Consider the following 56,587-nt stretch of genomic DNA (forward strand, 5'->3'; position numbering starts at 1 on the left):
CGGGGCGCGGCCACCGCCCGCGCAGGCGGCGCACCAGCATCGGGCCGGCCGCTGGGAGGTTGAGGAAGGCCGTGCGCATCAGGAAGGTGCCGTACGCGCTGAACAGCCCGGGCGCGACGATGCCGGCCAGGGTGTTGAGCCAGCCGAGGCCCTGCACGATCTGGTACTGCGAGATCAGGTACGCCTGCGAGGGCACCAGCAGGATCGACAGCACGAGACCGAGCAGCACCGCCCGCCCGCGGAAGCGCATGCGGGCGAACGCGTACCCGGCGAGCGTGCACAGCACGATCTGGGCGAGCGTGCGGATCACCGTGATGAGCACCGAGGTCCACAGCTGCGACAGGAACGGCAGCCGCTGGAACACCGCCGCGTAGTTCTGCCACTGCAGGTGCGCCGGCCAGAACGTGGGCGTCACGCTCTGCACCTCGGCGTTGGTGGACAACGACATCACGATCTGCCAAAGGAACGGGAAGGCCATGATCAGCCCGCCCACCCCGAGCACGAGGTGGATCAGCGCGTGGGACTGCCGCCGGCGCCGTTTTCTAGGCATTGCCGGTCCACCTCCGTTGCAAGCGGAACTGCACGAGCGTGACGAGACCGATGAGCACGAAGATGACCATCGCGATGGCCGCGGCGAAACCCTTGTCGTTCTGGACGAAACCCGCGTCGTAGAAGTAGTAGACGAGCGACATCGTTTTCGGCAGCACCGCGTTGTGGTTGCCCAGCAACGCATACAGCAGGTCGAAGAGCTGGAAGCTCGCGATGGTGGTCACCACGATCACGAAGAACACGCTGGGCGCCAGCTGCGGCAGCGTGATCGAGCGGAACTGGCGGAAGCGGCTCGCGCCGTCGAGCTCGGCGGCCTCGTACAGCTCCGTCGGGATGTTCTTCAGGCCCGCGCCGAGCACGATCATCGAGAAGCCCAGCGAGGACCACAGGCCCACCACGGCCACCGCGGCGAGCGCGAAGCCGGGCGTGTTGACCCACGACGGGCCGGTGATCCCGATCCGCGACAGTGCCCAGTTGAGGATGCCGTAGTCACCGTTGAAGATCATGCGCCACACCAGCGCGACGGCGGCGGGCATCGCCACGTACGGCAGGAAGAACAGCACGCGGTAGAACTGCGCGAACCGCAGGTCCCGGGTGTTGAGCAGGCTCGCGAGCCACGCCGCGATGGGCACGCCGAGCAGCACCACGGCCGTGTAGATCACGGTGTTCAGCAGCGACCGGTACAGCTGCGGGTCGGTGAACAGCCGGCTGTAGTTGTCCAGCCCGGACCACTTGAAGCCACCGAACACGCCCCAGGTGGTGAACGAGTAGAACGCCGTCTGCAGGATCGGCCAGATGTAGAAGACGAGCACTCCGGCCAGCAGCGGCAGCACGAACGCCCAGGGCCACAGCCCGTCCCCGCGCCGGACGCCGCGCCGCTTCCGCCGGGTGGCGGGAGCGGCGGGCGCCGGAGCGGACTCGGAGACGTCGGCGGACACGGCGCTCATTCCTTGGCCAGGTCCGCGTTCATCTGTGACGCCAGATCCTTCAGCACGGCGTCGACGGGCTTGGTGCCGTCGAAGGCGTCGGGCAGCAGGTTGGTCTCGAGCGTGTTCCATGCGGCGGTGTTCTTCGACACCGGCAGCGGCTTCGCGTAGGAGACCTCGTCGAGGAACAGCTGCAGGTCCACGCCCGGCATGGACTTCGCGAACGCGTCCTGCGTGCCGTTGTAGGCGGGGATCACCGCACCGAGGTCACCCTGCTGCTGCTGGGCTTCCTTGCTCGCGAGGAACACCTGCAGCGCCTGCGCGGCCTGCTTGTTGGGGCTGTTCGTGGCGACCACATTGGACAGACCGTGGATCACGGTCGCCTGCTGGTCGCCCTTCGGCACGGGGAGCACCACGACGTCCTTGGCGATCGGCGCCGCGGCGACCTCGCTGCGGGCCCAGCTGCCGCCCTGGTACATCGCCGACTTGCCGGAGACGAACCACTGGTCACCGGTGGTGTCGGTGAGCTGCTTCATCGTCGGCATCGCCTTGGACTTCACCAGGTCGGTCCAGAACTGGATGCCTTTCTGCGTCTTCGGGTCGTCGTAGGCGGACGTCTTGCCGTCGGGCGAGATCACCGAGCCGCCGGACTGGAAGATGGTGTTGTAGTAGGTGGTCTGGCCGTCCATGCCGGCGGAGATGCCGTAGACGCCCTTGCTGGAGAGCTTCTGCGAGATCTGCGTGGCGGTGGACTGCAGGTCGGCCCACGTCCAGTCCTTGCTCGGGATCGGCACGCCGGCTTCGGCGAACAGTGCCTTGTTGACCCAGACGCCGATGGTGTCGAAGTCCTTCGGCACGCCGTACTGCACACCGTCCAATGTGTACAGCTGGTCCAGCGACTGCGGGTAGTTCTTCGGGTCGATCGCGCCGGCCTTCACCTCGCTGGTGACGGGCTCGATCTTGCCGTTGCTCGCGTAGAGCTGGAAGTTGGGGCCGTTCATCCAGAACAGGTCGGGCAGACTGTCACTGGAGGCCTCGGTCTGCAGCTTGGTGAAGTAGTTCGCGTACGGGGTGACGTCCACGTTCACCTTGATGTTCGGATATTTCTTGTTGAACTCGGCCAGGTTGGCGTTGATCGCCTTGACCTGGGTCTGGTCCCAGACCGCGTAGGTCAGGTTCGCCGAGACGCTTGCGTCGGGCGGGCTGTACGGGGTGTCCGAATCGGACGCGGTGGACGCACCCGTGGACGAGCACGCGGCGAGCGTGGCGGCGGCGGCCACCGTGCCGGCCACCGCGGCCAGGGCTCGGCGGGGGAATGAAGCCATCGGGATTCCTTTCAGCGGGCGGGGGAGACGATCAGGGTCAGCGGGTGCCGGCGGGGAAGTGGGCGCGCACGGCGGCGGGCAGCTCGGGCACGTCGAGGGGAACCGAGCCGTTGCGCAGCGACCGGGTGGCCAGCGCGCCGGCGGCCACGGCCTCGCGGGCGGCGACCGGCGAGAGCGTCGGCGTCTCGCCGTCGATCACGTAGCGCAGGAACTCGGTCATGGTGAGCAGGTCGGCGTCGGCGTGGCCTTCTTCGACGCCTGAGATCGGGTACTCGCGGTCGCCGTCGGCTGACCAGCCGCGGCGGTGGTTCCACACCTTCACCACGCCGCCGCCGGTGTCGCCGAAGTTCTCGGCCCGGCCCTCGGTGCCGATCACGGTGTAGTTGCGCCAGTAGTCCGGGGTGAAGTGGCACTGCTCGTAGCTGGCGAGCACTCCGTTGTCGAGGGTCATGAGCACCAGGGAGACGTCCTCGACGTCGACCACCTCGTTGAGACCGGTCTGCGCGGCCGGGGGCCAGTTGTCGAAGGAGAACCAGTCCTGCATCAGCTCGTTCTCGTGGCCGCCGCGGTCGGTGATGCCGCCGTAGACCGCGAGCTGCCCCATGCCGACGACGCGGCGGGTGTAGCCGCCGGCCAGCATGTGGATCACGTCGAGGTCGTGGCTGGCCTTCTGCAGCAACAGGGAGTTGACCTTGCTGCGGTCGGCGTGCCAGTCCTTGAAGTAGTAGTCGCCGCCGTTGCCCACGAAGTGGCGGCACCACACGGTTTTGACCTCGCCGATCTCGCCGCGGGCGACCACGTCGCGCAGCGCGCGGGCCACGCCCGAGTGCCGGAAGTTGTGTCCGATGTAGAGCGGCGTGTTCGACTCCTGTGCGGCGGCCAGCACGGCGTCGGCGTCTTCGAGCGTGATCGCGAGCGGCTTCTCGAGGTAGACGGCGATGCCCGCGCGCAGCAGGTCGACGGCGATCTCGGCGTGAGTCCAGTCCGGCGCGGTCACGATCGCGGCGTCGACGAGTTTGCGGTCGATCAGATCCGTGTGCTGCTCGACGACGTCGATCTCGCCGAACAGCTCACGGGCCCGGGCGCGGCCGGCCTCGGTCGGGTCGGCCGCGGCCACCACGGTCGCGGCCAGCCCGGACTCCGCGATGTGCCGGGCGATGACGGCGCGCTGGCCGACTCCCACCACACCCACGCGGACAGCTTCGCCGTTTCCCACCTGGTCACCTCACCTCTGCGTGATATTGATCTGTATGATGGCAAACCAATCACTAATGCACAACACGCGATGATGAGTCTGCTCAGACGCGTGCGCGAACCGTTACGTGAGCCTCGGCCGGTCCGGGGTCAGCTCGCGACCACGAGCTCGACCGACGCGGCGGCCAGCTCGGCGGCGAACGAAGCGGGCACTTCGGCGTCCGTGACCAGCACGTCGATCTCCGCGAGGCGGCAGATGCGCGCGAAGGTGGACTTCATCAGCTTCGTGGCGTCGGCGACCACGATCACGCGCCGCGCGACCTGGCTGAAATGCCTGCTGACCTCGGCTTCTCCCTCGTGCAGGGTGGTGGCGCCGTACTGCGCGCTCAGCCCGTCGACGCCGAGGATCACGGTGTCGAGGGCGAACGCCGCGAGCGCGTTCGACACCAGTGAGCCGACCAGCTCGTAGGACTGGCGCCGGGCCACGCCGCCGGTGACCACGATCTTCACGTGCGCGCGCACTGACAGCTCGTAACCGATGTTCAGGGCGTTGGTCACGATGGTCAGGCCGGTTTCGCCGTCGGCGCGGATGAACCGCTCGCTCTTGCCGAGCGCGCGGGCGACCTCGGTGGTCGTGGTGCCGCCGTTGATCCCGACCGTCTCGCCGGGCCGGACCAGTTCGGCGGCGGTGCGGGCGATCGCGGTCTTGGCCTCGGCCTGGCGCGCGATCTTGTACTGCAGCGGCAGCTCGTAGCCGGCGCCGAGGGCCGCCGCGCCGCCGTGCGTGCGGGTGATCAGGCGCTGGTCGGCGAGGATCGAGAGGTCGCGGCGCGCGGTGGCGGGGGAGATGCCGAGCGTTTCGCCGATCTCTGTGATCGTCACGTTCCCTCGTTCGCTCACCAGCTCGAGCAGGGCGTTGAGGCGTTGCTGGGGTGTCATCGGGCAGCTCGCGTTCGAGGTCGAGGGGCAGGATCGACTCATCCTAGAGGTCATCTCCACTGAGCCGGATGATTGAAGATGACGTATATCGCTCACTCCAATCAAGAATGATCGTCTATGCTCACCATGCGATCACGTCGATCGCCCTCGGATCGAAAGGTCTCCATGTCCGACTCCTTCGTGTCCCGTGAGCTGGCGTCCCAACCGCAGATGTGGCGCACGGCGGCAGAGCTGTTCCCCTCCGTCGCGAGCGCGCTGCCGCAGCCGGGGGAACGCGTCGCCGTCGTCGGGTGCGGCACCAGCTGGTTCATCGCCATGAGCTACGCCGTCGCGCGCGAGCAGCGCGGGCACGGCCTGACCGACGCGTTCGCCGGGTCCGAGTACCCGCGTGCGCGCCAGTACGACCGCGTGGTCGCGATCTCGCGCTCCGGCACCACGACCGAGATCGTCGACCTGCTCGGCGCGCTCGACTCGCAGCGCACGGTGCTGATCACGGCCGTGGGCGACGCGCCGGCCGCCGCGGTGGCCGACGAGGTCGTCGAACTTCCCTTCGCCGACGAGGAATCCGTGGTGCAGACGCGGTTCGCGACGACCACACTCGCGCTGCTGCGCGCGGGGCTCGGCGACGACGTCGAAGCGCTGGCGGGGCAGGCCGAGCAGGCGCTGCAGGTGCCGATCACCGAGCTGCTCGACGCCGAGCAGGTGAGCTTTGTCGGCCGCGACGCCGCCGTGGGCCTCACGTTCGAAGCCGCGTTGAAGACTCGCGAGGCCGCGCAGTTCTGGGCAGAGTCGTACCCGGCCATGGACTACCGCCACGGCCCGATCGCGATCGCGCAGCCCGGCCGGCTCGTGTGGTCGCTCGGCGCGACGCCTGAGGGCCTGGCCGACGACATCGCCCGCACGGGCGCGACGTTCGTCCACCACGACCTCGACCCGATGGCGGCTTTGGTTGTGGTGCAACGGTTCGCCGTCGCGCTGGCCGTGCGCCGCGGGCTCGACCCCGACCACCCGCGCTCGCTCACGCGCTCGGTCATCCTCACCTGATGGCGGTGCTCGGTGTCGACGTCGGCGGCACCACGGTCAAGGCGCGTGTCACCGGCGACGACGGCGCGGTGCTCGCGCAGTGGCGCGAGCCCACGCCGACGGGCGACCCGCAGGCGTTGGCGGGGCTCGTGCGCCGTGCCACCCAGTGGTACCCGGTCGACGCCGTGGGCCTCGTCGTGCCCGGCATCGTCGACGAGCGCGCGGGCCTGTGCCTGCAGGCCGTGAACCTCGGTTGGCGCGACGTTCCGGTGCGGGAGCTCGTTTCCGCTTCGGTGGACGTGCCGTTGGCGTTCGGGCAGGACGTCCGCGCCGGCGCGCTGGCCGAGGTCCGCACGGGCGCGGCGGCCGGTTCTTCGGAACCGGTTCTGTTCGCGGCCGTCGGCACCGGCCTGGCCGGCGCCCTCGTGGTCGACGGCCGGGTGCTCGACAGCCCGTGGGCCGGCGAAATCGGACAGGTGCTCTTGGCCGGCGGCGGACGGGTGGAGGAGGTCGCCTCTGCCTCCGCCCTCGCGCGCCACGCCGGCGCGCCCGACGCCTTCACCGTCGCCGAACGCGTCCGCGGCGGCGACGGCGCCGCCCTTACCGCTTGGCACGAGTGCGTCCGCGTGCTCGCCGAGTCCATCGCCTGGACCACCGCCGCCGTGGGCTGCGGCACCGTCGTGGTCGGCGGCGGACTGGCCGAGGCGGGCGCCCTGCTGCTCGACCCGCTCACCCACGAGGTCGCTGCCCGCCTCGGCATCCTCCGCGCGCCGTCGGTCGTCCGCGCCCACCACGGCGACGCGGCCGCGGTCATCGGTGCGACGTTGCTGGCGCAGGACTTGCTGGCCGCGGGAGTGGCCCGATGACCGGCGTTGTGCTCGATCCGGCAGCGGGAGCCACCGATCGCGTGCCGCGGCACAAGGCGGTGACCGTGCGAGCGCACCGAGGTTGCGCGGCGCTTGTCGGCGCAGGACTCGCTCGTCGTGGGCGCTCGCCCGTGATCGGTGCGACGTTGCCGGCGCAGGACTTGCCGGCCGCGGGAGTGGCCCGATGATCGTCGTGGTCACGCCGAATCCGGCGGTGGACGTCACCTACCGCGTGGCGCGGCACGAGCCCGGCGAGACGAACCGCGTTCTCGAGGTCCAGCGCAGGCCCGGTGGCAAAGGGCTGAACGTCGCGCGCGTGCTGGCCGGGCTGGGGGTCGAGGTGCTGGCCCTGCTGCCGCTCGGGGGTGAGGCCGGGCGGTGGGTCGCGCGTGAACTGACTGTGCCGCATGAAGTCTCGCCGCTTGCGGGGGAGACGCGGACGACGGTGACCGTCGTGGGTGAGGGGCATCCGACCGTCTACACCGAGCCCGGGCCGCAGACGAGCGAAGCCGAGTGGACCGCGTTCGGCGAGCTGCTCGGACGGCGGCTCGCGGGCGCGGAGCTGCTGGTCGTCTCGGGGTCGTTGCCGCGTGGGGCGCGGGCGGAGTTGCTCGGGGACTGGGTGTGGGCGGCGCACGAGGCCGGTGTCCGGGTGCTCGCCGACGTTTCCGGGCCCGCACTGGTGGCAGCGGCGAATGCCGGGGCGGATGTGGTGAAGCCGAACCTCGCGGAGCTGCTCGACGCGACGTCCACTGTGGACGAAGGCGCCGGCGCCGCCGAACTGAAGCGGCGGGGCGCCGGGCTCGTGGTCGTCTCGCGTGGCGCCGAGGGGATCGCCGCGCACACACCGGACGACACCATCGAAGTCCCCGCTGTCCCCGGCGTCACCGGAAACCCGACCGGAGCCGGCGACGCCGCGACCGCAGGCCTCGCGGCGGCGCTTGTCGACGGCGTCCCCCTGGCCCAAGCGCTTCGCCGCGCCGCCGCGCTCGGGGCGGCGGCCGTGCTGCGCCCGGTGGCGGGCGAGGTCGACCTCCAGGCCTACCGACGTTTTCTCGAACCGAACGGAGAACCCGCATGATCACCCGCCCGGCTCTCGCCCGGATCCTCGCGTCGGCGCGTGAGCGCAACGCCGCGGTCGGCGCGTTCAACGTCATCCTGCTCGAACACGCGGAGGCCATCGCGAGCGGCGCCGAGCAGGCCGGCGTGCCCGTGGTGCTGCAGATCAGCGAGAACTGCGTGCGCTACCACGGCGGGCTGGCGCCGATCGCGCTCGCGTCGCTGGAGATCGCCAAGCGCGCGAAGGTCGAGGTGCTCGTGCACCTGGACCACATCGAGGACCAGGACCTGGTGCGCGAAGGCGTCGAGCTCGGCGTGGACAGCGTGATGTACGACGGGTCCCGCCTGCCCTACGACGAGAACGTGCGCACCACCCGCGAGATAGCCGACCTGTGCCACGCGGCGGGCATCGCCGTGGAAGCGGAGCTCGGCGAGGTCGGCGGCAAGGACGGCGTCCACGCTCCGGGCGCCCGCACCGACCCGGCCGAGGCCGACGCGTTCGTGAAGGCCACGGGCGTCGACGCGCTGGCGGTCGCCGTCGGCACGTCGCACGCCATGGTGTCGCGCACGGCCAGCGTCGACCGCGCGCTCGTCTCGCGGCTGCGCGACGCGGTGGCGGTGCCGCTGGTGCTGCACGGCTCGTCCGGCCTGTCCGACGACGAGCTGCGCGGCGCCGTCGAGAGCGGGATGACGAAGATCAACATCTCGACGCACCTGAACGGCCTGTTCACCCGCTCGCTCAAGCAGTTCCTCGACGAGCGACCGGACGTCGTCGACCCGCGCAAGTACGTCCGGCTCGGGCGCGCGGCCGTCGAAGAGGAGACCGCGCGCCTGCTGCGCCTGCTGGCTGCCTAGGCTTTTCGCTTGGCGGCCAGGCGATCGGCTCGGGGCCACCGCACGTCGGTGGCCCAGCCGAAGCGCTCGAACAGCCAGATCACGCGCGCCGACACGTCGACCTGGCCGCGCAGCACGCCGTGGCGCGCGCAGGTCGGGTCGGCGTGGTGGGAGTTGTGCCACGACTCGCCCATGGACAGGATCGCGAGCGGCCAGAAGTTGGCGGCCTTGTCGCGGCTGGCGAAGGGGCGTTCGCCGATCAGGTGGCACACGGAGTTGACCGACCAGGTCACGTGGTGCAGCAGCGCGATGCGCACCAGGCCCGCCCAGAAGAACGCCGTGACGGCGCCCCACCACGACAGCGTGATCAGCCCGCCCAGCGCGGCCGGCAGGGCGACGCTGAGCGCGATCCACAGCGCGAAGAAGCGGTTCACCAGCCGCAGGTCGCGGTCGCCGACCAGATCCGGGGCGAAGCGGTCGGCGTTGGTCACCTCGCGCTTGAACATCCAGCCCATGTGCGCGTGCCAGAACCCGCGCAGCAGCGCCGCCGGCGACGTGCCGAACAGCCACGGCGAGTGCGGATCGCCCTCGCGGTCGGCGAACGCGTGGTGGCGGCGGTGGCTCGCGACCCAGAAGATCACCGAACCCTGCACCGCCATGCTCCCCGACACAGCCAGCGCGATCCGCAGCGCGCGCGGCGCCTTGAACGCGCCGTGCGTGAAGTAGCGGTGGTACCCGACGGTCACGCCGAGCGTGCCGAACGTGTAGAAGACGACGAACAGCGCCGCGTCGACCCAGCTGAGCCCCCAGCCCCACAACAGCGGTACGGCGGCGACCAGCGCCACGAACGGCACCAGCAGGAAAGTCTTGAGCACGAGCATCTCCGCCGGACCCCGGCGTCCGGAGATCAACGGCTTTACGGTGCTGGACTGGACGGACGTCATGAGCGTCACCTCGCGGCGCTTCGGATGGCGATTCCGAGCCGAAGAGTAGGTGCCCGTTCTGTCCGCTGCGCCGACGGCGAGCCGACGGAGAGTTACGAAGGCGTGGCCGTCCGGGGCGTCAGCCGGCCGGGGTGAGTTCGCGGTCCGTCGGAGGCGCCGGTTCCAGCGACACCACCGGGCCGCGGTCGCGGGTGCCGGTCCACAGCGCCGCCGTGACGACGATGACCAGGGCCGAGCCGAGCACGTGGAACGACACCATCGCCTCGGGGACGCCGAGCGCGTACTGCACGGTCCCCAGCACACCCTGCGCGAGCGCCACCGCCCAGACCCACGCGTAGCGCTGCCACACGCTCTTCGGCGCGCCCACGCGCAGCAGCTGCAGGCCGAAGACCGCGAGGACCACGAGGTAGACGATCAGGAGTCCGCTGTGGACCTGGGCGAGCTTCTCGATGGGGACGTCGAGGCGGTGGGTGTGGATGTCGCCGCCGTGCGGGCCCGCGCCGGTGACGGTCGTGCCGGCGATGAGGACGGCCCACATCAGCACCGTCAGCAGCACCAGCACCTTGCGACCCAGCGGCGGCACGAGCGGGCGTGCGGGTTCGTCGCCTTCGCGGAAGGCGCGCAGCAGCAGCACGGCCAGCCAGATCAGCGGGGTCGACGCGAGGAAGTGGATCGCGACCGTCCACCATTCCAGCTTCGCCAGCACGGTGATGCCGCCGAGCACGGCCTGCAGGACGACGCCGCCCGGCATCGTCCAGGCGAGCACGAGCAGGCGCTTGCGGCTCGGGTGGTCGATGAGGATGCGCCACGCCGTGAGCACCGCCAGCGCCGCTACGACGATGACCGCGCCCGTCAGCATGCGGTTCGAGAACTCGATCCACTGGTTGACCGCGTGGATCCCGGGGTGCTGCACCGGCACGAGACTGCCCGGCACGCACTGCGGCCACGTCGGGCAGCCGAGGCCCGAACCCGTCACCCGCACCACGGACCCCGTGACGCCGATGCCGCCCATCGCCACCACGGCGGCGATCCCGACGGCGCTCTGCACGCCGACGGAGGGATAGGGCAGGCGGGCGATCAAACTGCGAAGAGGCACGGGGGAATCGTACTCGCGCGCAATTCCGCGCTTTCCCGCCGTATGCGCGGCGACGCTTTTCTCACACCCGTTTCACGAGCACTCAGGTGAGTTTTGTGGTCCGTGTCGCGATAAGTCCGGCCACGATCGCCCACACGGCGAGCACCGCCATCGGCCCGACGGCGAAGTGACCGTCCACCAGTGCCGCGCGCATGCCTTCCGCGAGCGCGCCCGAGGGCAGCAGCGAGACGACCACGCCGAGGCCCGCCGGCAAAGCCGAAGGCGCCAGCAGGATCCCGCCGGCGAGCAGCAGCACGAACCACACGATGTTGGCCAGCGCCAGCACCGCTTCGGCTCGCAGGGCGCCGCCGAGCAGCACGCCCAGTGCGCCGAACGCGGCCGTGCCCAGCACCAGCAGCACGATCGCCGACGCGATTCCGGCGCCCGACGGCGACCAGCCCAGGAACGCCGCCACCACGCCGATCACGAGCGACTGCAGCACGACCACCACGAGCGCCGCGACCACGCGCCCGGCCACGAGGAGCCAACGCGGCAGCGCGGTGGCCGAAAGCCGTTTGAGCACGCCGTAGCGCCGGTCGAAGCCGAGCGCGATGGCCTGTCCGGTGAACGCGGACGACATCACGGCCAGCGCGAGGATCCGCGGTGTGATCCAGTCCACTTTGGACGCCGAGCCGAGCTGGCTCGCGGGCAGGATGTCGAGCAGGCTCAGGCCGATGAGCAGCGCGAGCGGGATGATCAGCGTGAGCAGCAGCTGTTCGCCGTGGCGCAGCGTCAAAGCGGCCTCGACGCGCGCGTGCGTGCGCAGCATCCGGCCCAGCGGCCCGCGGCCCGGCGCCGGGGTGAAGGTGCCTTCCGGGAACGTCGTGCTCACGCTCGCAGCTCCCGTCCGGTCAGCTCGAGGAAAACCTCTTCCAGCGTGCGCCGGCCCACCTGCAGCTGTTCGGGCAGCACGCCCTGTTGCGCACACCACGACGTGACGGTCGACACCACCTGCGGATCCACCGCGCCTTCCACGAGGTACGAACCGGGCGATGACTCGCTCACGCGATAGCCCTCCGGCAACGCCGCCGTGAGCAGCGACAGGTCCAGCCGCGTGCGCGCGCGGAACCGCAGCTGCGCGGCGTCGCCCTCTTCCAGCGTCAACGAGTGGGGCGAGCCCTGGACCACGACCTTGCCGTGGTCCACGATCACGACCTGGTCGGCGAGCGCTTCCGCTTCTTCCATCAGATGTGTGGTGAGCAGCACGCTCACGCCGTCGCTGCGAAGCGCGGCCAGCAGCTCCCACACCAGGCGCCGCGCCTGCGGGTCCATGCCCGCGGTCGGCTCGTCGAGGAACACCAGCTCGGGGCGCCCGACGAGCGCGCACGCGAGCGAAAGCCGTTGCTGCTGCCCGCCGGAGAGGCGTTTGAACGGGGTGCGCTTCGCGCCAGCCAGCCCGAGCACGTCGAGCAGCCACGCGGGGTCGAGCGGATTCGCCGCGCACGACGCGACGAGGCCGAGCATTTCCGCGGCGTGCACGCCCGGGTAGGCGCCGCCGCCCTGCGGCATGATGCCGACGCGCGGGCGCAGCCGGGCGCTGTTCTTCACGGGATCGAGGCCGAGGACCCGGACTTTTCCGGCGTCAGGCTTGCGAAACCCTTCGCAGATCTCCACCGTGGTCGTCTTGCCCGCGCCGTTGGGCCCGAGCAAGGCCAGCAGGCAGCCACGCTCCATCCGCAGGTCGAGCCCGTCGACCGCGGTGGTGGAGCCGTAGCTTTTCACCAGGCCGGTGATCTCGACCGCTGGGTTGTCCACAACGAATTACGATACGACGTCCACCACGGCGGGCCGTTCCGGGGACGTCCTGGAGAGCAGGAGCGGCGAAAGGCGGTACACCCACGCGAGCCCGCCGAGCGTCACGAGCACGGCCGCGCCGTAGGCCCACGGCAGGATGTAGGCGTGGCCGTCGAACGTGCTCCCGGTGGGCGGCAGCAGGAACGGCAGCCCGGCGCTGACCACGGTCGCGGCCACGCGGAACCGCGACGTGCCCGCCGCCGCGGCCAGAGGGATCACAGCCCACAGCACGTACCACGGCTGCAGGTTGATCTGCAGGATCATCGCGGCGCCGAGCGCCACCCCGAGCCCGATGATGGGCCGGTAGCGCCACTTGAAGCTGGCCCACAGGAACTTGACGGTGACGAACGCCGTCACCAGGTAGCCGAGCGCGCCGATGATGGGCACCAGCGCGTCGGTGTGGTTGCCGAGCCCGAGCGCGATGCCGAGCACCCCGGTGAGGTTCGCGAGCTCGGCGGTGGGGGAGATCCACGAGCGCACGAGGCCGGGGGTGCCGAGCGCGCCGATCCAGCCGAAGCCCAGACCCGTGCCGTAGGAGACCGCGACGAGCACCGCACCGAACAGCAGCGCCATCGGCACTCCGGCCCGCACGAGGTCCTTGATGCTCCCGTGCCAGCGCCGCGCCACCATCACCGCGAAGAACGGCAACGCGAGCAGTGCGGGCACCTTGACCGCGGCCCCGAGCGTGATGATCGCGACACCGAGCCCGATGCACAGCAGCTCGCCCTTGGCCATCGGCGGTGGGGAGTCGCCCTTGACGCGCACCGGCAGCCGCCGGATGCCGACCTCCAGCCCGGCGACCATCAGTCCGATGGCCAGCGCGTCGTTGTGGGCGCCGGCGATGAAGTGGAAGATCAGCAGCGGGTTGGCCGCGCCCAGCCACAGCGCCGTCACCGGTTGCACGCCGAAGCGGCGCGCCAGCCGCGGCACGGCCCACACGATGAGGACCACGCCGACGAGCGCCAGGCCGCGCTGCAGCAGCACGCCCGTCACGATGTCGTTGCCGCCGATCGGCGCGAGCCAGCCGCCCAGGCGCAGCAGCAGCGGCCCGTACGGCGCCGGCGTCTCGCGCCACATGTTGGCCACGCCCGCGGTGAGCGGGTCGGCGACGCCGAGCGCCTGGGCCGGGCCCAGGGTGTACGGGTCCATCCCGCGGTGCACGATCTCGCTCTGCGCGAGGTAGCTGTAGACGTCCCGGGAGAACAGGGGCGGGATGAGCAGCAGCGGCGCCACCCACATCGCGATCGTGCGGGCCAGCTGGCCCTGGCTGGCCAGCCGGGCGCTCGCGGGCCGGGCGAAGCGGCCGAGCATCAGCCAGCTCAGCACGAGGATGCCCATGCCGGAGAACGCGATGGCGAGCGAGACGGTGGGGATGCGGGTGAACAGGCGCAGCACCGGCAGGTCCTGCACCGGGTTGATCACGGGCGCCGCGCCGGCGCCGAGCGAGCCGAGCGCGAGGAACAGCGAGCCGACCGTGCCGAAGCGCCGGACGATGTCGAGGCCGCGGTGTTCGGCCTGGTCGAGGGGCTGCGGCTCGCGCGGGAGGACGGGCGAAGGTGGCGCCACGGCCGTCGCCGTGTCGCCGGGTGTGCCCACTTCCGGGTCCCGCTGCACGGGTTGCTCGCCGACTGCCACGTCAGGAAGGGTATCGAGTCCCTCCGGCCGTGACTCAGGTCACTGCCGGACACCCCACCTTTGCCCCTGCGCCGGAAATAAGACACACTTGTGTTGTGAAAAAGAACGGGACGCCTGAGGGAGAGGTCTGCGAGGAGCTCGGCGATCAGCCGCGCGCCGCGGACGTCGGCGTTCCCGTGCAGGTCAGTGCCGCAAACTCGCTCGAAGGGCGCACGCGCCACGAGGTGGCACGCCTGCTTCTCGAACAGGGCCCGATGACCGCCGTGGTGGTCGCGGAGCAGCTCGGCATCAGCCCCACGGCTGTCCGCAGGCACCTCGACGCGCTGGTGGCCGACGGCGAGGCCGAGACTCGCGACGCGCCCCGGCGCGGTCCGCGCGGGCGCGGGCGCCCGGCCAAGTTCTTCCTGCTCACCGAGTCGGGCCGCGCCCGGTTCGGGCACGCCTACGACGACCTCGCGGTGTCGGCCATCCGGTTCCTCGCCGAGCACGCCGGCCCCGACGCCGTGCGCGCCTTCGCCGAGAGCCGCGTCGACGCGCTGGTGGGCCCGCACCGCTCCGCCATCACCGGTTCGAGTGATCCCGCGGAGCGCGCCGAGGCCCTGGCCACAGCCCTGACCAGGGAGGGCTACGCTGCGTCGACCCGCCAGGTCGGTGTCGGTGAACAGCTGTGCCAGCACCACTGCCCGGTCGCGCACGTCGCGGCTGAGTTCCCGCAGCTGTGCGAGGCCGAGACCGAGGCGTTCGCCCGGCTGCTCGGCACCCACGTGCAGCGGCTGGCGACGATCGCACGCGGCGACAACGCGTGCACCACACACGTACCCGCCGTGACGACGGGTATCCCGGCCCTTCCCGAGCCGGACAGCACCAGGCCCTCCGGGACGACCGAGGCGGTTGCGGCGACGCAGCCGGCGCGGGCGGCCCAGGGGCGTACAGCACGGATCCCGAATGGAGGGAAACCCGCATGACTGCCGCTGCCGAGCAGCGCACTCCCACCACCGCGCCACTGAGCCAGGAAGAGACCATCGAGTCCCTTGGCAAGTACGCGTTCGGCTGGGCCGACTCCGACGAAGCGGGCGCAAGCGCCCGTCGCGGACTGAACGAGGATGTCGTCACCGACATCTCCGGGAAGAAGTCCGAGCCGGAGTGGATGCGCGACGCCCGCTTGAAGGCGCTCAAGCTCTTCGAGCTGAAGCCGATGCCCAACTGGGGCGCCGACCTCTCCGGGATCGACTTCGACAACATCAAGTACTTCGTGCGGTCCAGCGAGAAGCAGGCCACCAGCTGGGAAGAGCTGCCCGAGGACATCAAGAACACCTACGACAAGCTCGGCATCCCCGAGGCGGAGAAGCAGCGCCTCGTCGCCGGTGTCGCCGCGCAGTACGAGTCCGAGGTCGTCTACCACTCCATCCGCGAGGACCTGGAGTCCCAGGGCGTGCTGTTCCTGGACACCGACACCGCGCTCAAGCAGCACCCGGAGCTCTTCCAGGAGTACTTCGGTTCCGTGATCCCGGCCGGGGACAACAAGTTCTCCGCGCTGAACACGGCGGTGTGGTCCGGCGGCTCGTTCATCTACGTGCCCAAGGGCGTGAAGGTGGACATCCCGCTGCAGGCCTACTTCCGGATCAACACCGAGAACATGGGCCAGTTCGAGCGCACGCTGATCATCGTCGACGAAGACGCCTACGTGCACTACGTCGAGGGTTGCACCGCGCCGATCTACCAGTCCGACTCGCTGCACTCGGCGGTCGTGGAGATCATCGTGAAGAAGGGCGGCCGCTGCCGCTACACGACGATCCAGAACTGGTCGAACAACGTCTACAACCTGGTCACCAAGCGCGCCAAGTGCGAAGAGGGCGCGACCATGGAATGGATCGACGGCAACATCGGTTCCAAGGTCACCATGAAGTACCCGTCGGTCTTCCTCATGGGTGAGCACGCCAAGGGCGAGGTCCTCTCGGTCGCGTTCGCGGGCGAGGGCCAGCACCAGGACGCGGGCGCCAAGATGGAGCACCTCGCGCCGCACACCTCCTCGACCATCGTGTCGAAGTCGGTGGCGCGCGGCGGCGGCCGCACCTCCTACCGCGGCCTGGTCCGGGTCGCGAAGCGGGCGCACCACTCGCGCTCCAGCGTGGTCTGCGACGCACTGCTGGTCGACACGATCTCGCGCTCGGACACCTACCCGTACGTGGACATCCGCAACGACGAGGTGTCCATGGGCCACGAGGCCACGGTGTCCAAGGTCAGCGAAGAGCAGCTGTTCTACCTGATGTCGCGCGGTCTCGACGAGGCCGAGGCGATGGCGATGATCGTGCGCGGGTTCGTGGAGCCCATCGCGCGTGAGCTGCCGATGGAATACGCGCTCGAGCTGAACCGCCTGATCGAGCTCCAGATGGAAGGGTCAGTCGGCTAGTCATGTCGGTTACCGAGAACAACGTTGCCGAGTCGCTGCGGGAGGGCGCCGTCATTCCGGCGGCCTCCCGCGCCGAGCGGTTCACCTCCTACGACGTCGAGGCCTTCGAGGTCCCGGGCGGCCGTGAGGAGAACTGGCGTTTCACCCCGATGAAGCGCCTGCGCGGTCTGCACGACGGCACGGCCGTCGCGTCCGGCGAGATCAAGCTGGACGCCGACGCCGCGCCCGAGCTGAAGATCGAGACCGTCGACCGCGACGACGCCCGCCTCGGCGAGGCCGGCGTGCCGAGCGACCGGATCGCGGCGCAGGCGTACTCGTCCTTCACCCAGGCCACCGTCGTGACGGTGCCGAAGGAGACCGCCGCGTCGAAGCCGTCGACGCTGCGCATCCACGGCCCCGGCGAGGGCAAGGTCGCCTACGGGCACCTGCAGGTCCGCGTCGAGGCGTTCGCGCAGGCCGTGATCGTGCTCGACCACGTGGGCTCCGGCACCTACGCCGACAACGTCGAGTTCGTCGTGGGCGACTCCGCGAAGCTCACCGTGGTCAGCGTCCAGGACTGGGCCGACGACGCGGTGCACGTGTCCGAGCAGCACCTCAAGCTCGGCCGCGACGCGGCGCTCAAGCACATCGTGATCACCCTGGGCGGCGACCTGGTCCGCGTCTCGCCGACGGCGGCTTTCGCCGAGCGTGGCGGCGACGTGGAGATGCTGGGCGTCTACTTCGCCGACGCCGGCCAGCACCAGGAGCACCGGCTGTTCGTGGACCACGCGGTGCCCAACTGCAAATCGCGCGTGATGTACAAGGGCGCGCTGCAGGGTGACGGTGCGCACAGCGTGTGGATCGGGGATGTGCTGATCCGGGCGGCCGCCGAGGCCACCGACACCTACGAGCTCAACCGGAACCTGGTGCTCACGCCGGGTGCACGGGCCGACTCGGTGCCGAACCTGGAGATCGAGACCGGCGAGATCGAAGGCGCCGGCCACGCGAGCGCGACGGGAAGGTTCGACGACGAGCAGTTGTTCTACCTCTTGTCGCGCGGGATCCCGGAGGAGTCCGCGCGCCGGTTGGTCGTGCGCGGGTTCTTCCACGAGATCCTGGTCAAGATCGACGTTCCCGAGGTGCGCGAGCGCCTCGAGGCCGCGATCGAAGCCGAGCTCGAAGCAGTGGGCGTCTAGCTCGAGGCACGCTTTCCCGCCGAGAGCGCGTCGACACAGTCCCCCTCGTTCGGCCCCCCATCAGACTTTTAGGAAACTGAGAATGGCTACGCTGGAAATCAAGGACCTGCACGCCTCGGTGAACACCGAGGAGGGTGCGAAGGAGATCCTGAAGGGCGTGAACCTGACCATCCGGTCGGGCGAGACCCACGCGATCATGGGCCCCAACGGCTCGGGCAAGTCCACCCTGTCCTACGCCATCGCCGGTCACCCGAAGTACCAGGTGACCTCCGGCGAGGTGCTGCTGGACGGCGAGAACGTGCTCGAGATGAGCGTGGACGAGCGCGCCCGCGCCGGCCTGTTCCTGGCCATGCAGTACCCCGTCGAGGTGCCCGGCGTCTCGATGTCCAACTTCCTCCGCACCGCGGCCACCGCGGTCCGTGGCGAGGCCCCCAAGCTGCGCCACTGGGTCAAGGAGGTCAAGGAGGAGATGGGCAAGCTCGAGATCTCGCAGGAGTTCGCCGAGCGCTCCGTCAACGAGGGCTTCTCCGGCGGCGAGAAGAAGCGCCACGAGATCCTGCAGCTGGCGCTTCTCAAGCCGAAGATCGCCATCCTCGACGAGACCGACTCCGGGCTCGACGTCGACGCGCTGCGCGTGGTTTCCGAGGGTGTCAACCAGTACAAGGCTTCGAGCGAGGTCGGCGTCATGCTGATCACGCACTACACCCGCATCCTCCGGCACATCACCCCGGACTTCGTGCACGTCTTCGCCGACGGGCGCATCGTCGAGTCCGGTGGCAAGGAGCTCGCCGACGAGCTGGAGGAGAACGGCTACGTGAAGTACGTGGGCAAGGCCGAGCCCGCCGCACTCTGAGTTTTCGCACAGTTCGCGAGCACCACGAGAAGTTCCCGACTACACCGAGAGGAGTTGGCTCGATGACCACCACGGCTTCGAACAGCCCGACCAACTCTGTTCCCCTTGACGTGGCGGCACTGCGTGCCGACTTCCCGATCCTGTCCCGCACCGTGCGCGACGGGAAACCCTTGGTGTACCTGGACTCCGGCGCGACCTCACAGCGGCCGACGCAGGTCCTCGACGCCGAGCGCGCGTTCCTCGAGAACTCCAACGCCGCCGTGCACCGCGGTGCGCACCAGCTCGCCGAGGAGGCCACCGACGCCTACGAGTCCGCCCGCGCGCGGATCGCCGAGTTCGTCGGTGCCTCCCCGGAGGAGCTCGTGTTCACCAAGAACGCCACCGAGGGCATCAACCTCGTGGCGTACGCGATGAGCAACGCGAGCACGGCCGGCCGCCAGTCCGAGCGGTTCAAGGTCGGGCCGGGCGACGAGATCGTGATCACCGAGATGGAGCATCACGCGAACCTCGTGCCCTGGCAGCAGCTGTGCCAGCGCACCGGGGCCACGCTGAAGTGGTTCAAGGTGACGCCCGAAGGCCGGCTCGACCTGTCGGAGATCGACGAGCTGATCACGCCGCGCACCAAGCTGGTCGCCTTCGCACACCAGTCCAACGTGCTCGGCACGATCAACCCGGTCGACGTGCTCGTGGCCAAGGCCAAGTCGGTCGGCGCGCTGACCGTGCTCGACGCGTGCCAGTCGGTGCCCCACGGGGTGTACGGCCAGGGCAACGTCGACTTCGGCGCGCTGGGCGTGGACTTCGCGGCGTTCTCCGGGCACAAGATGCTGGCGCCGTCCGGCATCGGCGTGCTCTACGGGCGAAGCGAGCTGCTCGAAGCGATGCCGCCGTTCCTCACGGGCGGGTCGATGATCGAGCTGGTCCGCATGGAGGGCTCCACGTTCGCCCCGCCGCCGCAGCGGTTCGAGGCCGGCGTGCCGATGACGTCGCAGGCCATCGGCCTCGGTGCGGCCGTCGACTACCTCTCGGCGATCGGCATGGAGCGCATCGCGGCCCACGAGCACCTGCTCACCGAGCACGCGCTCGCCGGGATCAGCGCCATCGACGGCGTCCGCATCATCGGGCCGACCGACATGGCCGACCGCGGCGGCGCGGTGTCGTTCGTGATCGACGGCGTGCACCCGCACGACGCCGGTCAGGTGCTCGACAGCCTGGGCATCGCCGTGCGCGTGGGCCACCACTGCGCGTGGCCGCTGCACCGGGCGTGCTCCGCGCAGGCCACCGTGCGCGCCACGTTCTACCTCTACAACACACTGTCCGAAGTGGACGCTCTCGTCGACGGGATCCGCGAGGCGCAGAAGTTCTTCGGGGTCGCGAAGTGAACCTCGAGAGCATGTACCAGGAGATCATCCTGGACCACTACAAGCACCCGCACGGGCGTGGCTTGAGCGACCCGTACGACGCCGAGTCGTTCCAGGTCAACCCGACCTGCGGCGACGAGGTGACGCTGCGTGTGAAGCTCACGGACGGCAAGGTCGAGCAGGTGTCGTACGAGGGGCAGGGCTGCTCGATCAGCCAGGCCTCCACGTCGGTGCTGACCGACCTCGTCACCGGCCACACCGTGGAGGAGGCGTTCACCACCATGGACGCCTTCGTGGAACTGATGCAGGGCAGGGGCAAAGTCGAGCCCGACGAGGACGTGCTGGAGGACGGCATCGCGTTCGCCGGCGTCGCCAAGTACCCGGCGCGCGTGAAGTGCGCCCTCCTCGGTTGGATGGCGTTCAAGGACGCCGTGGCCCGCACCACCACAGGAGCTGAGAAGGCATGAGCGAAGAGACCGTGGCCCCGGAGGCCGACCCTCGCGAAGGGCGCACCGCCGCGGACCTGCCGGAGCAGACGGCGTCGTCGGTGCCCGCCGACGTCGCCAAGATCGAGGACATCGAAGAGGCGATGCGCGACGTCGTGGACCCCGAACTCGGGATCAACGTCGTCGACCTCGGCCTGGTGTACGACATCCGCGTGGAGAAGGACAACTCGGCCACGCTGGACATGACGCTCACGTCGGCGGCCTGTCCGCTCACCGACGTGATCGAAGACCAGACCTCCGCGGCCCTCACCTCCGGCGGCCTCGTGAGCGACTTCCGGATCAACTGGGTCTGGATGCCGCCGTGGGGCCCGGAAAAGATCACCGACGACGGCCGCGAGCAGCTGCGTGCGCTCGGGTTCACCGTCTGAGGCTTTTTTCGAAGGAACAGGCCACTCCGCTCGCAGCGGGGTGGCCTGTTCTGCGTTGAGGGTTGTATAACGATCTATACGGCGCCGATTGATTCGACATACCAAGGTGCCTCGCGCTCGGGGGCAAAGCGGCTCCAGAGCCCAACGGCCTCGGCCAGCGACGTGCGGCGGTCGACGTGCAGGGCCGCGAGCCGAGGGAGTGGCGCGCCCGAGGTGAGCAGGTGCTCGAGCTGGGCGCGGGAGAGGCCGAGCACCCGCAGGTGCCGCAGCTCGCCGAGCCGCTCCAGGCCGGTCACGTCGACGCCGCTGATGTCCAGGTGCACCAGGCTCGGCAGGGCGGCGAGCTGGGCCAGGTCGACGGAATGGTCGAGCACCTTCAGCTCCAGGCGCCACAGGCGGTGCCCGGCGAAGGCGGCCGAGTCGACTTCGCCTGCTTCGACGGACAGGGCCTCCAGCGCCGGCAGGTGGGTGAGGCCGCCGGTGACGCGGGCGGCGCGGTTGATGCTCACCTCGCGCAGCGCCGGGAAGCCTTGCAGGGCATCGAGGTTCACGGTGTCGGCGTCGTTGAGGTAGAGCTGCTGCACGAGAGGCTGGTCGGCGACGTCGTGCGCGCGCTCGATGCCCGGGCCGGTGACGACCTCGGAGTGGCTGCGGAAGGGGCTGTCGCGCAAGGAAACCTCGGGTTCGAGGAACACTTCGTCTTCGTAGTCCTCGTACCGGTTCTCGCGCAGCGCCTCGACGACCTCGGTGAGCATCGCCGTGACCGACGGCGCGACGTAGCGCAGCGGGCCGTGGACATCGCGGCCATACTCCACGACCTGGCCGGCGCGGCCGCTCGGCGCGGGGTCGAGGTCGGTGAACAGGAAGTTCATCGCGCGGTCGCTGCCGAAGGTGACCCACCAGTCGTTGCGGGACAAGCGTTTCACGTGCCCGAACGGCAGTGGCTCGAACACCACGCCGGTGTCGGACACCGAGTCTTCCCAGCCGTACGAACCCGGCAGGCCTTCGGTGTAGTCGGAGACCACCTGGTCGAGGTCGTTGCAGGAGTATGGCCCGAGCAGGCCGACCTGCTCGGGATCGCCGTCGGCTACGCGGTAGAGCGCCCGCAGGTCTTCCGGCAGCCGCGCGCCGATCCGCTCCTCGGCGGCCGCGATCTCCGCCTCCGTGCGGCCGGCGGGCCACGGCGGCGCCTGGCCCTTGATCCGCGTGTAGTGCGCCGCGAACTCCTCGCACAGCCGCGTGACCTCGGCGAGCACGGCGGGGTCCGTCGGCGCTCCGGTGGGCGCGGCGGCGGCCGGGCGGACCAGCCCGGACCGCGGGTGGCCCGGGTAGCGGAAGTTCTCGTCGAACACGAGCCAGCCGTCGCTGACGGGGGAGAGTGCGCCGCCCGCGGCGAAGGTGTAACTGCCGTCCGGGCGCAGCCAGAGCTCGTACGAACCGGCGGGCGCGTCGAAGAGGCTTCGCAGGCTGCTGCCGCTGATCCGCAGCCACTTACGGGTGGGCGTCCAGGCGTCGAGGGCCAGCGAGCCGCCAGCGGCGCGCACCTGCAGCACGGCTTCTTCGGCGCCGGCGGCGGAACGCAGTGCGGTCGCCAGGTCGCGGGCGGCCTCGTCGAAATCCATGGCGGTGACGCTAGCGCGAAGGTCCGACGAAAACCGGATCCGGGTGATATGACTGGCCTATGACCGAACCGGACAACGAGCGGGAACCCCGGCGGGGCCAGGCCGTCGCGGCGGTGGCGATCGCGGCTGTGGGCTTCATGCTGGTCGTGGCGACGTGGGTCGCGTGGTTGCTGGTGCGGCCCAGGATGGAGGCGGGGCCGGTGTACCCGATCGTGGGGCAGGTGTTCCTGCTCGTGCTGGGGGCGCTGTTCTTCATCGGGTTGCTGGCCGGGGTGCTGGCGATCGTGCTGGGCCTGACCGGCGGTGGGCGCGAATACGGGGGCGACGTGGCTCGCGCCGGCGTGCTGCTGGGCGTGGTCACGTGCGTGGTCGCTCTCGGCGGGGCGGTCGCGTTCGCGGTCAATCCACTGTGGACTTCGACGGTGGCCAACTTCGACATGGGGACCCTCGGCAACCCCTTCGGCCGGTGACAGTCCTCAAGTCGATCGCGCTGTTCGTCGCCGCCGCGGTGCTGGAGATCGGCGGCGCGTGGCTCATCTGGCAGGGCGTGCGCGAGCACCGCGGCTGGGCGTGGATCGGCGGGGGCATCGTGGCGCTCGGGCTTTACGGATTCGTCGCCACGCTGCAGCCCGACGCGCACTTCGGCCGCATCCTCGCCGCGTATGGCGGGGTTTTCGTGGCCGGCTCGCTGTTGTGGGGTGTGGTGGCCGATGGCTACCGGCCCGACCGGTTCGACGTGATCGGTGCGCTGTTGTGCCTCGTGGGCGTCGCGGTGATCATGTACGCGCCGCGAACCGGGTAACGCTCGCGCAACGCCCACGATAGATCAACGTGACCGAACCCGACTTTCCGCCGCCACCTGCCCCGGTGCAGGTCAAGCGGCGGTTCTCGCCACTGCTGGCGATCTTCCTCGTGTTCGCGGTCGCCGGCGCCGTAGTCGGCGCGATCGGCGTGGTGAAGGTGCTCGGCTACAGCATGGTGACCGTCCCCGGCGGTTCCATGGCCAGCACGATTCCGCCGGGCAGCGCCGTGGTCTACAACTGGGGCGACGGCCGGGAGATCCACCGCGGCGACCTGGTCGTGTTCCAGGCCGACGCGCTGCCCGACATGCCGCCCGGCCGGCTCCTCAAGCGCGTGATCGCGGTCGGTGGCGACCGCGTGGTCTGCTGCGACCCCGGCCACCGCATTGAGGTGAACGGCAAGCCGGTCACGGAGCCCTACCTCGACCCGAAGGTATCGCCCACCGCTGCGGCAATGCCCTTCAGCGCGCAGGTGCCGCCGGGCACGATCTTCGTCGCCGGCGATACGCGCGACAACTCCAACGACTCGCGCATCTACGTCAGCGCACCCGGCGCGGGCGCCATCCCGCTGTCCAAGGTGGACGGTGTGGTCGTCGCGAAGGGCACGATCTTCGCCTCGGAGAGCTTCAAGCCCACCACGGCGTTCACCGACGCGGGCCTCCCGGGCGCGTCCACCGAGGACACCGGCCTGACCACGGACCGTTACCTGGCCGCGGGTGGCGCGGTGGTGTTCCTCCTCGGGTTCATCGGCGCGATCGTCACCGGCGTGCGATCCGCCGCAAGACGACGGAAAGTGGCCCCGTCAGCGTCCTGATCACGTGCAGGTTGCAGCCGAAGAGCGACCGGTAACGCCGGCAGGGCCGGCCCGATAGAGGGGCGTGACTGACTTCCCGGCGCCCCCGGCAGCGTCGCCTCGCACGCGCCGCTTTTCGCCGTTTCTGGCGCTTTTCGTGGTGTTCGTCCTGGCCGGCCCCGTGCTCGCGGGGGCCGGGGTGGTGAAGCTGTTCGGCTACACCACCGTGCGCATCGGCGAACGCTCCATGGAAGCCACGGTCGGATATGACGAGCCCATGGTTCTCCACTGGGCCGGGAGCCACGAGATCCACCGGGGCGATCTGGTCTTGTTCCAGATCGACGCGTTTCCCGACTCGCCGCCCGGCTACCACCTCCTCGCGCGCGTGATCGCCGTCGGCGGTGACCGGGTGGTCTGCTGCGGGCCCGACAACCGGTTGCAGGTGAACGGCAAGTCCGTCACCGAGCCCTACCTCGATCCGGCGGTGCCGCTCTCGGCCGCCGCCTACGAGTTCACCGCGCAGGTGCCGCCGGGCTCGATTTTCGTCGCGGGCGACAAGCGCGACATCCCCGGCGATTCCCGCAACTATGTCTACGCGCCCGGCGACGGTGCCATCCCGCTGTCCAAAGTAGACGGAGTGATTGTCGCGAGGGGCACGGTCTTCTCCTCCGTGACCCTCAAGCCCACCACGGCGTTCACCGACGCCGGCCTGCCTGGAGCGTCCACTGCGGACACCGGACTCCACGTGGGCCGGTACCTGATCCTCGGTGGTGCCGCGCTGTTCGTGCTCGGGTTCATCTGCTTGATCGTGACCGTCGCGCGCTCCGGCGGAAGGCGACGAAGAGCAGCCGCAGGCCCACCAATGCACTGATCACGAGCAGGTTGTAGCCGAAGACCTGGTTGAGCGTGAGGTCCGGCAGCAGCCGCGGGCCGCTCGTGCTGCCGAGCAGCAGCACGGCCATCAGGCCGGTCGCGATGCCGACGAACGCCAGCAGCACCTCGTGCACCAGACCGGTGACGAGGTCGCGGTCGCGTTCGTCGGAGAACAGCCGCACGTTGACCGAAAGCCGCCCCTCTTCCAGGGCCGCGCCGATCCGGTCGACGCGGCGGGGGAGCCGGCGCAGCACTGGCAGCAGGGCCAGCACCTCGTCGCGAACGGTGTCGGGCCGTAGGCGGGCGCCGATCTGCTCGCCGGCGAACGCGCGTGATTCGCTGACCACGTCGAAGCCGGGCGCGAGCGTGGCCAGGGTGCCTTCGGCCGTCGCGAGCGCGCGGAAGACGGCGGCGATGGGCGGCGGCACGGCGAGGCGGAAGTCGGCGACCACGCGGAACAGGTCGGTGAACAGGTCGAACCCAGGCGCCCGGCCCGGGCCGAAGTGGCGCACGAGCAACGTGCCGAGCGCGCGTTCCAGGCGTTGCTCGTCGATCTCGTCGGGCCGGTCGACGATCTCCAGCAGCCCGTCGCGCAGCCCCGCCGGGTCGCCGCGGTCGAGGGCGAGCAGCAGGCTCTGCAGGCCTGCGCGCAGGCCCGCGTCGAGGCGGCCGACGGAGCCGAAGTCGAGCAGGCCGAGGGTGCCGTCGTCGAGCAGGAGGACGTTGCCGGGGTGCGGGTCGGCGTGGAAGACGCCGCCGATGAGCACCTGGTCGAGCAGGCAGCGCAGGAAAGCCCGCGCGAGCTCCTCGCGGTCGCCCGGCGCCGCGGTCGAGAGGGGTTTGCCGTCGAGGCGGCCCATCACGAGCACGCGCTCGGTGGACAGTGCTTTGTGGACGGTCGGCAGCGTCACCCCGGCCACGGGCTGCGCTGCCACGGCCTCGATGTTGGCCGCCTCCACGCGGAAATCCAGCTCCTCGGCCAGCGCGTCGGCGAAGCCGTCGGCCAGGTCGGCGACGCCGAGCGCCCGGGCCCAGCCGGCCCGTTCGTCGAGGAGCGCGGCGAGGCGGCGGACGATGTCGACGTCGCGTTCGGCCTGCGCGCGGATGCCCGGCCGCTGGACCTTGACCACGACCTCGGCGCCGGAGCGCAGCCGCGCGCCGTAGACCTGGGCGATCGACGCCGCCGCGAGCGGTTCCGGGTCGAACTCGGCGAACACGTCCTCCGGATCGGCGCCGAGTTCCTCGCGCAGCATGGCGAACACGGCTTCGGCCGGTGCGGGCGCCACGCGGTCCTGGAGCCGGCCGAGCTCGTCGACGAAGGCGGGCGGCAGCAGGTCGGAGCGGGTGGAGAGCAGCTGGCCGAGCTTCACGAACGTCACGCCGCCCTCCTCCAGCGCGCGACGCAGTGACCGCGCGAGCTTGGCGTGGCGGCCGGGACCGAGGCCGGGTTCGCGTCGGCCGGTGAGGTACCCGCCGAGGCCGTGGCCGATCGCGATGCGCATGATCCGCGAGTAGCGCCGGGCCCGCGCGACGCGGGCGCGCACCGAACGCAGCTGCCCGAACAGCCCGCGTCCGGTCCCCGACGGCGCGGCGAGCTCGGCGACGAACAGGAACAGCAGCGTCGCGGCCAGTGCGCACCCGGCCAGCGGGATGAGCAGCCCGACTGCCGCGCCGGCGCTTTCGAGTACCGCGAGCGGGAAGGTCCGCACCACCAAACCGCCGACGACCCAGCCGAATACCGCCGCGCACAGCGCCCGGACGTACCCGACCCGCACGCCGAGCACCCGCCGCGACGCGGCGACGAGCGGCCACAGCACGAGGACGTAGGCGAAGAGGCCGACCAGCAGGGTTTCCATGGTTGCCGAGCACACCAGGATTCGCGGCCGCGCGGTTCCAGCCGCGGCGGGACCGCGCTCCCTCTCGCGGGGGACCGTGATGACGGACGGTGCCGGGTCACCTACTTTCGGACGTGGCCACGGGGAATGGTGAACTCCTAACGTCATGGGGCGAACCGCGGTTGCCGGGTTTCCGGTGACCGGAGCGGACATTTCGGTGAAGGAGACGCGAATGAGGGCACGCGGGTTCGGGCGCATCGCGGCGATCGCGGTGGCGGTGGCGGCGCCGCTGGGTGTCGGGCTGGTCGCGGGGCCGGGCGCGGAGGCCGCCGCGGCGACGACGGTGTACTACACGTCGAGTGGGGCACCGGATTACGTGGCCCAGATCGACCAGGGCGCGGCGAACTGGAACGCCGTGGTGACCGATGTGAAGCTCGTGAAGCGCTCGTCCGGGGCGACGGTGGTGTTCCACGAGATCCACAGTGGTGGGTCGTACACGCAGACCGATGGTCACGGGAATGGGGACGTGTACTTGGATACGTCCCAGGTGGCGGAGGGATTTGATCCGACGAGGATTGCGGCGCACGAGCTGGGGCACAATCTCGGGCTGCCGGATGATTACGACGGGCCTTGTTCGGAGCTGATGTCGGGCCACGGGCCCGGGACGTCGTGCACCAACGCCAAGCCCAGTGCGCAGGAGGCGGTGAAGGTGCAGCAGTTGTGGCGCAACGGGTTCGGAGGTGTGAAGGGCGTGGGGACTCGGGTTACGGCTGGGGTTTATTGATATTTTCCGGGATTTTCGGAACCGGGATTTCAGGGGTGCGGGAAGGCGCCCCGAAAGTTGATTGTGACTACGGTTCAGGGCCCTTTGTCGAGCCGGGAAAGAGTACCTTGACAAAGGGCCCTGAACCGCGTTTTGGCCCCGGACCGGGGCGGGGGAGGGACTGCGCGTTCCCGCGCGATGGGTAGATCGGCTGCGGTTTGTCGTGTGGTTCGCGGCTGATTCAAAGAGGGCGCTCGCTGCGTTGCGGGGTGTGTGCGTTCCCGCTGTGGAGGGAGGCGGGAAGGCGAAGCGGCTGGGAGGATCCGGGGGTGGGAGTTCTCCGGCCGGTGGTGAGCGGGGTGACCTATCGCCGATGGGTCTACCTGATCCTGGGCGGGGCGATCAGCGTGCCGTACCTGTTGTTCGCGGCGGTGGCGGTGCCTTCGCTGGTGCCGTTCGTGACGTCGCTGGGGTGGGCGTCGGCGCTCGGGGCCGTGGTGACGGTGGTGGTGCTGGGGGCGACGTCGTTCCTGCCGGCGGTGCGGGTGCTGGAGGCGGCCGCGGTGCGGGAGTTGCTGGGCGAGGCGGTGGCGGGGCGGCCGGCCACCGTGCGGGCGCGGGCGCGGTACAGCGTGATGTTCGTGCTGCACGTGGGGGTCGGGGCGGTGGTCAGCACCGTGACGCTCGCGGTGCCGGTGGGCTTCGGGTTTTCGGTGAGCGCGGTGTTCACGGGGAAGCTGGTGGACAACGGCACCGAGGTCGTCGCGCTGGACCGGGGGTGGGGGTCGGCGTGGCTGCCGGTGGCGTTCGCGGCCGCGTTCATGGTGCTGGTCTACGCGGTGTGGGGCGTCGGCGGGCTGCTGCGGCGGGCGGCGCTGGCGTTGCTGGGGATGTCGGCGGCCGAGCGCATCGCGCAGCTCGAGCGGCGGACCGAACAGCTGGCCGAGCGCACGCGGCTCGCGCGCGAGCTGCACGATTCGGTGGGGCACGCGCTGTCCGTGGTGACGGTGCAGGCAGGGGCCGCGCGCCGGACGCTGCGGACCGACCCCGGGTTCACCGAGCAAGCGCTCACGGCCATCGAGGAATCGGCGCGCACGGCGCTGGACGACCTCGATCACGTACTCGGGTTGTTGCGCGACGGCGCTTCGTCGCGCAACCCGCAGCCGGGTTTGACGGAACTGCCGGCGCTCGTCGAGGCGACGCGGCTGGCGGGCGCGGAGGTGCACGCCGACGTGCAGGGTTCGCTGGGTGCGGTGCCCGCGGTCGTGTCGCGTGAGGTGTACCGGATCCTGCAGGAGTGCCTGACCAACGCGGTGCGCTACGCGGGCAAGGTGCCGGTGAGCGTCGCCGTGGTGGTGTCGGCGGGGCAGCTGTGCGCGACGGTGGCGAACCGGCTGGGCGCAGCGCGGCCGTCGCGGGCCCGCGGTGGGCGGGGCCTGCGGGGCATGGCCGAGCGTGCGGAGCTGCTGGGTGGCAAGCTGGCGGCGGGACCGGCGGGGGACCGGTGGGAGGTCGTGGTGACGGTGCCGTGGGGGAACCGATGAACGTGACCGTGCTGCTGGTCGACGACGAACAGCTCATTCGGGCCGGCCTGCGCGCGATCGTCGACGCGGAGCCGGACCTCACAGTGGTCGGCGAGGCCGCCGACGGCGCCGAGGTGCCTGGCCTGGTCGCGCGCCTGCGTCCCGACGTGGTGCTGATGGACGTGCGCATGCCCGCCGTCGACGGGATCCGCGCGACGCAGCACCTGATGTCCACTGTGGACGAACCGCCGAAGGTGATCGTGGTGACCACCTTCGAAAACGACGACTACGTCTACGACGCCCTGCTCGCCGGCGCCAGCGGCTTCCTGCTCAAGCGCGCCCGCCCGGAGGAGATCGTCGCGGGCATCCGCACCGTGGCCACCGGCGAGTCACTGCTCTTCCCGGCCGCCATCCGCCGCCTCGCCGCCGCCCACCCCCGCGGCCCGGCCCGCGACAGCCTCACCTCCGCCGCCCTCACCGACCGAGAGCGCGAAGTCCTGCGCCTCATGGCCGCCGGCCTGTCCAACACGGAAATCGCCACGGACCTCTACCTGGGCCTCCAAACGGTCAAAACCCACGTCGGCAACGTCCTCTCCAAACTCGGCGCGCGCGACCGCACCCAGGCGGTGATCCGGGCATACGACTCGGGCTTTGTGACGCCGAAGCCCTGACCCGGCCGGCACGTCTCGAGACCCCGGCCCAGCCGCGCGCCTACGTGCCCCGGCCAGGTCGGTCACCTCGTCAAGCCGGGCGGCTGACCGCCACGTCGCGGCCGATGCCGCGGAGCACCTCGACGCGGTCGGAGGCCGCGCGGCTCGGGTTGGCGCTGGGGCTTGGGGCCCGGCGCCATAAGCGGGCAGCCGGCGACGTCATGCTGCGGCTCTTCGGCTCGGCCCTGCGCCGGTCGTGGCCGAGCGCGGCGACCCGGACCGACGAGTCCGGTTTCGTCATCCCGAAGCCGAAACCCCGACCCAGCCGCGCGCCTACGACGTCCCGGCCAGGTAGGTCGCCTCGTCAAGCCGAGCGGCTGACCGCCACGTCGCGGCCGATGCCGCGGAGCACCTCGACGCGGTCGGAGCCCGGGCGGCTCAGGACCCAGCTCGAGCCGGGGACCGCTTTGGCTCGCTTTTTGAGCGGGGCGAGCAGGCGGGAGGCGTCGCGGTAGGAGGGGATGGAGCCGCTGCCGCAGACGAGGGTGGCGAGCGACACGGTGACCGGCATGCCCTCGGCGGACCAGTGCGTGTCGAGGAGGGCGGCGGCGACCGTACCGATCTCGTCGACGTCGCAGACGATGAGGAAGTCGTCGCCGCCGACGTGGCTGACGCGCATGCGCGGGAGGCGCCGCGAGAGGCCGGTGAGGGTTTCGCCGAGGGCCCGGATGAGGTCGTCGCCCGCGGCGAAGCCGGCGTTGTCGTTCACGGACTTGAAGGAGTCCACATCGAGCCACGCCGCCACGAACTGCTCGCCCGTGGAGATGCGGCGTTCGACGTCGCGCGCCACGGCCTCGCTGCCGGGCAGCCGCGTGAGCGGGCTCAGGGTCACGGCCTCCTCGACCTTCGCCTCGGCGACGCCGCGGACCACCTCGGTCACCAGGACCACGCCGAGGGTCCGGCCGGCGTTGTCGACCACGACCACGTCGTCGCCGGTGCGGCCCCAGTCGGCGTCGGTGACGAGCTCGAGGAACTCCAGCGCGCTCGCCGTGGCGTCGATGGTGTGCGGTTTGTCGGCCAGCCGCTCGGCCGGGCGCTTGGCGTGCAGGGCGTGGCCGTACGGGCCGGTCACGGCGACCAGGAACCGCGTGCGGTCGACCGACCACTGTGGACGGTTGTGCTCGTCGACGCCGATCACGCCGGTCGGGGCGTCGGCCGCCGCGAGGACCTCGCGCACGGCGTCGCAGGTCGCGTCGGACGGCAGCGTGGTGGCGGGACGCAGGAAGTCGCCGACGCGGGGCGCGGTGGGCGGCGCGGGCGAGCGGCGGTCGTCGGGCACCAGGGCGCCGGCCGACGGCGCGCTGCGGTGCGCGGCCGGGGGCGCCAGGAGGTTGCCCTGCGCGATGCGCACGCCGAGGTTCTGCGCCGCGTCCAGCTGCGGACCGGTCTCGATGCCGGTCGCGACGAGCCGGATGCCGGTGCGCGTCGTGAAGTGCAGCAGCGACTCGACCACGGCCACCGCCGCCGGCTCGTCCGGCAGGCCGCGCAGCACGCTGCGGTCGAGCTTCACCAAGTCCACGGGCGCTTGGGCCAGCAACGCGAGCGGGAGGTCGCCGCGACCGAGGCCGTCGAGCGCCAGCCGGAAGCCCAGCTCCGACAAAGCCCGCATACCGCCCAGAAGCCGGTCTCCGGGCAGGTGCGTGAAGGGCGGGCCGATCTCGAGGACCACGTCACGCGTGCGACGGCCGGCGGCACCGAGCTCGGCGATCAGCTCGTCGAACGCGGCAGGGCCCGACGCGAGCGTGCGGGCGGAGATGTTCAGGTGCAGGGGCAGCGCGCTCGGGCGCTCGGCCTCCTGGCGCACCGCGGCCGCGGCGAGGCCCAGGTCGACCTCGGCCAGGCGGCCGGCGCGGCGGGCTTCGGCGAGCAGCTCGTGGGCGGTGCCCTTGCCGGGGCGGGCGAGCGCTTCGTACGCGACAACGCCGCCGGTGTGCAGGCTGTACATCGGCTGGAAGGCGAACCGGACCGCACGGGGCGTCGTCACCCGGAGATCGTCGCATCCTCTCGCGCGGAAACGAAACCGTTGTCGGCAGATGTTCACCGCGCCGGAACCTGAGTTACCTGAATCGGAGTAACGAAATCGGTAGCGATCACCCGTTCGGGATGGATTTCCGTGGGCCGTTCGGAAGTGTGAAAATTCCCGTCTTCACCATGCACTCACGCCAACTCGCACACCGTCCGTGGTGGCTCGGTTCGCGCCAGTGACCAGCGCGTCCGTCCACCTGGAGCTTGATCGTTTGACCCGAAGAAGTTTCGGATACGGAATTCGCGGACTGTCCCACGTTCGGCCCGCCGGTTCCGCACGTGGTACCGCTCCCGGCTGTGCGCCGGAGCATTCGGCCTCCGATTTCGACGCCGTTACCGAATCGTATTCGGCCGGCGGCCCGCGAGCCGCGCGCGCAGCGTCGGCGGCGCCGCGCGGAACAGCCGGGCCATCGCCGCCGCCGTGCCCGGCAGGTCTTCCCGGCCCGACGTGTAGGCCTGCTGCACCGGAGCCGGCAGCGCGAAGAAGAGGTCGAAGAACTCGGCGAGCTCGGCGGGCGACATCCGGCGCAAAGCGCGCAATCCGTACTGCCGCAGGGAATGCACGGCCCGCGCCTCGGCCGTCCACAGTGTCCGGCGGGCCGCGCGCACGGCTGCCCGTGGCCCGGCCTCGAACGCACCCGCCAGCGCCGCGGCCACGCGCGGAGCCAGCCGCAGTGCCGTCGCGACGCTGTACCCGGTGGCGGGGTGCACGAGCCCGGCGGCGACCCCGAACGGGACCACCGCGCTGCGGCCCGGGGGCGGTACGTCGAGCACGATTCGCACCCGTTCCTCCCGGCCGTGCGGCCGCAGCCCCGCGCCCGCGAGCCGGGTCCGCAGCCGCGCGGCGAGCTCGTCCACCGGCACGCCCGGCCGGTGCGCGAGTGACGTCTCTTCGACGAGCACCGAGCCGTCGCCCAGCGGGAGCAGGTAGCGGAAGCTCGGCGCGCCGTCGCGCCAGTCCATGAACACGGCCGTGTTCGAGGCGCCGGGCACCAGCCGCTCGGCGTCGGCGGCCGGCAGTACGAGCCCGTACGCGGTCTGCTCGGCGCGGTGCCCACGAGGCGGGCCGCCGGACAGCACCCGGTTCCGCCCCGACGCGTCCACGACCACCGCGGTGGCGAGCCGGCGGTCGTCGGCGAGCACCACCGTCGAGCCGTGGTGCCCGTGCTCGGCGCGCGCGACCCGCCCGGCCACCACCGTCACCGGCGCGGCCGTGAGCCACGACCGCAGACCGGCGTTGTCGAGCACGAGGTAGCCGCGGTCGAGCCGGTGCTCGCACGTGCCGAACGCGACCGTCGCGCCGGGTGCCGACGCGATCACTTCGCCCGGCAGCCCAGGCAGCTCGTCGGCCCACGCGCCGTAGGTGGCACGCCACGGTGCCTTCGGCGCGGTATCGACGAGCGTGGTCGCGAGCCCGCGCCGGGCGCAGGCGCGAGCCAGCGCCCACCCGGCGGGCCCGCCACCCGCGATCAGCACGTCGCTCACCCGTCCGATCCTGCCGTATCCGGCGAGTCCGCCGGGGGCCGGACAGATACGGTGGAGCGCATGGCCGAGACCGACCCGAGAGCCGCGCGCAGGGACCCGTCGAGCTCCGTGGGCGGGTTCACCGACCTCGCCACCAGCCCGTTTCGCATCGATCGCGACCGCATCGCCGCGTCGCCGTTCTTCGCGCGCCTGGGCGGGGTCACGCAGGTGGTCAGCGCCGGCGGCGCCGGGCTGCTGCACAACCGGCTCACCCACAGCCTCAAGGTCGCGCAGGTCGCCCGCGCGATCGCCGAGCGGATCACCGCGGCCAGCGAGTCGGCCGAGCTGGCCGCGAAGCTCGGCGGCTGTGACCCCGACGTCTGCGAGGCCGCCGCGCTCGCCCACGACCTCGGGCACCCGCCGTTCGGCCACCTCGGCGAGCAGACGCTCGACCGCATCGCCCGCCACCGCTTCGGCCTCGCTGACGGCTTCGAGGGCAACGCGCAGACGTTTCGCATCCTCACCACCACCGACGTGCGCGGTCCGTCGGCGATCGGTCTCGACCTCACCGCGGCCGTGCGCGCCGCGGTGCTGAAGTACCCGTGGGCGCGGCTGCACTACCCCGAGCCGCACCCCACGGAAATGCACACGCCTCCCCGCGGCGCGGCCGAGCCTGACGGCTCACCGGGCACCGGCGCGAGCAAGTTTTCCGCCTACGCCACCGAACTCGACGACTTCGCGCAGGCGCTTGGCCCGTTCACCGGGCGCATCGAGCCCTGGCAGCAGACCGTGGAGGCGTCGGTGATGGACACCGCCGACGACATCGCCTACGCAATCCACGACCTGCAGGACTTCCACCGCATCGGCGTGCTGCAGCACGCGCCGGTCGCCGCGGAGCTGGGGGAGTGGCTCGACCAGGCGCTGGAGCTGGCCTCGCTCGACGACGAGCAGGTCGCCGCGGAGCTGCGCCGCCCCGGCCGTTCGCTCGAACAGCTGCGCCGGCGCATGCACCTCAAGGACGGCTGGATCGCCGACGACGACGCGTTTGCCGCCGCGGTCCGGCGCGTGCAGCGAGAGCTCGTCGACGGGCTGCTGGAGAACGGGTTCGACGGGTCGATCGAGGCCGAGCAGGCCACGGCCGCGTTCTCGGCCGGCTGGATCTCCCGGCTCGTCGACGGCGTCTTCGTGCTGTCCTCGCCCTCCACTCGGTCCGGGCACGTCTCGCTGCGCACCGCGCAGTGGCACGAGGTGCAGGTGCTCAAGTTCGTGCACCGCCGGTTCGTGCTCCTGCGCCCGGACCTCGCGCTGCACCAGCGCGGGCAGGCCAGCCTCGTGACCACGCTCGTCGACGCGCTCGACGCGTGGCTGCTCGACCGCGACGAGATCGGCCGGCTGCCCCGCCGGCTGCACGACCTCGTGGAGCTCGCCCACGACGAGTACGCCGGACTGGTCCGCACCATGCCGGAGGTGCTCGTGGGCGCGACCGGCGAACGTGTGGAGGGCGCCGACGCAGTGCGCGGCCTCGCGCGCGGGCGCGCTGTGGTCGACTTCGTGGCTTCGCTCACCGACAAGCAGGCCGTGACGCTGCTCGACGCGCTGTCCGGGCGCGCCGCGCAGCCGTGGTCGGACTCGTTCGTGCTCTGAGGCCGCGCTCCGAAAGGCTGCCCGAACCGGCACTTCGGGGCGGCGCTGCCGCTGAATGGCCTACGACCTCCGGTGGGTATGGGAAAATCACGGCCATACGTCACTCTAACGGCTTCTTTTTCCGATTTACCCACGGTACTTAGCTGGATCCAGCCGGTGATCACCGGCGTTGGCCAGCGTGAGTCGGGGCACGCGGTGCGAGATACGGAGGCGCACGTGCGTCGAAGCCGTTCGAAGAGACCCACCGGAGCCAGAACCAGAACCAGAGCCGCGAGCCGGACGACCGTCCTGGCCGCCGGCGCCGCGGCGCTGATCGCCGCGCTGGGCATCGTCACCCCGCCGGTCGCGGGCGCCGCCACAGCGTCCACACCGGACTCCTTCTCCGACAACTCCGCCCGGCAGATCGCGGCACTGCAGTCGATCAAGACCGGGCAGACCAAGGCGGAGTCCAAACTGGACAGCCGCCTGCTCGTCACGCAGAAGCTGCGTTCCCAAAAGCTGAGTGCCTCGGCCGTACCCGCGCTGGGGGCGGGTACGGCGAGCACCGCGGTCGTGGACATCCGTGTCACCAAGGTGTCCGACGCGCTGGTGAACGACCTGCGCAAGGCCGGCGCCGCCGTGCGCACGGTGTCGGACAAGGCCGCGAGCATCCGCGCCGAAGTGCCGCTCGCCGCGTTGCCGGCGATCGCCGCGCGCGCCGACGTGAAGCGGGTCGAGACCGCCGACCAGGCGATCACCGCCCGTGAGCTGGAAACCAAGGCGGGCCAAGGGAAAACGGCGCCCGTCGAAACCAAGCAGCAGAAGGCCGCTCGGCTCGACGCCGCGCTGAACCAGGCCCTCGCAGCCAAGAACCGGCGTGCCGCCGCGGCCACCATCACCAGTGAGGGCGACCGAGCGCACAACGCCGACCTCGCCCGCCAGCAGTACGGCGTCACGGGCACCGGCGTGAAGGCGTGCGCGCTGTCCGACGGTGTCGACTCGCTCAAGGTCTCGCAGGCCAAGGGTGAGCTGCCGGCCGTCGACGTCGTTCCCGGACAGGCCGGCGACGGCGACGAGGGCACCGCGATGCTGGAGATCATCCACGACCTCGCGCCCAACGCGGCTCTCGGGTTCGCCTCCGCGTTCGCCTCCGACGCGAGCTTCGCCGACAACATCCGCAAGCTGCGCTTCGAGTCGCACTGCGACGTGATCGTCGACGACGTCATCTACTTCAAGGAATCCCCGTTCCAGGACTGGATCATCGCCCAGGCCGTGAACGACGTGACCGCCGACGGCGCGCTCTACTTCTCCTCCGCGGGCAACGAGGGCAACGTCGCCGACGGCACCGCCGCCCACTGGGAGGGCGACTTCGCCGACTCCGGCAAGTCGGTCGGAAAGTTCGCCGGCACCGCGCACAACTTCGCGGGCGCGGCGGGCAACCAGATCTTCGAGCCGATCTCCGACGCGTCGTCGGGGAACATCCCCGTGACGCTGCACTGGTCCGACCCGCTCGGCGCTTCGGGCGACGACTACGACCTCTACCTGCTCGACGCGGCGGGCAACGTCGTCGCGTTCAGCCAGGACGTGCAGGACGGCACCCAGGACCCGTACGAGCAGCTCGCCACCCCGCTCTTCGGCGGCACCGGCCTGCGGCTCGCGGTGGTCAAGTTCTCCGGCGAGGGCCGCTACCTCTCGCTGACGGCGTTCGGCAGCCGCTTCCGCGACTCGGCCGACGGCCTCAAGGCCTTCAGCACCCCGGGCGTCACGGTCGGGCACTCCTCGGCGCGCGACGCGTTCTCCGTCGCCGCGGCACCCGCGGCCGCCGCGTTCGGCCGGGCGCTCGAGCCGGGTGACCCGGCCAACCCGACCGGTCCGTTCCCCGGCGCGTTCTCCTCGGCCAGCAAGGCCGAGCGGTTCAGCTCCGACGGCCCGCGCCGGATGTTCTACGAGGCCGACGGCACGCCCATCACGCCGGGCAACGTCTCCTCGACCGGCGGCGAGGTCCGCGACAAGCCGGAGATCACCGCGGCGGACGGCGTCCGCACCTCGGTCGGCGGGTTCGACCCGTTCTTCGGCACCTCGGCCGCCGCGCCGCACGCCGCCGCCATCGCGAGCCTCGTGCTCTCGGGCAACCCCGGTCTGTCCGGTTCGGACGTTCGCGACGCGTTCCTCGCGACGGCCGTGGACATCGAGGCACCCGGCAGCGACAACCTCACCGGCGCGGGCGTGGTCCTCGCCGACAAGGTGCTCGCCTACACCGGCGCCAGCCCGCAGCCCTACGCGCAGGCCAAGCAGCCCACCGTCACCGGGCCCGATGGCGGCAGCACCCTCGACCCCGGTGACACCGCGAAGGTGACGCTGCCGGTGACCAACACCGGCGACGGGGTCGCGTCGTCCACGAGCGTGGTGCTCACCACGACGACGCCCGGCGTCACGATCGCGCCGCGCGCCAAGTCGTACGGCACGATCAGCCCGGGCCAGACCGGCGTCAACGACTTCACCGTCACGGTCCCGGCCACCCAGGGCCTCGGCGTGCCGGTGGTGCTGAGCGCCAAGGTGACGTTCGCGGGTTCGTTCTCGCCGGTGACCAGCACGTTCGCCCTGCCGGTGGGCACGCCGTCGCCGGTGGTGCAGACCTTCTCCTACACCGGTGCGCCGGTCGCGATCCCGGACAACTCGCAGCTCGGCGCCTCGGTGCCGCTGGTGGTGAGCGGTGTCGGGGCCGCGTCGAAGGTCTCGGTTTCGATCGACGGTTCCAGCTGCACCGCCGACGAGGGCTCGACCACGGTCGGCCTGGACCACACCTACGTCGCGGACCTGGTCGGCACGCTGACCTCGCCTTCGGGCGCGTCGGCCACGCTGTTCCAGCGGGCCGGCAGCGGCGGCAACAACCTGTGCCAGGTCGTGTTCGACGACAGCGCCTCGGCGCTGCTGAGCACGGTCGGGTCGCAGTTCGCGCCGTTCACGGGCACGTACCTGCCGATCGACCCGCAGACCCCGCTCGCCGGAACCTCGGCCGACGGCACGTGGACGTTCAAGGCGGTCGACGTCGCCGGCGGTGACTCGGGCTCGATCCGCAGCGTCTCGCTGCACGTCAACGGCTACGCCCAGGCTTCGTCGCCCGGCGCGGCCGCGGTCGTGCACAAGACGGTGAACATCGGCCCGGTCCACCCCGCGATCGCTTGATCCTCAGGTGAGTACGGGGCCGTCGCGATTCTCGCGGCGGCCCCGTTCTGTTGTCCGTCAAAGGCCGAGGCGGGGGCGGACTACCGCGGCGACCGCACCTTCTCGTAGTGCCGCGCGGCCCGGGCGCGGTTGCCGCACGCGATGGAGCACCATTCGCGGCGCGGGTGGGTCTTCACGAAGAAGAGCACGCAGCCCGGTGCCTGACACGCTCGCAAGTTCGCTGCCCCGGGGCCGCCCAGCAGGGCGATCGACTGCTGCGCGATGTCCGCCAGTCCGGCCGCGATCGGCGAGCTCGCGTAGGACAGGCCTTCCCTCAGAGTGCCGCCGGTCAGTTCGAGGCGGGGAGTGGGCCGGCGGGTGACGACCTCGTTCAGGTCCCGCAGCGCGGAATCCACGTCCGGGCTTCCGTACTGCGCCAGCGGACGCTCGTCCTTCGTCACCATCGCCGCCAGGTGGCGGACGGCCGCGCGGAGCCCTCGCGCCGAGGCGAGGTCCGCGGAGGTCGCGTCGGGGCCCGCGCTCCCGAAGCCGACCGCGTGCAGCCATTCGTCCACGTCGCCGGCCGAGGTCAGGTCGTCGTGGACGCCGTGAGTGTCGGCCCAGATGGTGGCCATGAGGCGAACGGGTACGGGCTCGTCGGGCAGTACCCAGGTCCGCTCGGCTGCTCCCATGTGGACACCTTATCACGGGTGGATGAGGTTGCATGCGTTAGAACGACCTGCTACTACTTCTCACGGAAAGTTCCAGATCTACCCGTGAGAAAGAGAGTTCGCATGACCACGACCATCACTCCTGTGGAGCCCGAGGCCGCGACGGGCGTCGCGAAGGAGCTCCTCACCGAGGTGAACAAGGCGCTCGGGCTGGTGCCCAACATGACGAAGGTGATGGCGAACAGCCCGGCTCTGCTGAAGGCCTACCTGGCGCTGAGCGGGGCGGCGGCCGGCGGCGCGCTGAACGCCGGGATCCGCGAGCGGCTGGCGATCGCCACCGCTCAGCTCAACGGCTGCGAGTACTGCCTGTCGGCCCACACCTTCATCGGTGAGAACATCGCCCACGTCCCGGCCGGCGAGCTGGCGGCGGCGCGCAAGGCCGAGTCCGACGAGGCGCACGTCCAGGCCCTGCTCGAGCTGTCCAACGAGATCGCCTCCAACACCGGCAACGTCGGCGAAGACGCCCTCTCGAAGGCGCGCGCGGCCGGCGTGACCGACGAGGAAATCGGCGAACTGGTCCTGAACATCTCCCTGAATGTCCTGACGAACTACTTCAACGTGCTCGCGGGCGTCGAGAACGACTGGCCGGTGGTCTCGCTCTGATCCGGTCGGGGAACTGATCGTCGCGTGGCCTGCTCATCAAGACGAGAGTCGATGAGCAGGCCCTCGTGCCGTGGCTGTCCGAAGTGGACGCGGTGGCGCTGGACGGACGCGGCCGAACAGGCGATCTTCACGGACGCGGTTCCGGGGGAAGCGTGAGACCCGCCACGCGGCGGAAAACCGTTCGGCGTCGCCCCGTACACTGGGTCGCGTGGAACGGGAAATCCTCACGGAGTAGCTGCCGCATCGGGCGCTCGTGACCGACCTTCGCAAGAGCGGAGACGGCGAGCGATGCCGGTGCCTGTCGCTGTCCACGTTCACCCCCGAATCCGGGAGTTCTCTTGATCACGGCCACTGGCCTCGAGCTGCGTGCCGGCTCGCGCATCCTGCTGAACGGCGCCACCCTCCGCATCCAGCCCGGCGACCGCATCGGCCTCGTCGGCCGCAACGGCGCCGGCAAGACCACGTCGCTGAAGGTCCTCGCGGGTGAGGGCGAAGCGCACGCGGGCGAAGTCCGCCGCAGCGGCGAGCTCGGCTACCTGCCACAGGATCCGCGCGAGGGCGACCTGTCCGTCACGGCGAAGGACCGCGTGCTGTCCGCGCGCGGCCTCGACACGCTGCTGCGCGACATGGAAAAGGCGCAGACCGCGATGTCCGAGCTCGTCGACGACAACCAGCGCGACAAGGCCATCAGCCGCTACAGCCGCCTCGAAGAGCGGTTCGCCTCTCTGGGCGGGTACGCCGCCGAGAGCGAGGCCGCGCGCATCTGCTCGAACCTCGGTCTCGCCGACCGCGTGCTCGCGCAGACGCTCAACACGCTCTCCGGTGGTCAGCGCCGGCGGGTGGAGCTGGCGCGCATCCTGTTCGCGGCCGCCGAGGCCGGCGCGGGCGGCAAGTCCGAGACGATTCTGCTGCTCGACGAGCCGACCAACCACCTCGACGCCGACTCGATCACGTGGCTGCGCGGCTTCCTCAAGCAGCACGACGGCGGTCTCGTCGTGATCAGCCACGACGTGGAGCTGCTCGCCGACGTCGTGAACAAGGTCTGGTTCCTCGACGCCACGCGCGGCGAGATCGACCTCTACAACATGAGCTGGCAGCGCTACCTCGACGCGCGCGCCACCGACGAGAAGCGCCGTCGCCGCGAGCGCGCGAACGCCGAGAAGAAGGCGTCGGCGTTGCAGCAGCAGGCCGCGAAGCTCGGGGCCAAGGCGACGAAGGCCGTGGCGGCCAAGAACATGGCGCGCCGCGCGGAGCAGATGCTCTCGCAGCTCGACGACACGCGTCAGGCCGACAAGGTCGCGCGGATCAAGTTCCCGGAGCCCGCCCCGTGCGGGCGCACGCCGCTCACGGCCGACGGGCTGTCGAAGTCCTACGGTTCGCTCGAGATCTTCACCGGAGTCGATCTGGCGATCGACCGCGGCTCGAAAGTCGTCGTACTCGGTTTGAACGGTGCCGGAAAGACGACATTGCTCCGGCTGCTCGGCGGAATGGAAACTCCGGATACGGGTTCCGTCGAGCCGGGTCACGGATTGCGTTTGGGCTATTACGCACAGGAACACGAAACTCTCGACCACGATGCGAGCGTGTGGGAAAACATCCGACACCTCGCGCCGGACACGGGGGCGCAGGAGTTGCGGAACCTGCTGGGTTCGTTCCTGTTCACGGGTGAACAACTCGACCAGCCCGCCGGCACGCTTTCCGGCGGCGAGAAGACCCGCCTGGCGCTGGCCGGGCTCGTCTCCAGTGCGGCGAACGTGCTGCTCCTGGACGAACCGACCAACAACCTCGATCCGGCCAGCCGTGCGCAGGTTCTGGACGCCCTGCGCAGCTTCGCGGGCGCCGTGGTGCTGGTGACGCACGACCCGGGCGCGGTCGAAGCGCTGGAGCCCGAGCGCGTGATCCTGCTGCCCGACGGGACCGAGGATCATTGGTCCCCGGATTATCTGGAACTTGTCCAGCTAGCGTGATCAGATACGGCCATTTGGGTGCTTGTCACGCCTCGTGAAGCACTTGAATGGCCCAATGTGATCGCAATTTCGCTCGTTTTACGTCTGTCGTCTGGCATTCCTGGGCTTCGTGTTCGATCATTGCCCCGGCAGGGGCCGTCAAATGGCCCAGAACTCCACTCGGCGGGAAGGCGATCGACGTGGCTGATCTCAAGAAAGGCGCGCGGATCACCGGCAACACGCGCGACAAGCTGGCCGCTGACCTGAAGAAGAAATACGAGAAGGGCTCGAGCATCCGGGCCCTTGCTGAGTCCACGGGGCGTTCCTACGGGTTCGTGCACCGTGTTCTCTCTGAGTCCGGGGTCCAGCTGCGGGGGCGCGGCGGGGCCACGCGGGTCAAGAAGAAGTAGCAGTACCAGGCTGACTGCGCGGGGGGCGCAGTCCCTGTTCGGCCGCTCGGAACGTCAGCACTCCTCCGAGCAGCACCAACGGATAAACCAGGTAGCCGTAGCGGGTTGCCGGGGTGAGCAGGACCAACGCGCCGAGCCCGACGGCGATCCGCAAGAGCGCGGCGGATCCCGTCGCGGGGGGACGGCGCACCAGCCACACCAGCATCGCCACTGCTGCGGCCGCCACCAGGACGAGTGAGATCACGCGGCCCGCTGAGCCGGTTTCCGCGATCAGGTGGCCCGGAAGCGGGCTCGCCGCGGGGGAGCGCACCACGCCCATCCCGAGCGGAAACCGGATCACGTGCTCCACGAATGCGTCCGGGGCGACCAGGTACACCGGCAGGTGCAGCACCACGGTCGCACTGACCAAAGTGGTCACGAACCACGCGAGCGCTCTGCGGTCGCGTGAATTTCCGTTGTGCGTACGGCAGAACACGAAGACCGCGAGCACGGCCGCGGCCGGCGCGACGATGAGCTTCGCGCTGATCACGAGTGCCAGCACGAAACCCGACCAGCCCGCGCGCCCGGTCGCAGCGAGTGCGCACGCGAGCACGAGCAGTCCCACAATGGCGAGATCGGGACCGGCGACGGCCCAAGTCAATGCGGTGAGTGGGCAAGCGATTGCCAATTGTGCCGAAAAAACCGGAATTCGCGGCCATTTCAGCATTCGTAGTGAGGCGATCACACAGAGAGACGCACAAAGTGCGAACATCCACCGGGCATCGGTGAGCGCATTGGTGAACGGTGTTCCCCCGAACAACGCGCGCGGAAGGCCGAACACTGTCATCACGGGCCCGTAGGGCGTGTAGTCGTTCACCTCGGGCGCGCGCCCGAGAGCGGTCACGTCGACATACGGCGTGCCGTGCTGAAGCAGCAGGCTGGCACTGCGCTCGATCACCCACACTTCGGGCTGTGCGGCCCACGAGAATGGCGTGACGAGCCAGTCGACCCCGGTCAGTCGGCGAATAACGAGCACCACGAGCGGGATGATCATCGCCAACAACCCGATCACCGCGATCGAGCACCACCGCGAGCCGAGCGGGCCGCGGGGCGTGCGCCCGAGCCGGGCCGACACGAGCAGCCAGCCGCTGTGGACCGCGGCGAAGCCGTACGCGGCCGTCGCGAAGTTGGCCCAGATGCGGTAGCCGTAGAACTCGGACTTGAGCGCGCTGATCAACGCGAAGGCGAAGCAGCCCAGGTAGAACACGAGATCCCAGGTGAAGACGCGCCGGGCCCGGTCCGCGGCGGCCCGGGCCGGCGCCATCAGCAGATGCACCGCTTCCCCCTCATGAACCTGGACGTCCCCGTCGCGTCAGGCTACCGAGGGCGTCCGGATCACCCGTGCTCGCCCGTTCGGCCCAGTTCGCGCAGCCGCGGGAGCAGTGCGGCCGCCTGCTTGGCCCGGCCCACGGTGTCGCCGGCGGACGGGAGCATGAGGATGAGGTCGGTGAACCCGGCGTCGAGGTAGGTCCGCGCCTCTCGCAGGGTGTCGTCGTCCTCGGCCGAGAGCCGGAACTGCACGGCTCGGCGCACCGTCGCCGGGTCACGGCCGACGGCCGCGCAGTGCCGGTCGAGCACGCCCGACAGCCGCGTGAGCTCCTCGACAGGCGTCCCCGGCAGGCTCGCGTTGAGCCACACGTCGGCGTGCTCGGCGACGATCCGCAGGCCGCGGCGTTCGCCGTTGCTGCCGAGCCACAGCGGCGGCTTCGGCGTCTGCACGGGTTTCGGGTCGCTCGCCGCTGCCGTCAGCCGGTAGTGGGCACCGCTGAAGTCGGCGACCGGGCGCGTCCACAGCAGGTCGAGGACGGTGCACGCCTCGGCGAGCCGCTCGACGCGTTCGCGGGCCGGCGGGGTCGGCATGCCGAGCATCGTGTCGGCGAGCTCGTCGCCACCCGCTCCGAGGCCCACGTCGAGCCGGCCGCCGCAGAGGTGGTCGATCGTCGCGGCCATCTTGGCCAGCACGGCGGGGTGCCGGTTGGTGTTGCCCGACACCAGGCAGCCGATCCGGACGTGGTGCGTGGCTTCGGCCATGGCGGCGAGCAGCGTCCAGGCCTCGAAGACGGCGCCGGTGCGGACGGGGCCCATGGGGGCGAAGTGGTCGAAGGTCCAGAGGCCGTCGAACCGCGCGTCGTCGGCGATCGCCCAGATCTCGCGCAGCGTCGCGACGTCCGTGAACTGCTGGGCCGGTTTCAGGCCGAAGGTCACCATGGGGGACTCCTGATCGTCAGATGGAGAAATCATCAGCACTACTGATGATCAGGATAGGGCTAGGATGCGGTTCATGTCGAGTGCTCCCGAAACCCCGGCCGTCGTGACCCGCCGGCTCGGTTATCTGCTCAAGCACGCGCAACTGCGGCTGGCCGAGCTGCAGGAGCCGCTGCTCGCACCCCACGGGGTGACCGGGCGGCAGGTCGCCGTGCTCGCGCTGCTGGCCGACGGCGAGCCGCAGGCGCAGCAGGAGGCGGCCGCGCGGCTCGGCGTGGACCGGACGACCATGGTGCAGCTCGTCGACGAACTGGAGGACAAGGCGCTCGTGCGGCGCCACGTCGATCCCGCCGATCGCCGCCGCCGGATCGTGACGCCGACGGAGGAGGGGCTGCGCGTGCTGAAGGCGGCCACCGAGGCGTCGGAGGAGGCCGAACGGCGGCTGCTGGGCCCGCTCGACGGGCGCGACGCCGACGCGCTGCGCGAGGCGCTGCGGGCGGTTGTTCACCACCGGTGAACGCCCCGGGCGGACGCCACAGGGAAGAACTCGGGACGAACCGGCGTTGTGCTGGGCATCTCTGGAAAAAAGCTCAAGTAATATAGAAGTTTTGTCGACCGGGGGAAAGGCTCCACATGGACAACACGTGGGCGTTGCTCGGCTCCGCGATGCGCGGGGCCGACACGCCGAGGGCGCTCACTCGCGGCACCGTGAAACGGGTCGCGCGCTTCGCTCGTCCGCACTGGGTGCGGCTGCTCGTCTTCCTGGTTCTGACGGTGGTGTCCGCCGTGCTGGCGGTGACCACGCCCGTGCTGGCGGGCAAGGTCGTCGACGCGATCGTCGGTCACCAGGACCTGCCGCTGATCATCTGGCTCGCCGTGGTGATCGCGGTGCTCGCCATCCTCGATGCCGGGCTGGGGCTGGCGGAGCGGTGGCAGTCGGCGCGCATCGGCGAGGGGATCATCCTCGACCTGCGCGTCGCCGTGTTCGCGCACGTGCAGAAACTGCCTATCGCGTTCTTCACGCGCACCCGTACCGGCGCGCTGGTGAGCCGGCTCAACAACGACGTGATCGGCGCGCAGCGCACGTTCACCGCGACGCTCTCGGGCCTGGTCACCAACGTGATCCAGCTCGTGCTCTCGCTCGCGGTGATGGTGACGCTGTCGTGGCAGGTCACGGTCTTCGCGCTGGTGCTGCTGCCGATCTTCGTGCTCCCGGCGCGCCGGCTGGGCCGCCGGATGGCCGGGCTGCAGCGCGAGTCGGCGCAGCTCAACGCCGGCATGACCACGCAGATGACCGAGCGGTTCTCGGCGCCGGGCGCCACGCTCGTGAAGCTGTTCGGCCGGCCGCGCCAGGAAGTCGGCGAGTTCAGCGACCGCGCCGGCCGCGTACGCGACATCGGCGTGCGCACCGCGATGCTCACCCGCTGGTTCATGACCAGCCTCACGCTCGTGTCGGCGCTCGCGCAGGCGCTGGTCTACGGCCTCGGCGGCTACCTCGCCTTCACCGGCCAGATCGCGCCCGGCACCGTGGTGGCACTGGCGCTGTTGCTGACCCGCCTCTACGCGCCGCTCACGGCGCTGGCCAACGTCCGCGTGGACGTGATGACCGCGCTGGTGTCGTTCGAGCGGGTCTTCGAGGTGCTCGACCTCGACCCGATGATCAAGGAACCGGCGAAGCCGAAGGCGCTGCCCGCGGGCGGCGTGGCCGTGGAGTTCGAGGACGTGCGCTTCGGGTACCCGGCGGCCGACCGGTTCTCGCTGGCGTCACTGGAAGACGTGGCCACTTTGGACAGCCGCGGGGGCGAAGAGGTGCTGCACGGCATCAGCTTCCGCGCCGAACCGGGACAGATGGTGGCTTTGGTCGGCTCCTCGGGTGCCGGCAAGTCGACCATCGCCTCGCTGCTGCCGCGCCTCTACGATGTGGACGGTGGTGCGGTCCGGTTGTCCGATGTGGACGTCCGCGACCTGGACTTCGCGGCGCTGCGCGCCACCGTGGGCGTGGTGACGCAGGACGGGCACCTGTTCCACGACACCATCCGCGCCAACCTGGCCTACGCCCGCCCGGCCGTGACCGACGACGAGATCTGGGCCGCGCTGGAGCAGGCCCGCCTGGCCCACCTGGTGCAGTCGCTGCCCGACGGCCTCGACACGACAGTCGGCGAACGCGGCTACCGCCTCTCCGGCGGCGAACGCCAGCGTCTCACCATCGCGCGGCTCCTGCTGGCGCAGCCGAAGGTCGTGGTGCTGGATGAGGCCACTGCCCACCTGGACTCCGAATCGGAGGCCGCGGTCGGCGAGGCCCTCACGGGTGCGCTCGAAGGCCGCACGGCCCTCGTGATCGCGCACCGGCTCTCGACCGTCCGCGCCGCCGACCTGATCCTGGTCGTCGAGGACGGCCGGATCGTCGAACGCGGCACGCACGAAGAGTTGCTCGCCCACGGCGGCCGCTACGCCGAGCTGCACCGCACGCAGTTCGACGAGGAGCCGACCGCCGCCGCGTGACGCTCCGCGAAGGGCGCCTCGAGAAGACTCGAGGCGCCCTTGGCGTACCGGCTCAGTGTTCGAGGCAGGCGAAGGTCGCGTTGACGAGCGCCATCTTGCGCGGATCGTCACGCAGCAACGGGCCCATGCGGTTCATCACGTAACCGAAGCCCACGCCGGCCTCCGGGTCGGCGCCACCGGACGAGCCGCCGAGACCGTCGTGGCCGAACGCGGCAGGGTTGGGACCGAAGCCGCGTGCGTCGCTGCCGAGATAGAAACCCAGCGTCCACTCGTTGGGCACCCCGGCGACCACGTCGACCGAGGCGCCCTGGCCTTCGCGGGCCCGGTCGAGCGCGCCGGCCGAGATCAGGCGTTCGGAGCCGTCGGCCAGCGCACCGTAGATGATCGCGAGCGCCTTGGCCGTGCCGTGGCCGTTGAGCGCGGGCATCACGGCGCGCCGCCACGCGGGATCGTTGGCGTGGTGGCCTTCCACGCGCGGGTTCGCCATGGCGGCGAGCGCGACCGGGCCGGCGTTCGCGAACGCCTCGGTGAGCGCCGTGGTCATCTCCGGCGTGAGCACCGGCTCCACGAGCGTCGAGCAGCGCCCGAGGTCGGCTTCCCCGACTCCGATGGAGAAATCCGCATCGAGGGGACCGGCGACGTGCTCGGCGAAGAACGCGTCGATGCCCTGCCCGGCCACGCGGCGCACGACCTCGCCGACGAGGAATCCGTAGGACAGCGCGTGGTACCCGCTGGCCGACCCGGGCGGGAACAGCGGTTCCTGCGCGGCCAGCAGCCCGGTGATCTGGTCCCAGTCGTAGAGCTCCTCGACCTTCACCGGGCGCGCCAGGCCGATGCCGACGACGCCGGAGCGGTGCGAGAGCAGCCACCGCACCGGGATGTCCTGCTTGCCCGCCGCGGTGAACTCGGGCCAGTACCGCGCCACGGGGGCGTCGAGGTCCAGCTCGCCGGCGTCGGCGAGCTGGTGCGCGCAGATCGCCGCCATGCCCTTGGTGGTGGACCAGACATTGGTCAGCGTGTCCGGCCGCCACGGCGTGGTGCGGCCCGGATCCGCCCAGCCGGCCCAGAGATCGACCACGACCTCGCCGCGATGGGTCACGGCGAAGGCCGCGCCCAGCTCGTCGCGCTCGGAGATGTTCTCGACGAACGCGTCCTGCACCGCCTCGAACCCGGGCGCGCAGGTGCCGTGCAGGGGCACGGCCGTCTCATCGTCCATGCTGGCCCGCCTCCACTCGACACCGACTGGTCGGTACGCCGAAGTTAGAAGGGCGGACCAGGCCCGTCAAGACCTGCCGGGCCGGGTCCTTTTTCGCCGGGTGCGACCCCGGTTCGCGAGGGGCTACCGCAGCGCGGGCACGCGGGGGCCGTACTTGGCGAGCAGGGCCGTGTTGGCCTCGTCGCCACCCTCCACATTGGAGCTTCGCCACAGCGGGACGTCGATGCCCTCGGCCGTCCCGCGGTCGTAGACCTCCGCCAGGATCAGGTTCCACAGGAACGCGTTGACCACAGTGGACAGTGGCGCGGTGCGCGGCGCGGCGGCCGGGTGGCTCGCGTCGCCGGGGATCACGAGCGAGTCGAGCACGACCGTGCCCTCCTCGACCAGCGTCGTCGCCGAGCGGCGCGGCGCCGCGGCCACGCACGCGCGCGACGTCACGGCGATCACCGACGCGCCCCGGCGGCGGGCACCGGCGGCCAGCTCCACCGGGTACGGGTTCACGCCGGACGTAGAGAACACCACGAGCACGTCGTCGGGACCCGGCGCGCGCTCGGCCAGCACCTCTTCGGCCAGCCCGCTGCGGCGCTCGGTCTTCGTGCTGTGCTGCGCGCCGTGCAGGGGCAGCAGCTCCGGGTGGTACAGCGGGTAGACGCAGGCGAGGCCACCCGCGCGGTAGAACGTCTCGGCGACCGCGGCGAGCGAGTGCCCGGCACCGGCCGTGAACACGAGGGCGTCGGACCGGATGACCCCGAGCACGAGGTCTGCCGCCGCCGTCAGCGCTTCGGCGTTGGCCTCCCGCGCGGCCGCGAGCTTTTCCGAGGAGCTCTTCCAGATTTCCGTGGCGCTCACCACACCTGCCCTTCGTCGCGGGTTCGGGCGCCGAATGTATCGCTTGGACACGCTTCGTGGTGGATTAGCGTGAGAGCTGATCATCCGGGCGTACCGGTGACTGGGAGGCGGCACGTGGACGGAGTACCCGTCGTTTCGGTGCGGCGCGCGCACGGGCGGACGAGGGCGGTGGCCCTGGTACTGCACGGCGGCGCCGAGCACGGCATCGCGGCCGTGGGGCCGTGGCGGCTGGCGTACCTGCGCATGGTGCCGCTGGCCCGCGCCCTGCACCGCGCGGGCCGCGCGGCGGGCCTGGAGGTGCGCCTGGTGCGCAACCGCCGCTACGGCTGGAACGCGCCCGAGGAAGACCCGGTGGACGACGCCCGCTGGGCGCTGGAGCGCGTCCGCGCCGAACACCCGGGCCTGCCCGTCGTGCTCGTCGGGCACTCGATGGGCGGACGCGTGGCGCTGCGCGTGGCCGACGACCCCGCCGTGGTGGGCGTGTGCGCCCTCGCACCGTGGACGCCGCCCGGCGAGCCCGTGGACGCCGTCACGGGCCGCTCCGTGGTCATGCTGCACGGCACGCGCGACCGGATCACCTCACCGCGTGATTCCCACGCCTTCGCCGAGCGTGCGCGGGAGCTGGCCAAGCGCCTCGCGCGCTTCGAAGTCACCGGCGAGGGGCACGCGATGATCAAGCGCCCGGCGGTCTGGACCAGGCTGATGTGTGCTTTCACACTGGAAGCGATCGACGCGGGGGAGACCGACGAAACTCTCCGGCAGGCATGGACCCGGCCCGCGGACGAGCGGCTGCGCATCCCCGTGTGACCGGATCCGGCGACAACCGCGCAGCGCAGGTCGCGTGTGCCGGGAATACCATCAGATGTGGGCCGATGGGCCCATTCCGGAGGGAGTGTCTTGTCCACCTCAAGTGTTGACCGAGCGACGGGGCCCGCCTCGCAGCCGGTGCCCGACGAAACCCGGTGGCCGGGACTGGCCACGCCGCCGCATTCGCCGCTGCGCGCGCGGGCCGCGGAGGCGCTCTTCCGCCGCGCCGTGAAGAACCTCGACCTGCGGATCACGTTCCCCGACGGCACCGTCCTGGGTGCCGGTGGCCCGGAGGCGCCGGAGATGCGGATCCTGCGGCCCTCGGCGTTCTTCCACCGCCTCGGCGCCGACGCGAAGATCGGCTTCGGCGAGTCCTACATGGTGGGGGACTGGACCGCCGAGGACCTCGCGGGAGTGCTGACGCCGTTCGCCGAGAAGCTGGCCACGGTCGTGCCGCCGTTCCTGCAGCGGTTCCGGCGCTTCGCCGAGCGCGTGCAGCCGGCGCACGAGGAGAACACGATCGAGGGGTCGCGGTCGAACATCCACCGGCACTACGACCTGTCCAACGACCTGTTCAGCGCGTTCCTCGACGAGTCGATGATGTATTCCTCGGCGCTGTTCGGCCCGGCTGACAGCCTGACGCAGGCCCAGCACCGCAAGCTCGACAGCGTGCTGGACTACGCGGGCGTGCGCGAGGGCAGCGAGGTGCTGGAGATCGGCACAGGCTGGGGCGAGCTGTCGATCCGCGCGGCCTCGCGCGGCGCGAAGGTGACGTCGCTGACCATCTCGCAGGAGCAGAAGGTGCTGGCCGACGCGCGGATCGCCGAGGCGGGCCTGTCCGACCGCATCGACGTGCAGCTGTGCGACTACCGCAACGCCACGGGCCAGTACGACGCCGTGGTGAGCGTGGAGATGATCGAGGCCGTCGGGCAGTCCTACTGGCCCACGTTCTTCGCCACGATCGGCAAGCGGCTGCGCCCGGGCGGGCGCTTCGGCCTGCAGGCCATCACGATGGACCACGACCGGATGCTGGCCGCGGCCAGGTCGTACAGCTGGATCCACAAGTACATCTTCCCGGGCGGCATCATCCCGTCGGTGCAGGCGATCGAGGACGGCATGCTCGACAACACCCGCCTCAAGCTGGCCGGGATGCGCGAGTTCGGCCAGGACTACGCGCGCACGCTCAAGCTGTGGGGCGAGCGGTTCCACCAGCGCTGGGACGACATCCGCGGCTTCGGCTTCGACGACGTGTTCCACCGGATGTGGGAGTTCTACCTCGCCTATTCGGAGGCCGGGTTCCGTTCGGGGCACATCAAGGTGCACCAGTTCGGGTTCGCAGACCCCCGCTGAGCAGGCCGTTCCTCGCCGGATGAACCTGCACCAGGTGCCGCACGTCCTTTGGTGGAGGACGTGCGGTTCACTGGGCCGCACGAGTTTTGCCGGATTCGGGGATTGGGTGAAAGCCAATGACGTACGGAGGCGACGACGGCAGGCGGCGGGTGCCGCCCCGGCCACCGCAGCCCGCCGCACGCCCGCGGCAGCATCAGCGGGCCCAGATGATGCCGCTGCCGGGCACGAGCAGCAGCCCGTACGACGAGCGCACCAGACCCATGGGCTCGCGCGGCGAGGCTCCCGTGCCCCCGCCGCCCGCACCGCCTCGCCACGCTCCGCCGCGCCAGGCCCCGCCGCCCGGACCGGCTCCGCGCCGGCGCCGCCGGTGGAGCTTCGGCAAAGTCCTGATGACCTTGGTGCTGCTTTTCGTCGTGTTCCTGGGCGGGATCTGGGCCTACCTCGAGTTCTCGATCAAGCGCGTCGACGCGCTGGCCGACTACGACGGCCGTCCCGCGGCCGCGTCGGGCACCAACTGGCTGATCGTCGGTTCCGACAGCCGCGACGGGCTCTCGGCCGCGGACGAGGAACGCTTGGCGACCGGTGACGTCGCGGCGGCCGGCGGCGGGCAGCGCACCGACACGATCATGATCGCGCACATCCCGGACAACGACACCAAGCCGACGCTGCTGAGCCTGCCGCGCGACTCCCAGGTGAAGATCCCGGGCCACGGCACGAACAAGATCAACGCCGCGTTCTCGCTCGGCGGCCCGGCCCTGCTGGTCAAGACCGTGGAAGGCGTCACCGGCCTGCGCATGGACCACTACGCCGAGATCGGCTTCGGCGGGTTCGCGAACATCGTCGACGCGATCGGCGGGGTCGACATGTGCGTGGACAAGGAAATGCACGACACGTTCACCAACATCGACATCAAGGCCGGCTGCCAGACGCTGGACGGGCGCGAGTCGCTCGGGTTCGTCCGTATGCGCCACAGCAGCGCGACCCCGCGTTCGGACCTCGACCGCGTGGCCAACCAGCGCAAGTTCATCGGCGCTCTCGTGAGCCAGATCGCGAGCCCGGGGACCTTGCTGAACCCGTTCGACTTCTTCCCGCTGCTGTCCTCGGCGCCCGACGCGCTGACGATGGACTCGGGTGACCACGTGCACAACCTGGCCGGCCTGGCGATCGCGATGCGCGGCATCTCGGACGACGGCGTGCTCACCGGCACGGTGCCGGTCACCGACGGCTCGGCCGAGCACTGGGACAAGACGAAGTCGGCGCAGCTGTTCGACGCGCTGAAGAACGACACCCCGGTGCCGCCCACCGCCGTCGTCAACTAGCTCAGCAGCACCGACCACTGGGGCCCGCCGGAAAACGGCGGGCCCCAGCGTTATTTCGATGTCACAGTGCTGTTGCGGTGCCACCATGAGGACATGGACACCCTCACCGACGGCGTGGTCACCCTCAACCGCTGGCGCCCCGAAGACCTCGACGTGCTCGTGGACACGGTCTCGGCGTCCCGCGAGCACATCGGCGCGTGGCTCGTCTGGGCCACCGACGGCTACGGCCCGGCCGAGGGCACGGAGTTCCTCACCGGCACGGCCGAACGCTGGGAGTCGGGTGAAGCGCAGGAGTACGGCATCTACACCGCAGACGGCACGCTGGCCGGCGGCTGCGGCCTGATGCGCCGCGGCGACGGCCGCGAGATCGGCTACTGGCTGGCAAAGCCGTGCACCGGCCGCGGCTTCGCCACGCGCGCGACCGCCCTGCTCGTCGCCGAGGCCTGGCGCCTGGGCGCGCCCCACGTCGACATCCTCCACGACGAGCTGAACACGAAGAGCGGCGCGATCCCGGCCCGGCTGGGTTTCACCTTGCACCACAAGGAAGCCGCCTCCGACGCGCTGGCCCCGGCGTGCTCGGGCAACGACTTCGTGTGGCGCATCCAGCGGCCGGGCTGACCCGAGAATCCCTTGCCGGGCAAGGAAAGCGTCAGGCGACGTTCTTGCGCTCGCGCAGCACCTTCAGCGCGCGGTCCGCGTGCGCGGTGAAGTTCAGCTCGCTCTTGATCACGTCGAGCACGCGCCGGTCGGTGTCGATGACGAACGTGGTGCGCTTGGTGTGCAGCGGGATGAACTTGCGCCACGCGCCGAACTGCTTCGCCACCACACCGTCCACATCGGACAACAGCGGGTAGTCGAACCCGTTGGCGGCGGAGAACTCCCGCTGCTTGGCCACGGCGTCCGGGCTGATGCCCACACGCTGGGCGCCCACCTCGGCGAACTCTGCGGCCAGGTCGCGGAAGTGGCAGCTTTCCGCGGTGCAGCCGCTCGTCATGGCGGCGGGGTAGAAGAACAGCACGACGGGGCCGGACGTCAGAAAGTCCGACAGTGCGCGGTCCTTGCCTTGGTCGTCGGAGAGGGTGAAGTCGGGCGCGAGGTCGCCGGTGTCCATCGGGGTCCTTTCGGTCGGGTCCGAGGGAGATGATCCTCCCCGGTGTTCGGAGCCGCACCGCAGGTGGACGGGTCAGCCGGCGTGGCGTTCGATCATCTCGTCCACTTCGTCGCCCGTGGCCGAATCGGCGACGAACGAACCGCGCGCGGCGAGCACGCCGAGCTCGCGCAACCGCGCCGCGTGCTCTGCGTTTCGTACCCCTTCGGCGCCGATGCGCAGGTTGAGCTCCTTGCCGCGCTCGACCAGCTGACGAAGGTGGCGCACGTCGGCCTCCGCGGCGCCGTCGGCGAGCGCGTCGACGACCGGGCCGCTGAGGATGACGTGCCGAATGGGCAGGCTGTGGCGGGGGATCAGCTCGAGGTCGGCCGAGCTGGAGATCGTGAGCACGAGCTGCGCGCCGAGGTCGGCGAGCACGGTGAAGGAGTCGTGCACTTCGCCGTTGTCGTCGAACATCGACTCGCGGTCGGTGCACAGGCGCAGCGCGCGGGCCGGCAGGTCGTGGCGGTCGAGCTGCTCCTTGACCAGCTTCACGAGCTCCTCGTCACCGGCGAGGCGCTTCGGCAGCCGGATGCAGACGTCGGGCGCGGCGTTGCCGAACCGCTCGCGCCAGCGCGCCGTGGCCGCCAGCGACTCGGCGAGCAGCCACTTGCCGAGCGGCACCGTCATGCCGGTGGTCTGCGCCAGCGGGTAGAAGTCCTCGGAGTCGAGCTCGCCCTTCTCCGGGTGGTTCCAGCGCAGGCCGGCGTTCACGGCCGCGATCTCGTCGGGCTTCGCGAGCTTCACGGTGGGCTGGTAGATCAGGGAGAACTCACCGTTCTCCAGCGCGCCCGCGATCACGGCGCCGAGCTGGTAGCGGCTGCGGTCGCGTGCGTCCTCGTCCGGGTCGAACAGCATCCACTTCGCCTTGCCGTGTTCCTTCGCCCGGTGCAGCGCGAGCTCTGCGGCCCGGCGCAGCTCGATGTGCCCGCCGTCGCGGCACGCGCCCACGACGATGCCGACGCTCGCGCTCACCCCGATCCCGTGGCCACCCAGGTAGACCGGCTCGTTGAGATCCTCCAGCGCGCGGTCCACGAGGTTCACCACGTGCTGCCGCGTGAGGTCCTCGCCGCGCAGCAACACGGCGAACCCGTCGCCGGACAGGCGGGCGACGTACCCGTCGTGGTGCCCGGTGAAGACCGCCGACAGCTTGCTCGCGACCTCTTTCAGCACCTCGTCGCCGACACCCGCGCCGAGGCCGTCGTTGATCACCTTGAAGCCGTCGAGGTCGAGGTACACCAGCGCGATCTGCTCGGTGCGCGGCGCGGCGAGCGCGGCTTCGACGCGGGTGGTGAACGCCTGCGAGTTCGGCAGACCCGTGAGCGGGTCGTGCACGTTCTGGTGCATCAGGCGTTCGCCGAGCAGGTGCAGGTCGTCGGCGTCGGCCGCCATCAGCACCGGGAAGTGGGTGTCGGGCCGGTCGCCGGGCAGCCACGCGAGCGTGACGTTGGTGGTGAGGCCGCCGTCCTCGCTGTGGTCGAGGCGGATGCCGCGCTCGATGACCTTGCCGATGTCGGTGGTGGTGAGGCGTTCGAGGCCGGCGCGGATCCGCGTGGCGCCGTGCTCGGTGGCGGCCAGGTCGGCGAGATGTTTGCCCCTGAGCCGGTCCTGGGTCGAGCCGAGCAGCTTGGCCAGCGCGAGGTTGACCTCCATGATCACGCCGGAGGGATCGGCGAGCGCGATCCCGATCGGGGCGGTGGAGAAGAGCGTGGTGAAGCGCAGGACGGCGGCTTCGTACGCGGGGGTCGCGAACTCCGTCACCTCCTGGGCGAAGGAGAGCAGGAGACGCTCCAATTCCGCGGGCGGAAGCGTTACTCCTTTCGTGTCGGTCAGCGTCGTCGCGAACTTGCGCGCGACGTCGACCAACCCTGGCGCGGCACCAGGCTCAGGCACACTCCACCTCTTCATGCGCGGACTAAAGCCAGCTCAGACCCGGTGTGAAGGTTCATGGACCCACACTAGGTATGAGTTGGCCGTGAGTGATGCCACGGCATCATGCGCGAAACGGGGTGTCTACCGGCTGAACGAGTGATGACCCGTACACAAATGGTGACATGATGTCACCTTGAGTGCTCGAACGTGTTTTTCCGGTTCGTCCGATTTCCGTTTCTCCGGCACTGTCGGCTCCCCGCCTCCCGCAGCGTCCGTCAACGATATTCGAGGCGCACCGGTAGTCCGTCGGCGGGGACCGGCAACGACACGTAGTCCCAGCGTGCGGTGTAGTCCTGGGGTACTGACCAGCGGAAAGTCCGCAGCATCTCGTGCATCAGTGCCTTGACCTCGAGGCTGCCGAAGTGCAGCCCGATGCACTTGTGCGCGCCGCCGCCGAAGGGCATCCACGCGAACCGGTGCGACTTGTCCTCGCGCCGCGGCTCGGCGAAGCGCTCGGGGTCGAAGCGCATCGGGTCGGTCCAGCAGTCGGAGGTGAAGTGGTTCAGCGTCGGCGAGACGCCGACGAGTGTGCCTTCGGGGATGAAGTGACCGAGCACGTCGGTGTCCTTGGTGGTCTTGCGGGCCATAGACGGCACCGGGGCCCGCAGTCGCAGTGATTCCTTCATCACGAGGTCGAGCGTTTCCAGGCTTTCCAGCGCCTCGATGTCCGGCACCTCGTCGCCGAGCGCGAGCGACTCCGCGCGGGCGCGTTCCTGCCACTCCGGGTGCTTTGCCAGGTAGTAGGCCATGGCGCTGCTGGTGATGGTCGTGGTGTCGTGCGCCGCCATCATCAGGAAGATCATGTGGTTCACGATGTCCGCGTCGGTGAACCGGTCGCCGTCCTCGGTGGTGGCGGTGCAGAGCGCGGCGAACAGGTCGTCGCCGCCCGCGCGGCGCTTTTCCGGCAGGGTCTCGCCGAAGTAGCGCTCCAGCAGCCGCCGGCCGCGCAGGCCCGCGGACCAGCGGCCGCCGGGCACGGGGTAGCGCACCAGTGCCGTGCCCGCGCGCACGGTGTTCACGAACGCGCGACTGATCCGCATCGCGTCGTCGGGCGAGCGCATGTCCATGAACACGCGCGTCGCCACGTCGAGGGTGAGCTGCTTGAGCGCCCAGTACAGCCGCGGCCGCGTGCCGCCGGGCCACGCCTCGACGCCGGCGCGCAGGGCCGGGCCCATCTGCCCGACGTAGCCGACGAGCCGCTCGCGCGTGAACGCGCTCTGCATGATCCGCCGGTGCAGGTGGTGCTCGCCGAAGTCGAGCAGCATGAGGCCGCGGTCGAAGAACTTCTCGATGAAGAACTTCCAGCCCTCCTGTGAGAACGCCTTGTCCTTGTTCACCAGGGCGATCTGTGTGGCCTCGGGGCCGGACAGCGAGACGATCCGGCGGCCGAAGCCGCCCATCCACGAGACGGGGCCGTACTTTTCGTAGCGGCTGAAGCTGAA

Annotated in this window: 53 protein-coding genes (1 of these 53 cut by a window edge); 29 read left to right on the forward strand and 24 right to left on the reverse strand. The window is 70.7% G+C overall.

The window, feature by feature from the left end; translation table 11 throughout:
• The 5 genes from ABZU76_RS44530 to ABZU76_RS44550 all read right to left on the reverse strand — a co-directional run.
• On the reverse strand, positions 1–550 hold a 550-nt coding region (locus ABZU76_RS44530; protein ID WP_354882323.1), incomplete at its 3' end, for a carbohydrate ABC transporter permease.
• On the reverse strand, positions 543–1,487 hold the full coding sequence (locus ABZU76_RS44535; protein ID WP_354882326.1) for a sugar ABC transporter permease: 945 nt from the start codon (positions 1,485–1,487) through the stop codon (positions 543–545). The genes ABZU76_RS44530 and ABZU76_RS44535, both read right to left, overlap by 8 nt.
• 5 nt (positions 1,488–1,492) lie before the next feature.
• Positions 1,493–2,800 (reverse strand): sugar ABC transporter substrate-binding protein, encoded by a 1,308-nt coding sequence (locus ABZU76_RS44540; protein WP_354882329.1) that lies wholly within the window; start codon positions 2,798–2,800, stop codon positions 1,493–1,495.
• Between the two features lie 37 nt (positions 2,801–2,837).
• Complete coding sequence (locus ABZU76_RS44545; protein ID WP_354882332.1) at positions 2,838–4,016, reverse strand: Gfo/Idh/MocA family oxidoreductase; 1,179 nt, start codon at positions 4,014–4,016, stop codon at positions 2,838–2,840.
• A 128-nt stretch (positions 4,017–4,144) separates the two neighbouring features.
• Positions 4,145–4,933, reverse strand: coding sequence for a DeoR/GlpR family DNA-binding transcription regulator (locus tag ABZU76_RS44550; protein WP_220238717.1), 789 nt, complete (start codon positions 4,931–4,933; stop codon positions 4,145–4,147).
• A gap of 165 nt (positions 4,934–5,098) precedes the next feature.
• Between ABZU76_RS44550 and ABZU76_RS44555 the strand changes: the two genes are divergently transcribed.
• The 4 genes from ABZU76_RS44555 to ABZU76_RS44570 all read left to right on the forward strand — a co-directional run bounded on the left by ABZU76_RS44555 (position 5,099) and on the right by ABZU76_RS44570 (position 8,736).
• Positions 5,099–5,977 carry an SIS domain-containing protein gene (locus ABZU76_RS44555; protein ID WP_354882335.1) on the forward strand — a complete coding sequence of 293 codons (879 nt, stop codon included), beginning with the start codon at positions 5,099–5,101 and terminating at the stop codon, positions 5,975–5,977.
• Positions 5,977–6,822 carry an ROK family protein gene (locus ABZU76_RS44560; RefSeq protein ID WP_354882338.1) on the forward strand — a complete coding sequence of 282 codons (846 nt, stop codon included), beginning with the start codon at positions 5,977–5,979 and terminating at the stop codon, positions 6,820–6,822. Before ABZU76_RS44555 ends, ABZU76_RS44560 begins: the two co-directional genes overlap by 1 nt.
• A gap of 184 nt (positions 6,823–7,006) precedes the next feature.
• Entirely contained in the window at positions 7,007–7,903 is an 897-nt protein-coding gene (locus ABZU76_RS44565; RefSeq protein ID WP_354882341.1) for a hexose kinase, read from the forward strand.
• A complete protein-coding gene (locus ABZU76_RS44570; RefSeq protein WP_354882344.1) occupies positions 7,900–8,736 on the forward strand; it encodes a class II fructose-bisphosphate aldolase in 837 nt (278 codons plus the stop codon). The genes ABZU76_RS44565 and ABZU76_RS44570 overlap by 4 nt, the downstream gene beginning before the upstream one ends.
• Here ABZU76_RS44570 and ABZU76_RS44575 read toward each other — a convergent pair.
• From ABZU76_RS44575 to mptB, 5 genes are all read right to left on the reverse strand, one after another.
• Positions 8,733–9,659 (reverse strand): acyl-CoA desaturase, encoded by a 927-nt coding sequence (locus tag ABZU76_RS44575; protein WP_354882347.1) that lies wholly within the window; start codon positions 9,657–9,659, stop codon positions 8,733–8,735. The genes ABZU76_RS44570 and ABZU76_RS44575 overlap by 4 nt on opposite strands.
• Positions 9,660–9,777: 118 nt before the next feature.
• Positions 9,778–10,755: a COX15/CtaA family protein gene (locus ABZU76_RS44580; protein ID WP_354882349.1), complete on the reverse strand. Its 978-nt coding sequence runs from the start codon at positions 10,753–10,755 to the stop codon at positions 9,778–9,780.
• Between the two features lie 82 nt (positions 10,756–10,837).
• Complete coding sequence (locus ABZU76_RS44585) at positions 10,838–11,563, reverse strand: ABC transporter permease (protein ID WP_354882484.1); 726 nt, start codon at positions 11,561–11,563, stop codon at positions 10,838–10,840.
• A 59-nt stretch (positions 11,564–11,622) separates the two neighbouring features.
• Positions 11,623–12,549 (reverse strand): ABC transporter ATP-binding protein, encoded by a 927-nt coding sequence (locus ABZU76_RS44590; RefSeq protein WP_354882352.1) that lies wholly within the window; start codon positions 12,547–12,549, stop codon positions 11,623–11,625.
• 6 nt (positions 12,550–12,555) lie between these two features.
• Positions 12,556–14,154, reverse strand: coding sequence for a polyprenol phosphomannose-dependent alpha 1,6 mannosyltransferase MptB (mptB, locus tag ABZU76_RS44595; protein ID WP_354882487.1), 1,599 nt, complete (start codon positions 14,152–14,154; stop codon positions 12,556–12,558).
• Between the two features lie 245 nt (positions 14,155–14,399).
• Between mptB and ABZU76_RS44600 the strand changes: the two genes are divergently transcribed.
• The 7 genes from ABZU76_RS44600 (at position 14,400) to ABZU76_RS44630 (ending at position 20,893) form a co-directional block, all read left to right on the forward strand.
• On the forward strand, positions 14,400–15,188 hold the full coding sequence (locus tag ABZU76_RS44600) for a metalloregulator ArsR/SmtB family transcription factor (RefSeq protein ID WP_354882490.1): 789 nt from the start codon (positions 14,400–14,402) through the stop codon (positions 15,186–15,188).
• The gene (gene sufB / locus ABZU76_RS44605; protein ID WP_354882355.1) at positions 15,185–16,633 is read left to right on the forward strand and encodes a Fe-S cluster assembly protein SufB; all 1,449 of its coding nucleotides are present in this window, start codon (positions 15,185–15,187) and stop codon (positions 16,631–16,633) included. The genes ABZU76_RS44600 and sufB overlap by 4 nt, the downstream gene beginning before the upstream one ends.
• 2 nt (positions 16,634–16,635) lie before the next feature.
• Positions 16,636–17,808 (forward strand): Fe-S cluster assembly protein SufD, encoded by a 1,173-nt coding sequence (gene sufD / locus ABZU76_RS44610; protein ID WP_354882358.1) that lies wholly within the window; start codon positions 16,636–16,638, stop codon positions 17,806–17,808.
• An 82-nt stretch (positions 17,809–17,890) separates the two neighbouring features.
• Positions 17,891–18,661, forward strand: a complete 771-nt coding sequence (sufC, locus tag ABZU76_RS44615; RefSeq protein ID WP_354882361.1) for a Fe-S cluster assembly ATPase SufC — start codon at positions 17,891–17,893, stop codon at positions 18,659–18,661.
• Positions 18,662–18,723: 62 nt separating this feature from the next.
• Positions 18,724–20,040, forward strand: a complete 1,317-nt coding sequence (locus ABZU76_RS44620) for a cysteine desulfurase (protein WP_354882364.1) — start codon at positions 18,724–18,726, stop codon at positions 20,038–20,040.
• Positions 20,037–20,486, forward strand: coding sequence for a Fe-S cluster assembly sulfur transfer protein SufU (sufU, locus tag ABZU76_RS44625; protein ID WP_220238730.1), 450 nt, complete (start codon positions 20,037–20,039; stop codon positions 20,484–20,486). The genes ABZU76_RS44620 and sufU overlap by 4 nt, the downstream gene beginning before the upstream one ends.
• Positions 20,483–20,893 (forward strand): metal-sulfur cluster assembly factor, encoded by a 411-nt coding sequence (locus tag ABZU76_RS44630; RefSeq protein WP_220238731.1) that lies wholly within the window; start codon positions 20,483–20,485, stop codon positions 20,891–20,893. The genes sufU and ABZU76_RS44630 overlap by 4 nt, the downstream gene beginning before the upstream one ends.
• A gap of 74 nt (positions 20,894–20,967) precedes the next feature.
• Here the strand turns inward: ABZU76_RS44630 and ABZU76_RS44635 are convergent, their stop codons facing one another.
• Positions 20,968–22,515 (reverse strand): SMI1/KNR4 family protein, encoded by a 1,548-nt coding sequence (locus tag ABZU76_RS44635; RefSeq protein ID WP_354882368.1) that lies wholly within the window; start codon positions 22,513–22,515, stop codon positions 20,968–20,970.
• Between the two features lie 59 nt (positions 22,516–22,574).
• Here ABZU76_RS44635 and ABZU76_RS44640 point away from each other — a divergent pair, with 59 nt between their 5' ends.
• The 4 genes from ABZU76_RS44640 to lepB (ABZU76_RS44655) all read left to right on the forward strand — a co-directional run bounded on the left by ABZU76_RS44640 (position 22,575) and on the right by lepB (ABZU76_RS44655) (position 24,979).
• The gene (locus ABZU76_RS44640) at positions 22,575–22,985 is read left to right on the forward strand and encodes a hypothetical protein (protein WP_354882371.1); all 411 of its coding nucleotides are present in this window, start codon (positions 22,575–22,577) and stop codon (positions 22,983–22,985) included.
• Positions 22,982–23,317, forward strand: a complete 336-nt coding sequence (locus ABZU76_RS44645; protein ID WP_354882374.1) for a YnfA family protein — start codon at positions 22,982–22,984, stop codon at positions 23,315–23,317. Before ABZU76_RS44640 ends, ABZU76_RS44645 begins: the two co-directional genes overlap by 4 nt.
• A 29-nt stretch (positions 23,318–23,346) precedes the next feature.
• Positions 23,347–24,129, forward strand: coding sequence for a signal peptidase I (gene lepB, locus ABZU76_RS44650; RefSeq protein ID WP_354882377.1), 783 nt, complete (start codon positions 23,347–23,349; stop codon positions 24,127–24,129).
• A 64-nt stretch (positions 24,130–24,193) separates the two neighbouring features.
• The gene (lepB, locus tag ABZU76_RS44655; RefSeq protein WP_354882380.1) at positions 24,194–24,979 is read left to right on the forward strand and encodes a signal peptidase I; all 786 of its coding nucleotides are present in this window, start codon (positions 24,194–24,196) and stop codon (positions 24,977–24,979) included.
• On the opposite strand, the gene ABZU76_RS44660 is transcribed toward lepB (ABZU76_RS44655), so the two are convergent.
• On the reverse strand, positions 24,903–26,837 hold the full coding sequence (locus ABZU76_RS44660; RefSeq protein ID WP_354882383.1) for an AarF/UbiB family protein: 1,935 nt from the start codon (positions 26,835–26,837) through the stop codon (positions 24,903–24,905). The genes lepB (ABZU76_RS44655) and ABZU76_RS44660 overlap by 77 nt on opposite strands.
• A gap of 211 nt (positions 26,838–27,048) precedes the next feature.
• On the opposite strand from ABZU76_RS44660, the gene ABZU76_RS44665 reads away from it, so the two are divergent.
• The 3 genes from ABZU76_RS44665 (at position 27,049) to ABZU76_RS44675 (ending at position 29,773) form a co-directional block, all read left to right on the forward strand.
• A complete protein-coding gene (locus ABZU76_RS44665; protein WP_354882386.1) occupies positions 27,049–27,600 on the forward strand; it encodes a snapalysin family zinc-dependent metalloprotease in 552 nt (183 codons plus the stop codon).
• Positions 27,601–27,908: 308 nt separating this feature from the next.
• Entirely contained in the window at positions 27,909–29,123 is a 1,215-nt protein-coding gene (locus ABZU76_RS44670; RefSeq protein ID WP_354882389.1) for a histidine kinase, read from the forward strand.
• A complete protein-coding gene (locus ABZU76_RS44675; protein ID WP_354882392.1) occupies positions 29,120–29,773 on the forward strand; it encodes a response regulator transcription factor in 654 nt (217 codons plus the stop codon). Before ABZU76_RS44670 ends, ABZU76_RS44675 begins: the two co-directional genes overlap by 4 nt.
• Positions 29,774–29,843: 70 nt before the next feature.
• On the opposite strand, the gene ABZU76_RS44680 is transcribed toward ABZU76_RS44675, so the two are convergent.
• The 3 genes from ABZU76_RS44680 to ABZU76_RS44690 all read right to left on the reverse strand — a co-directional run bounded on the left by ABZU76_RS44680 (position 29,844) and on the right by ABZU76_RS44690 (position 33,322).
• Positions 29,844–30,053, reverse strand: a complete 210-nt coding sequence (locus ABZU76_RS44680) for a hypothetical protein (protein ID WP_354882395.1) — start codon at positions 30,051–30,053, stop codon at positions 29,844–29,846.
• A gap of 63 nt (positions 30,054–30,116) precedes the next feature.
• Positions 30,117–31,796: a GGDEF domain-containing protein gene (locus ABZU76_RS44685; protein WP_354882398.1), complete on the reverse strand. Its 1,680-nt coding sequence runs from the start codon at positions 31,794–31,796 to the stop codon at positions 30,117–30,119.
• Between the two features lie 374 nt (positions 31,797–32,170).
• Positions 32,171–33,322 carry a lycopene cyclase family protein gene (locus ABZU76_RS44690; RefSeq protein WP_354882401.1) on the reverse strand — a complete coding sequence of 384 codons (1,152 nt, stop codon included), beginning with the start codon at positions 33,320–33,322 and terminating at the stop codon, positions 32,171–32,173.
• A 60-nt stretch (positions 33,323–33,382) separates the two neighbouring features.
• On the opposite strand from ABZU76_RS44690, the gene dgt reads away from it, so the two are divergent.
• Positions 33,383–34,945, forward strand: coding sequence for a dGTP triphosphohydrolase (gene dgt / locus ABZU76_RS44695; protein WP_354882404.1), 1,563 nt, complete (start codon positions 33,383–33,385; stop codon positions 34,943–34,945).
• A gap of 309 nt (positions 34,946–35,254) precedes the next feature.
• Positions 35,255–38,110 carry a S8 family serine peptidase gene (locus ABZU76_RS44700; protein ID WP_354882493.1) on the forward strand — a complete coding sequence of 952 codons (2,856 nt, stop codon included), beginning with the start codon at positions 35,255–35,257 and terminating at the stop codon, positions 38,108–38,110.
• Positions 38,111–38,190: 80 nt separating this feature from the next.
• Here ABZU76_RS44700 and ABZU76_RS44705 read toward each other — a convergent pair whose 3' ends face one another.
• Positions 38,191–38,781: an ABATE domain-containing protein gene (locus ABZU76_RS44705; protein ID WP_354882407.1), complete on the reverse strand. Its 591-nt coding sequence runs from the start codon at positions 38,779–38,781 to the stop codon at positions 38,191–38,193.
• Positions 38,782–38,883: 102 nt separating this feature from the next.
• On the opposite strand from ABZU76_RS44705, the gene ABZU76_RS44710 reads away from it, so the two are divergent.
• The 3 genes from ABZU76_RS44710 to ABZU76_RS44720 all read left to right on the forward strand — a co-directional run bounded on the left by ABZU76_RS44710 (position 38,884) and on the right by ABZU76_RS44720 (position 41,779).
• Positions 38,884–39,423, forward strand: a complete 540-nt coding sequence (locus tag ABZU76_RS44710) for a carboxymuconolactone decarboxylase family protein (protein WP_354882410.1) — start codon at positions 38,884–38,886, stop codon at positions 39,421–39,423.
• Positions 39,424–39,761: 338 nt separating this feature from the next.
• Entirely contained in the window at positions 39,762–41,390 is a 1,629-nt protein-coding gene (locus ABZU76_RS44715; RefSeq protein WP_354882413.1) for an ABC-F family ATP-binding cassette domain-containing protein, read from the forward strand.
• Between the two features lie 179 nt (positions 41,391–41,569).
• Positions 41,570–41,779 (forward strand): helix-turn-helix domain-containing protein, encoded by a 210-nt coding sequence (locus ABZU76_RS44720; protein WP_003071237.1) that lies wholly within the window; start codon positions 41,570–41,572, stop codon positions 41,777–41,779.
• On the opposite strand, the gene ABZU76_RS44725 is transcribed toward ABZU76_RS44720, so the two are convergent.
• Positions 41,766–43,082, reverse strand: coding sequence for a glycosyltransferase 87 family protein (locus tag ABZU76_RS44725; protein WP_354882496.1), 1,317 nt, complete (start codon positions 43,080–43,082; stop codon positions 41,766–41,768). The genes ABZU76_RS44720 and ABZU76_RS44725 overlap by 14 nt on opposite strands.
• Before the next feature lie 71 nt (positions 43,083–43,153).
• Positions 43,154–44,026 (reverse strand): LLM class flavin-dependent oxidoreductase, encoded by an 873-nt coding sequence (locus ABZU76_RS44730; protein WP_354882415.1) that lies wholly within the window; start codon positions 44,024–44,026, stop codon positions 43,154–43,156.
• Positions 44,027–44,099: 73 nt separating this feature from the next.
• Between ABZU76_RS44730 and ABZU76_RS44735 the strand changes: the two genes are divergently transcribed.
• Positions 44,100–44,540, forward strand: coding sequence for a MarR family transcriptional regulator (locus ABZU76_RS44735; RefSeq protein ID WP_354882418.1), 441 nt, complete (start codon positions 44,100–44,102; stop codon positions 44,538–44,540).
• Positions 44,541–44,656: 116 nt separating this feature from the next.
• On the forward strand, positions 44,657–46,525 hold the full coding sequence (locus ABZU76_RS44740) for an ABC transporter ATP-binding protein (RefSeq protein ID WP_354882421.1): 1,869 nt from the start codon (positions 44,657–44,659) through the stop codon (positions 46,523–46,525).
• A gap of 52 nt (positions 46,526–46,577) precedes the next feature.
• Here ABZU76_RS44740 and ABZU76_RS44745 read toward each other — a convergent pair whose 3' ends face one another.
• Complete coding sequence (locus ABZU76_RS44745; protein WP_354882424.1) at positions 46,578–47,741, reverse strand: serine hydrolase domain-containing protein; 1,164 nt, start codon at positions 47,739–47,741, stop codon at positions 46,578–46,580.
• A 123-nt stretch (positions 47,742–47,864) separates the two neighbouring features.
• Positions 47,865–48,593 (reverse strand): SIS domain-containing protein, encoded by a 729-nt coding sequence (locus tag ABZU76_RS44750; RefSeq protein WP_354882427.1) that lies wholly within the window; start codon positions 48,591–48,593, stop codon positions 47,865–47,867.
• Positions 48,594–48,704: 111 nt separating this feature from the next.
• Between ABZU76_RS44750 and ABZU76_RS44755 the strand changes: the two genes are divergently transcribed.
• Positions 48,705–49,397 (forward strand): alpha/beta fold hydrolase, encoded by a 693-nt coding sequence (locus tag ABZU76_RS44755; RefSeq protein ID WP_354882430.1) that lies wholly within the window; start codon positions 48,705–48,707, stop codon positions 49,395–49,397.
• A gap of 90 nt (positions 49,398–49,487) precedes the next feature.
• The gene (locus ABZU76_RS44760) at positions 49,488–50,747 is read left to right on the forward strand and encodes a cyclopropane-fatty-acyl-phospholipid synthase family protein (RefSeq protein ID WP_354882433.1); all 1,260 of its coding nucleotides are present in this window, start codon (positions 49,488–49,490) and stop codon (positions 50,745–50,747) included.
• 193 nt (positions 50,748–50,940) lie between these two features.
• On the opposite strand, the gene ABZU76_RS44765 is transcribed toward ABZU76_RS44760, so the two are convergent.
• Positions 50,941–51,129, reverse strand: a complete 189-nt coding sequence (locus ABZU76_RS44765) for a hypothetical protein (RefSeq protein WP_354882436.1) — start codon at positions 51,127–51,129, stop codon at positions 50,941–50,943.
• A gap of 7 nt (positions 51,130–51,136) precedes the next feature.
• On the opposite strand from ABZU76_RS44765, the gene ABZU76_RS44770 reads away from it, so the two are divergent.
• Entirely contained in the window at positions 51,137–52,066 is a 930-nt protein-coding gene (locus tag ABZU76_RS44770; protein WP_354882439.1) for an LCP family protein, read from the forward strand.
• Positions 52,067–52,159: 93 nt separating this feature from the next.
• Positions 52,160–52,684 carry a GNAT family N-acetyltransferase gene (locus tag ABZU76_RS44775; protein WP_354882442.1) on the forward strand — a complete coding sequence of 175 codons (525 nt, stop codon included), beginning with the start codon at positions 52,160–52,162 and terminating at the stop codon, positions 52,682–52,684.
• 31 nt (positions 52,685–52,715) lie between these two features.
• Here the strand turns inward: ABZU76_RS44775 and ABZU76_RS44780 are convergent, their stop codons facing one another.
• From ABZU76_RS44780 to ABZU76_RS44790, 3 genes are all read right to left on the reverse strand, one after another.
• Positions 52,716–53,177 carry a peroxiredoxin gene (locus tag ABZU76_RS44780; protein WP_354882445.1) on the reverse strand — a complete coding sequence of 154 codons (462 nt, stop codon included), beginning with the start codon at positions 53,175–53,177 and terminating at the stop codon, positions 52,716–52,718.
• A 72-nt stretch (positions 53,178–53,249) separates the two neighbouring features.
• Positions 53,250–55,121 (reverse strand): diguanylate cyclase, encoded by a 1,872-nt coding sequence (locus tag ABZU76_RS44785; RefSeq protein WP_354882448.1) that lies wholly within the window; start codon positions 55,119–55,121, stop codon positions 53,250–53,252.
• 239 nt (positions 55,122–55,360) lie between these two features.
• Positions 55,361–56,587, reverse strand: the 3' portion of a protein-coding gene (locus ABZU76_RS44790) for a cytochrome P450 (protein ID WP_354882451.1). 234 nt of this gene lie beyond the right edge of the window; only the last 1,227 of its 1,461 coding nucleotides appear in the window; the start codon falls outside the window, past its right edge; it ends in the stop codon at positions 55,361–55,363.

It is taken from the genome of Amycolatopsis sp. NPDC005232 (assembly GCF_040607795.1).
GTDB lineage: Bacteria > Actinomycetota > Actinomycetes > Mycobacteriales > Pseudonocardiaceae > Amycolatopsis.

What these genes read in the sequence shown, in the direction of transcription:
- ABZU76_RS44540 (WP_354882329.1), bottom strand. Translation starts at nt 2,800, where the DNA reads ATGGCTTCATTCCCCCGCCGAGCCCTGGCCGCGGTGGCCGGCACGGTG.
- ABZU76_RS44550 (WP_220238717.1), bottom strand. Translation starts at nt 4,933, where the DNA reads ATGACACCCCAGCAACGCCTCAACGCCCTGCTCGAGCTGGTGAGCGAA.
- ABZU76_RS44555 (WP_354882335.1), top strand. Translation starts at nt 5,099, where the DNA reads ATGTCCGACTCCTTCGTGTCCCGTGAGCTGGCGTCCCAACCGCAGATG.
- ABZU76_RS44560 (WP_354882338.1), top strand. Translation starts at nt 5,977, where the DNA reads ATGGCGGTGCTCGGTGTCGACGTCGGCGGCACCACGGTCAAGGCGCGT.
- ABZU76_RS44565 (WP_354882341.1), top strand. Translation starts at nt 7,007, where the DNA reads ATGATCGTCGTGGTCACGCCGAATCCGGCGGTGGACGTCACCTACCGC.
- ABZU76_RS44570 (WP_354882344.1), top strand. Translation starts at nt 7,900, where the DNA reads ATGATCACCCGCCCGGCTCTCGCCCGGATCCTCGCGTCGGCGCGTGAG.
- ABZU76_RS44575 (WP_354882347.1), bottom strand. Translation starts at nt 9,659, where the DNA reads ATGACGTCCGTCCAGTCCAGCACCGTAAAGCCGTTGATCTCCGGACGC.
- ABZU76_RS44585 (WP_354882484.1), bottom strand. Translation starts at nt 11,563, where the DNA reads ATGCTGCGCACGCACGCGCGCGTCGAGGCCGCTTTGACGCTGCGCCAC.
- sufB (WP_354882355.1), top strand. Translation starts at nt 15,185, where the DNA reads ATGACTGCCGCTGCCGAGCAGCGCACTCCCACCACCGCGCCACTGAGC.
- sufD (WP_354882358.1), top strand. Translation starts at nt 16,636, where the DNA reads ATGTCGGTTACCGAGAACAACGTTGCCGAGTCGCTGCGGGAGGGCGCC.
- sufC (WP_354882361.1), top strand. Translation starts at nt 17,891, where the DNA reads ATGGCTACGCTGGAAATCAAGGACCTGCACGCCTCGGTGAACACCGAG.
- ABZU76_RS44620 (WP_354882364.1), top strand. Translation starts at nt 18,724, where the DNA reads ATGACCACCACGGCTTCGAACAGCCCGACCAACTCTGTTCCCCTTGAC.
- ABZU76_RS44630 (WP_220238731.1), top strand. Translation starts at nt 20,483, where the DNA reads ATGAGCGAAGAGACCGTGGCCCCGGAGGCCGACCCTCGCGAAGGGCGC.
- ABZU76_RS44635 (WP_354882368.1), bottom strand. Translation starts at nt 22,515, where the DNA reads ATGGATTTCGACGAGGCCGCCCGCGACCTGGCGACCGCACTGCGTTCC.
- ABZU76_RS44640 (WP_354882371.1), top strand. Translation starts at nt 22,575, where the DNA reads ATGACCGAACCGGACAACGAGCGGGAACCCCGGCGGGGCCAGGCCGTC.
- ABZU76_RS44660 (WP_354882383.1), bottom strand. Translation starts at nt 26,837, where the DNA reads ATGGAAACCCTGCTGGTCGGCCTCTTCGCCTACGTCCTCGTGCTGTGG.
- ABZU76_RS44665 (WP_354882386.1), top strand. Translation starts at nt 27,049, where the DNA reads ATGAGGGCACGCGGGTTCGGGCGCATCGCGGCGATCGCGGTGGCGGTG.
- ABZU76_RS44675 (WP_354882392.1), top strand. Translation starts at nt 29,120, where the DNA reads ATGAACGTGACCGTGCTGCTGGTCGACGACGAACAGCTCATTCGGGCC.
- ABZU76_RS44680 (WP_354882395.1), bottom strand. Translation starts at nt 30,053, where the DNA reads ATGACGAAACCGGACTCGTCGGTCCGGGTCGCCGCGCTCGGCCACGAC.
- dgt (WP_354882404.1), top strand. Translation starts at nt 33,383, where the DNA reads ATGGCCGAGACCGACCCGAGAGCCGCGCGCAGGGACCCGTCGAGCTCC.
- ABZU76_RS44705 (WP_354882407.1), bottom strand. Translation starts at nt 38,781, where the DNA reads ATGGGAGCAGCCGAGCGGACCTGGGTACTGCCCGACGAGCCCGTACCC.
- ABZU76_RS44710 (WP_354882410.1), top strand. Translation starts at nt 38,884, where the DNA reads ATGACCACGACCATCACTCCTGTGGAGCCCGAGGCCGCGACGGGCGTC.
- ABZU76_RS44725 (WP_354882496.1), bottom strand. Translation starts at nt 43,082, where the DNA reads ATGGCGCCGGCCCGGGCCGCCGCGGACCGGGCCCGGCGCGTCTTCACC.
- ABZU76_RS44730 (WP_354882415.1), bottom strand. Translation starts at nt 44,026, where the DNA reads ATGGTGACCTTCGGCCTGAAACCGGCCCAGCAGTTCACGGACGTCGCG.
- ABZU76_RS44735 (WP_354882418.1), top strand. Translation starts at nt 44,100, where the DNA reads ATGTCGAGTGCTCCCGAAACCCCGGCCGTCGTGACCCGCCGGCTCGGT.
- ABZU76_RS44740 (WP_354882421.1), top strand. Translation starts at nt 44,657, where the DNA reads ATGGACAACACGTGGGCGTTGCTCGGCTCCGCGATGCGCGGGGCCGAC.
- ABZU76_RS44745 (WP_354882424.1), bottom strand. Translation starts at nt 47,741, where the DNA reads ATGGACGATGAGACGGCCGTGCCCCTGCACGGCACCTGCGCGCCCGGG.
- ABZU76_RS44770 (WP_354882439.1), top strand. Translation starts at nt 51,137, where the DNA reads ATGACCTTGGTGCTGCTTTTCGTCGTGTTCCTGGGCGGGATCTGGGCC.
- ABZU76_RS44775 (WP_354882442.1), top strand. Translation starts at nt 52,160, where the DNA reads ATGGACACCCTCACCGACGGCGTGGTCACCCTCAACCGCTGGCGCCCC.
- ABZU76_RS44780 (WP_354882445.1), bottom strand. Translation starts at nt 53,177, where the DNA reads ATGGACACCGGCGACCTCGCGCCCGACTTCACCCTCTCCGACGACCAA.
- ABZU76_RS44785 (WP_354882448.1), bottom strand. Translation starts at nt 55,121, where the DNA reads ATGAAGAGGTGGAGTGTGCCTGAGCCTGGTGCCGCGCCAGGGTTGGTC.